Origin of the sequence: Neolewinella marina (assembly GCF_002631205.1) — a bacterium.
GTDB lineage: Bacteria > Bacteroidota > Bacteroidia > Chitinophagales > Saprospiraceae > Neolewinella > Neolewinella marina.
The window spans coordinates 173,015-230,685 of record NZ_PDLO01000004.1; the positions used below are offsets into that span (position 1 = coordinate 173,015).

Sequence of the window (57,671 nt, forward strand, 5' to 3'; positions counted from 1 at the left end):
CCAGGGCCTCACCGTCTTCGGCGACGGCAGCCAGACGCGCTCCTTCTGCTACGTGGACGACCTCGTGGAGGGCATCTACCGCCTGCTCATGAGCGACTACGCCCACCCGGTCAACATCGGCAACCAGGACGAGACCACCATCATGCAGTTCGCCGAGGAAATCATGGAACTGGTCGGCAACCCCGATGCCCACCTGGACCGCCGCCCCCTGCCCACCGACGACCCGAAGGTGCGGCAGCCCGACATCACCCTGGCCAAGAAGCTCCTGGGCTGGTCGCCGAAGGTCAGCCGTGAGGAAGGATTGCGCCGCACCCTCCCCTACTTCCGGGAAGCCGTGGCCAAGGCCGACGCAAACAAAAAATAACACCGGGGTCCGCGCGTTAATCCCTTGACGGCCCGGCTCTTTGATGGAGCGCGGCACCCGCGCCCCCGCCCTATTCAACCAACCCCACTTAACTCACTTTACTCCCCTACACTATGAAAATTGCAGTAGTCGGGACCGGATACGTAGGACTCGTGACCGGAACCTGTTTTGCCGAAACCGGCAACGAAGTGGTCTGCGTCGATATCGACGCCGCCAAGGTCAAGCGCATGCAGAACGGCGAAGTGCCGATCTACGAACCCGACCTGGACGTGCTCTTCGAGCGCAACCAGCGGCAGGGCCGCCTCAAGTTCACCACCGACCTGAAGGAAGCCGTTGATGCTTCCGATATCATCTTCCTGGCCCTGCCCACTCCTCCCGGTGAGGACGGATCGGCCGACCTGCGCTACATCCTCGGCGTGGCCAAGGACCTGTCGAAGATCATCACCAAGTACACCATCGTCATCGACAAGAGCACCGTGCCCGTGGGCACCGCCGAAAAGGTACACGCCGCCCTGGCCGAGAACCTGGACGAGAGCCTCTTCGACGTGGTTTCCAACCCCGAATTCCTGCGGGAGGGCGTAGCCGTGGACGACTTCCTCAAGCCCGATCGCGTCGTGATCGGTACCGACAGCGCCCAGGCCGAGGAAAAACTCCGCCGCCTCTACGAACCCTTCGTGCGCAGCGGCAACCCGATCATCTTCATGGACCTGCGTTCGGCCGAGATGACCAAGTACGCCGCCAACTCCTACCTGGCTACGCGGATCTCCTTCATGAACGAGATCGCCAACCTCTGTGAAAAGGCCGGCGCCGACGTGGACGCCGTTCGCCGCGGAATGGGCAGTGATACCCGCATTGGCAAGCGCTTCCTCTTCCCCGGCGTCGGATACGGTGGCTCCTGCTTCCCGAAGGACGTACAGGCCCTGGCCCATACGGCCGGACAGCACGACTACAACTTCCGCATCCTGAACGCGGTGATGGACGTCAACACCAAGCAGCGCTTCCGCATCGCCGACAAGATCGAGGACTACTTCGGCACCGACCTGTCGAACCGCACCATCGCCCTGTGGGGACTGGCCTTCAAGCCCAACACCGACGACATCCGTGAGGCGCCCGCCCTCTACACCATCGACCGCCTGCTGGAAGCCGGTGCCCAGATCCGCGCTTTCGACCCCGAAGCCACCGAGCACGTCCGTGCCATCTACGGCGACAAGGTGACCTTCTGCGGCGACCCCTACGAAGCCCTGGAAGGCTCCGACGCCCTCGCTATCGTGACCGAGTGGAGCATGTTCCGCACCCCCAGCTTCGAGCGGATGAAGGAGCTGCTGAAGAGCCCCATCATCTTCGACGGCCGCAACCTCTACGACACCGGCCGGATGGAAGAGGCCGGATTCTACTACGACAGCATTGGCCGCCGCCCCGTCGGCGCCAAGGACTAAGTGAGCGCCATGCATCCCGATCAGAAAATTTACGTAGCCGGCCACCGCGGCATGGTGGGCTCGGCCCTGGTGCGCAAGCTGCGCAGCCTGGGGTACGAGAACATCGTGACCCGGACCAGCCGTGAGCTGGACCTCCGGCAGCAGGCTGCCGTGCAGGAGTTCTTCGCCACGGAGCGCCCCGACTACGTATTCCTGGCCGCCGCCAAGGTGGGGGGAATCCTGGCCAATAACGTCTACCGCGGGGAATTCCTCTACGACAACCTCATGATCGAGGCCAACGTCATCGAGGCCGCCCGCGTACACGGCGTGAAAAAGCTGCAGTTCCTCGGCTCTTCCTGTATCTACCCCAAGATGGCTCCCCAGCCCCTGACGGAAGACGCCCTGCTGACCGGCCCCCTGGAGCCGACCAACGAGCCCTACGCCATCGCCAAGATCACGGGCATCAAACTCTGCGACGCCTACCGCTCCCAGTACGGCTGCGATTTCATTTCCGTGATGCCCACCAACCTGTACGGCCCCAACGACAACTACGACCTGGAAAGCAGCCACGTGCTGCCCGCCCTGATCCGCAAGTTCCACGAGGCCAAGAAAGAAGGACGCAAGGAAGTGGTGATGTGGGGCACCGGCTCGCCGAAGCGGGAGTTCCTCCACGCCGACGACCTGGCCGATGCCTGTGTATTCCTGATGCAAAACTTCAGCGACGCCGGCTTCGTCAACGTCGGTACCGGAGAAGACCTCAGCATCCTTTCGCTGGCGGAAACCATCAAGGAGGTGGTCGGCTACGAAGGTGAGATCACCCACGACCGCAGCAAGCCCGACGGCACCCCCCGCAAACTCATGAACGTGGACAAGCTCCACGCCATGGGCTGGCAGCACCGCATCGGGCTGCGCGAAGGGATCGAGCGGGTGTACGCCGAACTGACGGACCAGGACTGGTACTGACCCCAGCCCCGAAAGATCGCCTACGACAAAGGGCGTCGAGATTGCTCTCGACGCCCTTTTTTCTTGGCCGCGGCCGGAGGCCGCATTTTGCTTGCGCGGCCTGAGGCCGCATTTTACCGTCGCGGCCTGAGGCCGCGTTGTACTGGGGAGACCGCGTTTTACCGTCCCAGGGCCTTCACCATGGTGTTTCCGATGTCGGCGGGGCTCTTAACGACGTGAATGCCGCACTCTTCCATGATTTTCATCTTGGCCTCGGCGGTATCCTCGTGGCCGCCCACGATGGCGCCGGCGTGGCCCATGGTGCGTCCCTTGGGGGCCGTCTGTCCGGCGATGAAGCCGACCACGGGCTTGGTGCCGTGCTCCTTGATGTAGCGGGCGGCGTCGGCCTCCATGGTGCCGCCGATCTCACCGATCATGATGATGCCCTCGGTGTCGGGGTCGTTCATCAGCAGCTCCACGGCGTCCTTGGTGGTGGTTCCGATAATGGGGTCACCACCGATGCCGATGCAGGTGCTCTGTCCCATACCGGCCTTGGTCACCTGGTCCACCGCCTCGTAGGTGAGGGTACCGGACCGGCTCACGATGCCGATCTTGCCGGGGGTGTGGATGAAGCCGGGCATGATGCCGCACTTGGCCTGTCCGGGGGTGATCACGCCGGGGCAGTTCGGTCCGATCAGGCGGGTGTCGTAGTCGTTGATGTAGGAGCGCACCTTCACCATATCCTGTACGGGGATGCCCTCGGTGATGCAGATGATCACCTTGATGCCCGCGGCGGCGGCTTCCATGATGGCGTCGGCGGCGAAGGGGGGCGGTACGAAAATGACGGATACGTCGGCGCCGGCTTCCTTGACGGCGTCGGCAACGGTGTTGAAAACGGGGCGGTCGAGGTGGGTTTGTCCACCCTTTCCGGGGGTAACACCGCCTACGACATTGGTGCCGTATTCGATCATTTGCTCGGCGTGGAAGCTTCCCTCCTTGCCGGTGATACCCTGTACGATTACGTTGGAATCTTTGGTGACTAGTACTGCCATCTGTTTTGTTAACTGTTTTGGGGTGCGATCCGAATGCCGGAAGCCCTATTTGTCTACGATAATGAACACATCCTCATCGTCCTGCTGCATGTAGTAGTTCTCGCGGGCGAAGCGCTCGCGGTTCTGCTCCATGTCCAGCCTTTCCGCCTCCGCCTCGGCGGTCAGTCGGCCGTAGCGCTCCAGGTCCGCCTCCAGGCGGTTCACGGTACGGTGCAGCCGGAACTGGGTGCCGACGTCGTGGCGGTCGAAGAAGACCATCAGCAGCAGAAAGAGCAGGAGGGTCACCGCGTAGCGGTTCCGCAAATAAGCGGGTACGCGCATCCAGAGGGCGGTAATGGGGTTCTGGGCTTTGCGGGAGGCCATGGGCGGACGGGTCGGGGTTGTCGGGTGAAGATAGGAAATTAGGGTATAGTAGGTAGCGAACAGCCCAGGGGGAAATCCCGGGCCGTTCGCTACCTGCCCTCACCTATTTTCCGCGGCCGATCTTGCGCAGCAGGTCGCGGCCGGGGAAGTAGGCCGTTTCGGCCAGTTCCTCCTCGATGCGCAGCAGCTGGTTGTACTTGGCGATCCGGTCGGAGCGGCTGGCCGATCCGGTCTTGATTTGTCCGGTGTTGAGGGCCACGGCCAGGTCGGCGATGGTGGTATCCTCGGTTTCACCGCTGCGGTGGCTCATCACGCTGGTGTAGCCGGCCAGGTGGGCCATGCTCACGGCGTCGATGGTTTCCGACAGCGATCCGATCTGGTTCACCTTGATGAGGATGCTGTTGGCGCTGCGCTCCTTGATGCCGCGGCTCAGCCGCTCGGTGTTGGTCACGAAGAGGTCGTCGCCCACCAGCTGGCAGCGGTCGCCGATGGCGCTGTTGAGGGCCGTCCAGGCGCCCCAGTCGTCCTCGTCCAGTCCGTCCTCGATGCTGAAGATGGGGTACTTGTCCACCCATCCCTTCCAGTAGTCGACCATGCCGGCGCTCTCGATCTGGCGTCCGTCGGACTTGTGGAACTTGTACACCCCTTCCTTGCTGTCGTAGAACTCGGAAGCGGCGGCGTCCATGGCGATCATGATGTCGTCGCCGGGCTGGTAGCCGGCCGATTCGATGGCCTTCAGGACGATCTCGATGGCCTCCTCGTTGCTCTTGATGTTGGGGGCGAATCCGCCTTCGTCACCGACGTTGGTGCTGTAGCCCTTGCTCTGCAGCACCTTCTTGAGGTGGTGGAAGGTCTCCACGCCCATGCGCAGGGCGTCGCTGAAGGTATCGGCGCCGAGGGGCAGGATCATGAATTCCTGGAAGTCGATGCTGTTGTCCGCGTGGCTACCGCCGTTGAGGATGTTCATCATCGGCACCGGCATGGTACGGGCGTTCACCCCGCCGATGTAGCGGTACAGCGGCTGGTTCAGCTCCAGGGCGGCGGCTTTGGCCACGGCCAGGCTCACGCCGAGGATGGCATTGGCGCCCAGCTTGCTCTTATTGGGGGTACCGTCGAGCTCGATCATCGTTTCGTCGATGTAGCGCTGGTCGGTCACGTCGACGCCCAGCAGCTCCTCGGCGATCTTTTCCTCGACGTTGTCCACGGCCTTGAGTACGCCCTTGCCCAGGTAGACGTCCTTGTCCCCGTCGCGCAGTTCCACGGCTTCGTACTTGCCGGTGCTGGCGCCACTCGGGACGGCGGCGCGGCCGATGGCCCCTTCGGCGGTCACTACTTCTACTTCCACGGTGGGGTTGCCGCGGCTGTCCAGGATCTGGCGGGCGCGGATGTCAAGGATACTACTCATAGTTGGGATAATTTCTGTTTAAGTCTTGGTGGCGGCTCCACTTGCCGTCGGAGCGCGGGTGCCGGGGAGGACAACGGGTGCCGGGGGCTAGCGGTTCTCTTTCCTTTCCTTGATCAGGTCAACGAACTGGTCGAAGAGGTAGGCCGCGTCGTGGGGGCCGGGGCTGGCCTCGGGGTGGTACTGCACGCTGAAGGCGGGCTTGCCCACCACGCGGATGCCCTCGATGGTGTCGTCGTTGAGGTTGCGGTGGGTGATTTCCACCACGTCCAGGTTCTGCTCGATGGCTTCCGGGCTCACGCCGAAACCGTGGTTCTGGCTGGTGATCTCGCTCTTGCCGGTCAGCAGGTTGTGTACCGGGTGGTTGATGCCGCGGTGACCATGGTGCATCTTGTAGGTGGGGATGCCCACCGCCCGGGCCAGGATCTGGTGGCCGAGGCAGATGCCGAACATGGGCTTGTCTTCCTCCAGCATGGCCTGGGCCGTTTCCACGGCGTAGTCCATGGCGCCGGGGTCACCGGGGCCGTTGCTGATGAAGAGGCCGTCGGCGCCGAAGGCGTTGATCTCCTCCATGGTCGTCCGGGCCGGGAAGACCTTGACGTAGCAACCCCGGTTGACGAAGTTGCGCAGGATGTTCTTCTTGGTGCCCAGGTCGAGGACGGCCACGCGGATCGGGGCCTCGGGGTCGCCCAGGGTGTAAGCCTCCTGGGTGGTCACCTGGCTGCTCAGCTCCAGCCCCTCCATGCTGGGGGTGGCGTCGAGTTGGCGCTTCAGGTCCTTGAGGTCGAAGTTCTCGCTCGAGATGATGGCGTTCATGGCCCCCTTGCTGCGGATGTGGCGGACGATGGCGCGGGTGTCCACGTCACTGATGCCGACTACGCCCTCCCGCTCGAAGTACTCCTGGATGGAGGACTGGGCCTGGTGGCGGCTGTAGGGGACGGTGAAGTTCTTGCAGATCAGGCCGGCGATCTTGACGTTGTCGGACTCTACGTCGGTATCCTTGATGCCATAGTTGCCGATGTGGGCGTTGGTGGCCACCAGGATCTGACCGTAATAACTGGGATCGGTGAAGATCTCCTGGTATCCCGTCATGCCGGTATTGAAACAAATTTCTCCAGTGGTGGTCCCGATCTTTCCGGCGGCTTTGCCTTCGTAGGTGGTTCCGTCTGCCAGCAGCAGTATCGCGCGTTGTTCGCTCATAGTTTGACGGGCTTGTACGTGGTCGCCGCAAAGATAGACAATTCAGTGAGGGAGCGGACATTTTGCCCAACTTGCTCTTCCGGTATTCCGGCCGCCAGCCGCACGGCAACCACTTAATGCCATCGATTGATTAACTTTGGCTGCGTGAAAGGAAAAGAAGCAAATACCTACGACGCCATCGTGGTAGGCACCGGGATCAGCGGCGGTTGGGCGGCCATGGAACTCTGCCGCGCCGGCCTGAAGACCCTCGTGCTGGAACGGGGCCGCCACGTGGCCCACGGCGACTACCCCACCGCCACCCTCGACCCCTGGGACCTGCCCCTGCGCGACGAACTGCCCGCCCGGGAGAAAGAGGATCACTACCCCAAGCTGAGCCGGAAGGACTACATCACCAAGCAGTCCAGCAAACACTGGTTCGTGAAGGACGACGAATATCCCTACACCGAGAAACGGCGGTTCGACTGGATCCGTGGCTACCATACCGGCGGCCGCAGCCTGATGTGGGGGCGGCAGTGCTACCGCCTGAGCGACCTGGACTTCACGGCCAACGCCCGCGACGGCATCGCCATCGACTGGCCCATTCGGTACGCCGACCTGGAGCCCTGGTACGACTACGTTTCCCGCTTCGTGGGCATCACCGGGCGGGCCGAAAACCTGCCCCACCTGCCCGACGGCCCCTTCCTGCCGGAAATGCCCTTCAACTGCGCGGAAACCCACTTCCAGGACCGGGTGCAGTCCCGCTTCCCCCACCGCCGCGTAACCCCCGGCCGCGCCGCCCACCTGACGGCCTACGACCCTACGGTCCACCTAGGCACCCGGGGCAACTGCGAGTACCGCAACCGCTGCATCCGCGGCTGCCCTTACGGCGGCTACTTCTCCAGCAACTCCGGCACCATCCCCGTGGCCGCCGGTACCGGGAACATGACCCTGATCAACCACGCCGCCGTCCGGGAGGTGATCTACGACGCCGAGGCCGGCCGCGCTACCGGCGTAAGGGTGAGACTGTCGGACACCGGCGAGGACACCGAATTCTTCAGCCGGGGCGTCATTTTCCTCAACGCCTCCACCCTGAATACCGCCGCCATCCTGCTGGCCAGCACCTCCGACGCCCAACCCAATGGCCTGGGCAACAACTACGACCAGGTGGGCCGCAACATCATGGACCACCACCACCGCATCGGGGCCTCGGGCAACCTGGCGGATTTTGCCGACAAGACCGACAAGGGCCGCAAACCCAACGGTTTCTACATTCCCCGCTTCGTCAACCTGGGCGACCGCGACACCAAACGCGACTACCTGCGCGGCTTCGGCTACCAGGGCGGCGCCAGCCGCGCCGGCTGGTGGCGCCTCATCCGCGAAACCGACCTTTCCCTCGGCAGGGAGTTAAAGGAGAAGCTCCTGGAGCCCGGCGGCTGGACCATCGGCATGACCGCCTTCGGGGAATGCCTGTCCAACCCCGACAACCGGGTCACCCTGAACCACGACCTGCTCGACAAGGACGGCCTGCCCACCCTGACCATGGACGTGGCTTTCGGAGAGAACGAAGCACGGATGCGCGACGATATGGAAACGGCCGCCGCCGAGATGCTGGAAGCCGCCGGGGCCACGAACGTGAGCACCCACCGCACCGAAGCCCACCCCGGTTTCTCCATCCACGAGATGGGCTCCGCCCGCATGGGCAAGGACCCCCGCACCAGCGTACTCAATCGCCACAACCAGATCTGGGACTGCCCCAACGTATACGTGACCGACGGCTCAGCCATGGTCAGCAGCGCCTGCGTAAACCCCAGCCTGACCTACATGGCCCTGACCGCCCGCGCGGTCGACCACGCCGTGAAGGAGCTCAACCGCCACAACCTCTAGACCGGCACCCGGGTGTGCTTCAGCGGCAGGTAAGCGCCGTCTGCCACCCGGTCCGCAATGCCGACCGACCGCTCGAAGTATGCCCGCCGGAAGCCCTCCAGCGTCCCCCCGGGGTGGCGGGCCAGCCAGTCGGCCAGCAAACCGGCGACAATGGGCGCCGATATGGACGTCCCAACCGGGTAAATGAGGTTTCCGGTACCGTGCTCCGGCACCCCGGTAGTGAGAAAGGCCGCGAGTGGCACCTCCTCGTCTCCGAAGTTCGACCACTCCACCAGCTCCAGCCGGTCGGGGTGGGGCTCCCTGGTGGCGTCACGGTACCAGTAGGAGGCCACCGCCAGGAGGTGATCGGGGTAGTCGCGGGCGAAGGCGGCCGGCCACTGCGGCTGGTCAAAAAGGTCGTTGCCGTCGTTGCCGGCTGAGGTCACCATGAACACCCCGTGGTGGGCGGCCGCCCGCACCGCGCACTCCAGGGCCGCGGGGCGCTCCGCCTGGGCGATGCCCCAGCTCATGTTGATCACCCGCGCCCCGGCGGCGATGGCCTCGTAGATCGCTACCAGGGCGCCGAAGTAGGTGGAGCGTCCACCTGATCCAAAGGTCTTCAGGTGGAGCAGCTGCAGGGGGTGGTCGGCCCGGTACTGCGCCTGCAGAGCTGCCGCCACGTAGGTACCGTGGGGCGTCTCGTCCTCGGGATCGGCATCCCGGTTCAGGAAGTCGTAGCCCAGTTTCCCCGTCTGAATGAAGGCGGTAGTGGGTCCCTGCCGGTAGCGGTTGGTTTCCCAGCGGTCGCGGTTGGCCGCCGAGGGATCTACGCCGCTGTCGATGATGGCCACCGTGAAGGGGGGCAGCTTTTCGTCGAAGGAGCAGCGCGGCTCCCGGGGGGGCAGGGCCTCCCGAAAGTGCTCCTCCGGTTCCCGGATAGACTCGCCGACCGCGGCGTCGTTCCCCGCCCGGGGCGTTTCTCCGCTGCCGTCGGTCGGCTCCTCCGGGCGGAAGAAATTGATGATGTAGTCGCGCTCCACGGTTCCTTCGCCGGCATTCACTTTGGCCCTCACCTGCTGGGCCGACCCGCCCGTGGTATTCAGGTCCATGCCCGGGGGTACTCCGAGGGCGATCACGCTGCCTGCCTCCCCGAAGTAGGCGTCGGTCAGCGGCAGTCCCGTGCGGATGGCCCACTCCTTCAGGGCGTCGTCCCGCTCGCAGCTGCTCAGGACCAGCCGGTGGAAGGCCTTTCCGTCACAGTCGAAGGGCGGCAGGGCGCGGAGGTCCTTGTCCGGGTCCGCTTCCTCCCAGCCCGGTTCTTTGCCGGCGTAGGCGGAAAGGGCGACAAAATTCTCCACCTGGAATTTTTCCTCCCGGCGCACCGTCGTGGAAAAGCGAATGATGTAGGCCGGGAACTTGCGGTCGTGAATGGGCAATGGCAGCCGGTGGGCGACGGCGGTCACCCGGATGGCCTTGATGAGGGTGTGGGCCTCCCCCCGGTCGGTAATGCCGTAGACGCTCAGCTGCAGCAGTCCGCCCGTTCCATTGTAGACGTGAAGGAATACGGGTTTACCCCCGGCGGGCGACAGCCGGGCGAGTCGGTAGGCTCCTTCCCCGCTGCCGTCGTCCGGCAGCTGGGGGTCCTGGCCGCCGTAGTCGGGGCTGTCCTGCCCCAGGTCGCCAAAAGTGATGAGGTGGGGAGCGCAGGCCGCGGGCTCGCCGTAGGGAATGAGTGGGATGCGGGAGGAATCAGGTGTCATGGCGTGGGAATGGTGTGCATGATAAATCCCCGGGGAGGTTATGCCTCCTCCACTCCGCCCGTTACTAAGATAATCGAAAATCACGGCCCCCCGCCCCCCTTTCCCGGCACCTGCGCTCCGCCGGCAACCCCTGCCGCCCGCCCTCACAGCAACCGGCCGGGAACTTTCCTGCATTGTCAAGCTGACAATTCACTATCTTGGAACCGCATACCCCCTTAAATCAGTCGCATCATGAACCGCCGTAATGCCCTCAAAAGCGCCGCCCTCGGGTTGGGCGCCCTCAGCCTCTCCAACGCCATCTGCGCCACCGACCGCGCTACCGGCGGGAAGTACAAGACGAACCACAGCACCTGCCTGTGGTGCTACAACGGCATGTCCCTGGAGGAACTGGCCGAGCGCGGCAAGGACGTTGGCCTGCAGAGCATCGAACTGACCACCGTAGACCAGTGGCCCATCCTGAAGCAGTACGGGCTGACCTGCGCCATGGGCACCCACAAGGACTTCAGCATCGATACCGGCTGGAACGATCCGGCCAACCACGGCAAGCTGCAGGAGCAGTACAAGAAGGTCATCCGCGACGCGGCCGACCACGGCATCCCCAGCGTCATCGTGATGAGTGGCAACCGCCGCGGCATGAGCGACTACGACGGCATGATGAACTGCGCCATCGGCCTGCGCCCCATGGTGAAGCTGGCCGAGGAAGCCGGCGTGACCCTGCAGATGGAACTGCTGAACAGCAAGGTGAACCACCCCGACTACATGTGCGACCACACCCAGTGGGGCGCCGCCCTGGCCGAGATGATCGGCTCGGAGCGCTTCAAGCTGCTCTACGACATCTACCACATGCAGATCATGGAGGGCGACATCGTGGCCACCATCAGGAAGTACCACCCCTACATCGGCCACTACCACACCGGTGGGGTACCCGGCCGCCACGAGATCAACGACAGCCAAGAGCTGAACTACCCGGCCATCGTGCGCGCGATCCACGAAACGGGCTTCCAGGGCTACATCGCCCAGGAGTACATTCCGACCTACGACGACAAGATTGCGGCCCTGGCGGAGGGCCTGCGCATCTGCGAGGTATGAGGACGCCCCCCTACCGGCTCGTAGCTACCGTAGGGAGTATTTTGCTCATCGCCTTCATCCTGGCGGCCTACCGTTTCTTTCCCGGGCAACTGCCCGGCTGGAGTTTCGCCCTGGCGTGGGTGGTGGCGGCACTCGTGCTGCTGGGCACCCTGGCGGAGCTGTGGCTGATGTGGCGCGATTACCGCGCCGGCTTTCTCTTCCCGATGCGCAACGCTTCCCTGTTCATCCTGCTCTTCAGCCTGGTGGGCTTGCCCGCTTACCTGGTCTTCGCCGGGGTGACCGGTCGCGACCTCGGCCCCTCCACCCTGCTGCTCGCTCCGGTATTCCTGGCCTTCGCCACCCGCAACCTGTTCCGCGTGCGCATCGACCAGCTTTCGCTACTGGCCAAGACGGGGTTCCGGGCTCCGGTGGAAGTCCCCCTGTTCCGGATCACCGACGTGGCCGTGACCGACGACCGCATCACCATCGAGTCCGACGGGCAACGGCCGGTGCAGCTGCTGCGAGTCTTCTTCCTGCCGGGCCACTGGAGGCAGTTGCGCGAGCGGCTGACCGGGCTGGCTACGACTCGTAAGCCGTAGCGTTCCGCAGTACCCTCAGGAAGTAATACAGGATCGCCACCACCAGGGATGCACTCAGCAGGTAGCCCCACCAGGGCATCAACGTGGCCTCCTCTCCGTCCAGCGGCAGGGTTCCGCCGGAACCGTAAAGCATCAGTCCCGCCCAGTAATAGGGGTGGCCGTACGCCACGGTGGTGCGCAGTTCCTCCTGGGCACCGTGGAGGGCCGTCACCCGGTCCTGCCCCCCCACGAGCCGTCGGTAGAATCCCGTTACCAGATCCCTGGTCGCCGCGTCGTCCACCGCCCACAGGGTGGTGAGGGTGCTGCGGGCCCCCGCCGCCGCGAAGGCACTGGCGAAGCTCATCGTCGTCTCACCGATCGCCAGCTGACCAATGGCCGTTTCGCAGGCCGAGAGCACCGTAAGCTCGTTGTCTACCGGCAGGGCGTACAAATCGTTGAAGTAGAGCAGCCCGTCCTCCTCCGGCGTACCTCCCTCCCCGCTGAAGGCCACGAAGCTCAGGTTGGGGTCGGTGGCGTTCACGCTACCGTGGCTGGACAGGTGCAGCACCCGCGCCTTACCCGCCAGTGACAGGAAGCTGTCCCGCCGGGCTTCCGCGCCGAAAAAGGCCCGGGTGGCGGGTACCAGGGTAGCGATCGTCCGCACTTCTTCCGCATTGTGCACTAGGGGCGACAGCCGCCGGTCGTCGGCGAAGGAGGGCGCGAAGGCCACTACCTCATAGGCATAGTCCCGGCGGCGGCGCTGGTCAACTTCCAGCAGGTAGTCGCCGCTGTAGGCGTACTGCAGGGTGGCGTGGCGCTGGAGGTAGTCCAGTTCGGCGTAGCGCAGCGGCGGCTCGGCGGCGGCCAGGGGCAGGCCACCGAAGGGAAGGTAGTGCAGCACCCCGTCCGGCACGATACAGAGGCGCGGACGCAGGTGCAGGGCTTCGCGCAAGCGGCCGGGCAACAGGGCCTCCGCCAGCCGGGTGCCGTGGGTGACGAAGGCCCGGTCCAGGCTGTCCTGTTCGCTGCTCGGCCGCAGGCTCTTGCGGCGGTAGCTGCTGGCCTCGATGGCCTCCCGCCAGGCGGTGGACCACGGTGCGAGCAGGCTGTCGGCCGCAATGGGGTGGGCGGTCAGTTTCCCGTCCGGGGTCAGCAGGAACACCAGACTTCCTTCCGGCGAGAGGTGGTACTCCAGAAGGGTGCAGTTTCTGGCCGCCAGGTGTTTAATCAGGGCGTCCCGGTCGAACTGGCGGCTACCCGTCGTCCGGGGCAGTTGTCGCTGCAATCCGTCGAGCCTCAGGCGGGCGGCCTCCAGGTCGGCTTGGGTGCCGGCTTCGCCGGCGGCAACCCTGCGCTCTAGGGAGGAGATCCTGGTCACCAGTTGGCGGACTTCCGGCGATACCGTTTCCCGGCTCGCGTGGAGGGCGGTCAGCAGGGAGTAGGCCCGCGACTGCTCGCTGAGCGCGAAGGCCCGCCACAGGCTTTCCTCCCGCCCTTCCGCCCGGTAGCTTTCCAGGTGGAGGGCGATGGCGCGGTCGAAGTAGGGGCGCAGGTTACGGCTCAGGTAACGGCGGCTGGCGGCGTCGTTCACCGCGGCGCGCAGGTGCTCCTGCAGGGCGAAGAGGGCGTCGTAGTCGCTCAGCGCCCGCGCCCCCTGCCCCGTGGCCGTGTAGGTGCGCGCCCGCACGGACAGCAAGTCGATCAGGGGGATGATGTCCGCCGCCGGAAGATTGGCGAGGGAGTCGGCAAAGTCGAAGCCGGTGCCGCCGGTCAGGAAGGCCAACCGTTCGTTCACCACCTGCAGGGCTTCTTCGTAGCGCCGCCAACGCAGCAGGATTTCCGGGATCTTTTCGCTGGTGTAGTAGTCGCGCAGTCCGATGGTTTCAAACACCCTGCGGGCGCGTTCCCGGTAGATTTCGAAGTTCTCCACGTCGTTCTCTCCCCCGTAGTATTCCGCCAGGTTGAGGTATACGTCTCCGTAAGTGGGGTCGTTGCGGGTATCGGGGGTGATCATGCGTTCGGCTTTTTTCAGGTTTTGGTACCCTTCCCGGACCAGCCCGAGTTCCCGCTGGACGATGGCCAGCAGGTTGTGGGCGATGGGGATGAAAATGGGATTTTCCAGGGCGGGGGCCAGGTCCACCGTGCGCCGGGCGAAGTCCAGGGCGGGATCGAGTTCGTCCATCCGCAGCAGGGTGAGGGCGGCGTTGTAGTAGGTGATGAAGCGGTCGTAGGGTTCCACCTGGCCGATCTGCTCTACCAATCCCGTAGCCCGCATGCTGGAACTGTAGGCGATGCGGAAGTCGCGCAGGTCCTTCGCGAGGACGGCGAGTTGATTCAGGCTGCGCAGGTAGTCGATGCTGTCGAAGCGCGGCAGCCGGTCGTAAATGGCGTGCGCTTCCCGGATGGCGATCACGGCGGAATCCAGCTTCCCCAGGTAGCCCAGGGAGTGCGACAGGTTGCTGCGCGAGAGGGCCCGGTCTTCGTGGGGAAAGGGATAGAGGCTGTCCCGCAGCGCGATGGCCCGCCGGTAGTAGTGGGCGGCGAGGCTGTCGTTGGCCTGGTTGTAATAGGCAGTAGCGGCCCGGTGGAGGGCGCGGCCCGCCAGGCTGTCAATTACCGGCCGGCCTTGCCGGTCGCGGGTAGCCGCCAGGAAGTAGGGCACGGCGCGCAGGTCGTCCTGCTCCAGCCACCGCTCCCCTTCCGCCAGCAGTCCGGCTCGCCCCCCGGCGGCCCTCACCTCCTCCATCGCCGGCGGCCCGCCCTGGGCGGGCAGGTCCAGCGGGGGGCAGCCCAGAAGCATACCCACGAGAACGGCGAAGGGTGTCCATCTCATGACCGGCGAGAAACTGTTTCTGCCTAATATATGCGCAGCGGCCGCATTCCGGGGCATCCGCGCCTTTTTCCGCATCTTTGTGCCCCCAAAATCTACCGTATGCAAGACCTCCGCAACACCATCGAAGCCGCCTGGGAACAGCGCGACTTACTCAAGGAAAAGGACACCCAGGAAGCCATCAACGCCGTCATCGAGGAACTGGACAAGGGCCGCCTCCGCGTCGCCGAACCCGGCCCGGACGGTGAGTGGCAGGTCAACGACTGGGTGAAGAAGGCGGTCGTGCTGTACTTCCCCATCCGGCAGATGGAGACCATCGAGGTGGGCCCCTTCGAGTTCCACGACAAGATGGCCCTGAAGAAAGACTACGCGGCCATGGGCGTCCGGGTGGTACCCCACGCCGTGGCCCGCTACGGTGCCTTCCTGGAGAAGGGGGTGATCATGATGCCCAGCTACGTCAACATCGGTGCCTGGGTGGGCAGCGGCACCATGGTCGACACCTGGGCCACCGTGGGGAGCTGCGGACAGATCGGCCGCAACGTCCACCTCAGCGGCGGCGTCGGCATCGGCGGCGTACTGGAGCCCCTGCAGGCTACCCCCACCATCATTGAGGACGACTGCTTCATCGGTTCCCGCTCCATCGTCGTGGAAGGCGTGCGCGTCTGCAAGGAAGCGGTGCTGGGGGCCAACGTGGTCCTGACCCAGAGCACCCGCATCATTGACGTCACCGGCGAGGAGCCCGTCACCCATCGTGGCGTGGTACCCGAGCGGTCGGTGGTCATCCCCGGCAGCTACACCAAATCCTTCCCCGCCGGTGATTACCAGGTGAGCTGTGCCCTCATCATCGGCAAGCGGAAGGAGAGCACCGACAAGAAGACCAGCCTCAACGCCGCCCTGCGGGAGCACGACGTAGCGGTATAGCGGCACCCGCGGCCCCGCCCGAAGAGCTTGTTTGCGCTATGCGGTGGATAGTTGGCATACGAGGGCATAAGATGAATGTGCCCTTTGTACTTTTTCCTTCGTCCTTCCTACTGCAAATCCGGTCAGAAAAGCAAAACCCAACCAGGCGCTAAAACATCCCGACTTGCACCTTTCCTCCCTGAAGCTTACCCAGTTCAAGAACTACGCGCGGCAATCGCTCGCGTTCAGTCCGCGGCTGAACTGCTTCGTGGGCTTCAACGGAGCGGGCAAGACCAACCTGCTGGAGGCGATCTACTACCTGTGCATGAGCAAGGGCTACGGGAGCCTGGCCGACCAGTACAACATCCGCCACGGCGACGCGGTGGCCCGGCTGGAAGGGATATTTCAACTGGACGACCAGCGGGAGGATCGGGTGGTGGTCAAGCTGCGCAAGCGACAGCGCAAGGTGATCGAGCGCAACGGCACGGCCTACGAGCGCATCAGCGAGCACGTGGGCCGCTACCCGGTGGTGATCGTGACCCCGGACGACATCAGCCTGGTACTGGAAGGCAGCGCCACCCGCCGCCGGCTGCTCGACAACAGCCTGAGCCAGACCGACCCCCGCTACCTCAACCACCTGATCACCTACAACAAGCTCCTCGAGAACCGCAACGCCCAGTTGAAGGAGCTCGACGGCCGCCCCGATACTACCGGCCTGCTGTCGGTCTACGATGCCCAGCTGGAGGAGCCGGCTACCTACATCTACGAAAAGCGGCGCGACTTCGTCGGCCCCTTCACTGAGCTGCTGGTGGAAGCCTACGGCGCCATCAGCGGGCAGCGGGAGGAAGTGGGGCTGGAGTACAAAAGCCAGCTCGCCGATCACGGCTGGTCGGAGCTGCTCGCCAGCCGCAGCGAGAAAGATCGCATCCTGCAGCGCACCACCGGGGGCATCCACCGCGACGACCTCATCTTCACCCAGGACGGCCATCCCCTGCGGCGGGTAGCGAGCCAGGGGCAACTGAAATCCTTCGTCCTCTCCCTGAAGCTGGCCCAGTACCGCCTGCTGGAACAGAGCACGAGCCGGACGCCGATCCTGCTGCTCGACGACATCTTCGACAAGCTCGACCACGAACGCGTACGCCAGCTGCTGGAGCTGGTACTCTCCTCGGCCTTCGGCCAGCTCTTCATCACCGACACCGACCCGGAGCGGATCAGTGCCCTGGTGAGCCGCCTGCCCGGCGTCGACTGGCAGCGATTCATCGTGGCCGAAGGCGTCGCACGCAACGAAGTAGAGTGGCAGCGGTTCTTAGAAGAAGAATAGCGCGCCATGTACAAACCCATCCCGAAGAAGCCCGAGCCGACCGAACTGAAAACGGCTTTCCTGCGCCTGCTGCGCAACCAGAAGAACGAGGCCGGCTACTTCAAGGCGCGCACCAAACTCGTGTGGGAGAAATTCTTCGGCAAGCACACGGCCGACAACACCCGCGACCTGATGGTCCGCAACCACAAGCTGTACGTCTACGTAACCAACGCCCCCCTGCGCAATCAGCTCACTATGGTAAGGGAGGGAATCCGCCAGCGGCTGAATGAGGAATTTGGGGAGGAGTATCTGGAGGAGGTGATTGTTAAGTAGTACGGCAGTACTTCAGTACGGTAGTTCTTAAGTACTACCGCATTGCTGTACCACACTGCATTACTGCGGCACAACCGTACAGTTATACTGCCGTACTGCGCTACTACCGTACTCCCACCCGGGCACAGTCGTCGAAGACAGGGCAGTTGCTGCAGCGGGGGCGGGTGCCGGTACAGACGTGCTTGCCGAAGGGGACCAGTACGCGGTTGATCTCGATCCATAGGTCGCGGGGAAGCTTGGCGGCGAGGGCGTCGCGGGTCTTGTCGGGAGTAGAGGTGGCTACGTAGCCCCAGCGGTTGGTGATGCGGTGGACGTGGATGTCGACGGCGATGACGGGGTGGTTCAGGGCCACGCCGAGGGCCAGGCTCGCCACCTTGGGGCCGACGCCGCGGAAGGCGATCAGCTTATCGTAGTCGGCCGGGGTTTCGCCGGCGTACGCTTCCACGATGGTACGGCTGAGGGCGAGGATATTGTCGGCCTTGGCGGGGGCGAAGGTGGCCTCGGCGATCGCTTCGAGGATGGTTTCCCGGTCCAAGGCGATCATTGCGGCGGGGGTGCGGGCCAGGGCGAAAAGGCGGCGGCTCACCTCCGTGCTCACCTCATCGTAGGTACGCACGCTCAGCAGGCTGCTGACCAGTTGCTCATACAGGCTGTCGTAACCCTCGTCGCGCAAGCCAAACATGGCCGCGGGCGGCTTGTCGGCCACGGCGGCGGCGCAGCGCGAGAGGACGGAGTGGATGGGAAATTCAGGCATACCCTCGATAGCAGCCCAATGCCTCCATTTGTTTACGACCTCCGCAGCGGCGGCTGGACGCGCCCTCGGGTAACGCAGGAATACCATCCCGCTTTTGCCTGGCCTGGTTTTTACCCACGTTCCATCCTGGCAATCAAGAAAAAAAGAGAGAAAAACTTATTCAGCCCACCGATCTACTAAGTAGCTTAAAATCAGCGCATTACGGCATTTTAAACCGTACTTAAACGTATACATACGTATATAATCGCAAGTAAACGGATAATTGACGACTACCGCTGCGGCATGCCTTCACCTTTGGGATGTCACCGAACGAAATCACCGTGTACTGCTTCACGGGGCTTTCACCGGGGCGCATTTCATCACTAATGCCCGTGTCCAATTATTCATGCGACAACGGATGCGGGCCATTACCAACTCCTTTTATCATGCAAGTACGCAACAGTGTAACCCTCATCGGCAACGTCGGCCAGCTGCCCACCGCCAAAACCCTGCCCAACGGCGTCCGGGCGATCGAGTTCAGCTTCGCCACCAACGACACCTACCGCAACCGCGAGGGCGAGAAAGTGACCCGCACCGAGTGGCACCAGATCAAGGCCTACGGCAAGGTGGTGGACGTACTCGAGCAGTACGTTACCAAGGGCAGTGCCCTGGCCATCACGGGTACCATCCGCTACCGGAAGTGGACGGACAAATACGAACAGAACCGCATCAGCACGGACATCATCCTGGATCAGTTCACCTTCCTTGGCGGGCGGGACGACAAGTCGTACCAGACGGCCGAAGAGGGGGCGGAGGAATCCACGATGCAGGCCGCCGAGCCGGCTCCTCAGAAGAAGACCACGAGGCGCCGGAGCACGAAAGCGGCCGCGGCCGAGCTGACGCCGGCGGAAGACCTGCCCTTTTAACCGTAACGGGGCAACCCCCTTCATCCATCCCATCACCTGGATCGTCGGGGAGGATTTTGCAACACCATGACGCCTTTGCGGCACCGGATCAACTACCAGGAAATCGATTTAGAGAAAACCCGGCACGTTTCATCCCCACCGGTTGCGGGAAAGGCAGGACCGGTATCTCCCCCACCCCGGGGCGGGATGCCGGTCTTTTGTTATTTCATCACCTTGAGGCTCAGGTCGAGGCTCACCGCCGAGTGGGTGAGGGCGCCCACCGAAATGAAGTTCACCCCGGTTTCGGCTACGCGCCGGATGCTGTCGAGCGTGATGCCGCCGCTAGCTTCGGTTTCGAACCGCCCTCCTACGTGGGCTACGGCTTCCCGCAGCAGGGGCAATTCGAAGTTGTCCAGCATGATGCGGTCTACCTTCCCGACTTCGAGTACCTCCATCAGTTCGACCAGGTTCCTTACCTCGACGGTGATCGGCAACTGCATGTCGTTCTCGCGGAAGAAGGCCTGCACCCCCTCGATGGCCCGGGTAATGGAACCGGCGGCATCGATGTGGTTGTCCTTGATCATGATGCGGTCGTAGAGCCCGTCGCGGTAGTTGTGGGCTCCGCCGAGGCGGACGGCCCACTTCTCCAGGAACCGCAGGTTGGGGGTGGTCTTGCGGGTATCGAGCACCTTCACGGGCAGGTCCTCCACCTCGAAGGCGTAGCGGTTGGCCAGGGTGGCGATGCCGCTCATCCGCTGCATGGTATTCAGGACGAGCCGTTCGGCCTGCAGCAGGGCGCGGGAGTTGCAGGTAACGTAGAAGGCTTCGTCGCCCACGTGCATGTAGTCGCCGTCTTCCATGCGCTGGTCGAACTCGGCCTTGGGGTCCACCGTAAGGAAAATCATCTTGGCCATCTCCACGCCGGCGAGCACCCCGACGTCCTTGACCAGCAGGCGGGCCGTATCGCGTTTGTTGGCCGGAATGGTAGCTTCGCTGGTGAAATCGCCGGGCCCCACGTCTTCCGCGAGGGCTTCGTTGATAAATTGCAGGATGCGCTGCCGTAAGGTTTCGTCTATGTTAGCCGACATATCATTACTTTGGAGGCCCGCCACGATGAGGACGGAGGTTCAGTTAGGTCTCGGGCCGCGAAGGTAAGCCTTCGGCCGGCCGCAAATTAATCACCCCCCGTGATCCAGCAGTATTTCGAAGGTCTAGCGCGGCGTTTACCCTCGGAAGGGTTCAACTGGGATAACATCCGCCGGGCCTATACGGGCCGGCCCTACCACAACCTGGAGCACCTGGACGAGATGGTGGCCGAGCTGCCCCGCCACCGTCCGCCCAAGGATCCCGAGATGCTGGGGGTGGCCCTGCTTTACCACGATATCGTCTACAAGCCAACGCGCATCGACAACGAGGAGCGCAGCGCCCAGTCGGCCGTCCGCATGCTCGAACAACTGCCGTCGCTGGCCCCCGCGCGCATCGAGCGCTGCCACGCACTCATCATGGCCACCAAGGATCATTTACCTTCCGAGGAGGACGACGGCGACGAGGCACTCCTCATCGATCTGGACCTGGTCGTCCTGGCCCGCGACCCGGCCGGTTACGCCCAGTATACGGCGGGCCTGCGGCAGGAATTCTGGATGTTGCCTTACTTCACCTTCCGGCCCAAGCGCACCGCCGCCATCACGGCCTTTCTCGATCGCCCCCACATCTTCCATACCGAGTACGGGCGGGAGCACTACGAGCCGCAGGCAAGGGAAAACCTCTGGCGGGAACTGAGAAATCTCTAGCGGGCGGAGCCGTCTTCCTGGTCGAGCAGCAGCTGGGCGTCCTCCATCAGGTGGGTCACTTCCTCCTCGTCGAGTCCGCTGGCGTAGGACCGTACAAAGCCTTCGCGGTCCACAAGCACCAGGTAGCCGCTGTGGTCAAAACCACCGGGGGCGCCGCTGTTTTCCAGGGCCACGCTGAGGTAGTCCTCGTCGAGGTCGTAGATCTCAAACTTGTCGCCGTGGATGAACCGCCAGCGGTCGAAATCCTCGATGCCCAGCTTGGCGGCATATTCCGTCATCCGCTCCGGCGTATCCCGCTTGGGGTCAATGGTGAAGGAAACCAGCCGGAAGTCGGGGTTGTCCCGGAAGCGCTCCTCCAGCCGCAGCATCTGGCTTTTTACCTTGGGGCAGATGGTGGGGCAGGAGGTGAAGAAGAAATCCGCCACGTACACCTTGCCGCGCAGGTCCTCGGTGCCGAAGGGGCGGTTGGACTGGTCCACGTACTTCCAGTCGCGGACGGGCTCGGGAACCACCTCCCCCGTAACCGGGTCGGTGGGGTGGTTGCCGGGGTAGCCCAGGGTGTCCACCAGAATCAAACCTGACTCCGGATCCACGGGGTGGTGCTGGAGGTATCCGGGCGCGTGCTCGGGGTCAATGCCATTCTCATGATCGTGGCTGCAGGCAAAGACCAACAGGGAAAGCAAGAAGAGGGAAGCGTGGATTATGGGGCGCATGGTATATACTTTTCGGTGGTCGGTAAGGGAGGGGACGGTCCAGGGAGACTATTTCCCCTGCAGTTCCTCGAAGGTGTTCAGTCCGCAGCGCAGGAAGGCCTCGTAATCGTCCACGTCGGGGGTATAGGCTACCGGTGGATTGAGGGTTTGTCCGTCCGGGGAGACCAGCACGTAGTACGGCTGGGTAGCGTGCTGGAACACGCTCTGCTGGAAGTAGTGCCACTTCTCCCCCACCTGGTCGATGAGGATGCGGCGGCCGGAGCCGTCGAGGCGGGCCACTTCTTGCTGCTGGTCGGCGGGCAGTTCCTTGCGGTCGTCCACGTAGAGGCTGATCAGGACGTAATCTTCGGTCAGGATGTCGTTGATGCGGTCCTGGCTCCAGACGTTTTCCTCCATCTTGCGACAGTTCACGCAGGTGTAGCCGGTGAAGTCCAGCATGACCGGCTTGTTCACCTCCCGGGCGTAGGCCAGTCCCGCGTCCAGGTCCTTGAAGCAGGTGATGCCCTGGGGGCAGTCGCAGGGGTTCAGGTAGCTGTAGCAGACCGGCGGGGCGATGCCGCTGAGGAGGTTCAGGGATTCGTAGCTGCCGGTTTCCTCATTTTTGGTAAAGCCGAAGGCCAGGTAGGCGGTGAAGAGTACACCGGCCACGGCGATGATGGCGGCTACCGGTCCCACCTTGCGGTTGCGGCTGTCGTGGGGGAAGCTGATCCACCCGAAGAGGTAGGCCGCGATGCCAAGCGAACAGAGCATCCAGATGAGCAGGAAGGGCTCGATGCGCAGCAGGTTCCAGTTGCCTACCAGGTCGGCGTTGCTGAGGAACTTGAAGGCCAGGGCGATCTCCACGAAGCCCAGTACCACCTTCACGCTGTTGAGCCACCCGCCGGATTTCGGCATGCTGTTGAGCACCCCGGGGAAGGCGGCGAAGAGGGCGAAGGGCAGCCCCAGGGCCACCCCGAATCCTGCCATGCCCGCCGTCAGGGGCCAGGCGCCGTCGCTCACGGCCTCCACCAGGAGGCTGCCCAGGATGGGGCCCGTACAGGAGAAGCTGACCAGGGCCAGGGTGAGGGCCATGAAGAAGATGCCCACCACGCCTCCGACGCCTTCAGCCTGGCTGGCGCGGTTGCTCCAGCTTTGCGGCAGCGTCAGCTCGTAAAAGCCGAAGAAGCTGCCCGCGAAGATGATGAAGACCACGAAGAAGACGAGGTTAAGCCATACGTTGCTCGCGATGCTGTTCAGGATGGAGGGGTCGATGCCGGCGATGAGGTGGAAGGGGGCGCTCAGCAGTACGTAGATCAGGAAGATGAAGAAGCCGTAGAGGGCGGCTTGTTTGATGCCTTCCGCCCGGCTGCCGCCGCTCTTGGTGAAGAAGCTCACCGTCAGGGGGATCATCGGGAAGATACACGGCATGATGAGGGCAAAAAGGCCGCCCAGCAGTCCGAGGCCGAAGATGGCCCACAGCCCCTGCCCCTGGGTCACCGCTTCCCCAACGTTGCAGGCGGCCAGCGGCTCGGCGTTGAAGTTGTGGTCGCCGAAGGGCCTGACACTCGCCACCGCGCGGTCGTCGTCGCCGCCGCCAAGGGTGAAGTCGGTAGCGTCGCCGCTGATGCCGTCTACGGTCGCCAGGCCGGCCCCCGCGTCAAAGGTGAAGGGCACGTCGCGGGGCGGCAGGCACATTTCGTCGTTGCAGGTCTGGTAGGTGAGGTAGCCGGACACCGTGGCCCCGGGCTCCATCCGCACTACCTGGGAGTAGGTAACGGTGCCGCCGTCGACCTTGCTCACCTCGGCTTCCCAGGTGTTATCGTACTTCTTCTTGAGGGTGGCGGAGGTTTCGGTCACCGCCCCGATAGGTTCCACGCCGGCCCCGGCTTCCACCACCATTTCCGTGGGGATGGGGCCGATCTCGGGGTCGATGTCCTGGCTGTAGACCGTCCACTCCTCCGCCAGGGTGGCGATCATGGAGAGGCGGTAGCGGCTGCCCTCCAGTTCCTCCACGCGGAAGGTCCAGCTGACCGGCTCATCCTGGGTGGGGGGCGGCAGGGCGGATTCGTAGGTGCTCAGGATCTCTTCGGCCGGCAGGTTGGCCACGGGCGGGGGGGCGGTTTCTTTTTCCACCTCCATACCGTCGGCCTTGGGCCGGGGCACTGCCATCAGCTTCTCCTGCTTTGCTGCGGGCGCGGAACCCGCCGCCGGGCCAGGAGTGTAGGTGAAGGGCTCCGTGGTGGGCGGCAGGCACTGGGTATCGTCGCAGCACATGTACTCGACTTCCCCGGTGATGGGCACCCCGTACTTCAGTATCCGGACGGTCTGGCGGAATACGGCGGGTTTGTCGCTCAGGTACTTGATCACGTTGACACCGAAGAGCTCGTCCATGCCCTCCTTCTTGTGGCCGCTTTCCTTCACTTCGCCAACCCGCTCGTAGTGGTCGCCCTCGTCCCAGTAAAAGGTGGTGGGCACGGGACCTCCCTCGTCGGTGAACTGGCTGTAGATCGCCCAGTCGGTTTCCGCCCGTGCGGTGGCGATGAGTTCGTAGCGGTCACCCTCCAGGTGGCGCTCCTCGAAGGTCCAGGAAATGGGACTGGCGAACTGGGCGGTCAGCGCAAGCGAGAAAAAGCTGAAGATCAGGGTGAGCCGTGCGGCCATAGACAGTCGATTTACCGAAAGAGACGAAAAGTGGAAAAGATAACGCCCTTCCCGCGTCGGTAGTTATCTGCGGCCGCCGCAGCCTTCCGCTTACGGGTGGAATGGGCGGATTTATGGCGCAGATTTTACGCGGAAAAGACCTTCGCCCGGCCTCAGGCCAGCAGCAGGAACATGGCCGGCCGCTTCTGCAACTCCGCGCCGGTGGCAGAGGGATCGCCGCTTTTCCATTCCGCTACCGGTGCCGTATGGACCCATTCCGTCTCCGTCGTCAGGTCAGCGGCGACGGAAAAGAGCGTCCCGGGAGAAAGCGCCTCCACGGCCACTTCCACCGTAGCCTGGTTGCGGTAGGGTGCCTCGATCCACAGCTGGGTCTGCTTGTGGCGGCGGCTTTCCGCCTCCAGCCGTTTCAGGTCCTTGGCCAGCTGGGGGCGCTTCGGGCTCAGGTAGCCGTGGAAGGTGAAGGACTGCCCATTCAGTCCCGCGGCCATCAGGCTCAGCAGGATGGCGGAGGGGCCCACCAGGGGAACCACGCGGACGCCGTGGTGGTGGGCCAGCCGGATGAGGCGGGCACCGGGGTCGGCCACTCCGGGGGCGCCGGCGTCGGAGAGCAGGCCTACGTTCTGGCCGGCCAGCGCGGGTTCCAGGAGGGCGGGTAATGCCTCGTCGGGCGTACGCTTGTTCAGTTCGTAGTAATGGCACTCCTGCAGCCGATGATCCAGGCCGACCTCCTTCAGGAAAGCCCGGGCCACCTTGCCGGTTTCCACCACGAAGTGCCGCAGCGGACGGATGGCCGCCAGCGTCCGGTCGGGAATGGTATCGATGGCCCCCGGCCCGAGGGTGGAGGGGATAAGGTAGAGGGTGCCGCTGCTCATAGGGGCTAATCTACGATCAGCCCGGCGGTGTCGAGTTGCTGCTGCTGTACGTTGGCGGGCAGTTCGCGGTATTCGTACTGCTGGGTACGCAGCTGGGGCCGGAAACCGGCCTCCCGGATCGCCTCCTGGATGCCGTCGGCCGTAAATCGCCAGCGGGCCCCGGCGGCGCTCACCACGTTCTCCTCGATCATGATGGAGCCGAAGTCGTTGGCCCCGGCGTGGAGGCACAGCTGGGCCACCTGCTTGCCCACGGTGAGCCAGCTGGCCTGGATGTTGACCACGTTGGGCAGCATGATGCGGCTCAGGGCGATCATGCGGATGTACTCGTCGCCGGTGACCGTGTTGCGGGCGCGCTTGATTTTCTTGAGGATGGTGTCCTCATCCTGAAAGGGCCAGGGGATGAAGGCCAGGAACCCCTTGGCCCCGGCGGGTTTCTCGCTTTGCACCTGCCGCATCCGGACCAGATGGTCCATCCGCTCCCAGTTCGTCTCGATGTGGCCGAACATCATGGTGGCCGAGGTGGTGATGTCGAGCTGGTGGGCGGCGCGCATCACGTCGAGCCACTCCTCGCCGCCGCACTTCCCCTTGGAGATCAGGCGGCGTACCCGGTCGCTGAGGATTTCGGCGCCGGCGCCGGGCAGACTGTCCAGTCCGGCAGCGTGCAATTCCTTCAGTACCTCGTAATGGCTCATTCCTTCCAGCTTGGCCACGTGGGCGATCTCGGGCGGACCGAGGGCGTGCAGCTTCAGGTTCGGGTAGAGTTCCTTCAGTTTCCGGAAAAGGTCGGCGTAGTACTTCAGTCCCAGGTCGGGGTGGTGGCCGCCCTGCAGCAGCAGCTGCTCACCGCCGAAGGCGAAGGTTTCTTCGATCTTCTGCTGGTACTCCTCGATGCTGGTGATGTAGCTCTCGGCGTGGCCGGGCCGCCGGTAGAAGTTGCAAAACTTGCAGTTGGCGATGCAGACGTTGGTGGTGTTGCTGTTCCGGTCGATGATCCAGGTGACCGTCCGTTCGGGCACCGACTCAAACCGCAGGCGGTTGGCCACGTACATCAGTTCGGCGGTAGCGGCGTTTTCCAGCAGCCACACCCCTTCCTCGGCGGTGAGCCACTCGCGGTTCAGACCCTTCTCCAGCAGTTCGGCAGTATTCATAGGGGGAAAACGGCTGAGGCTGAGGGTAGTTGCGGGGGAAGTTTCATTTTTCAGTGAAAGTTGAGGGTTGGTGGTGCTTCCTTCCCGATTTAGACATCCGATGTTGTCCGCAGGGGCAGGAGCTTCCCGGAAAGCGTTTGACCAGCAAATACGCGGGATGTAGCCCGCATAGTGGCCGGGCAATGGGTGCGGGGTGGCCCAAATCTTCAATTTAGACATCCGATGTTGTCCGCAGGTCCAGGAGCTAGCCGGTCCAATTTCGACATCCGATGTTGTCCGCAGGCTCAGGAGTTGATCGGACAGGTTTTAGCCAGCATTTACGCGGGGTGTAGCCCGGTTGGAAGGCGACGAACAACTGCTGAGTGGCCCAAATCTTCATTTCAACATCCGATGTTGTCCACTTAGTGACCCTATGGGTGGGGAAAACAAACGCACTCAATTCAATACGACCGCGGCCATTCTGAAATAAAATATCGGCGCTGCAACCCGACGCCCAATTTTACACCGGAATGATGTGTAACAAATTTCCATATCTTTCAGTGCTCTCGGACTTTATTGCAATTGCCACTCACTATCCATACGCACATGAAAACCCAGCTTCTCCTCTATGCGCTCCTCTTTAGCGCATATGCGACCGTCCAGGCGCAAACCATGGTTACCGGTACCGTAACCGATTCCGACAACCAACCCCTTACCGGCGTCACCGTCAGTATACCGGCCTCCGGCGCCGGCACCGTCACGGACATTGATGGTCGCTTCAGTTTGCCGGCGGAAATCGGCGACGTGCTGCGCTTTTCCTATATCGGGATGCAGTCGCGGGAAGTCGAAGTGGAAGGCGACGCCCCCCTCGACATTGTGATGGAAGAAGATGCCACCCAGCTCGATGAAGTCGTGGTTGTCGGCTACGGCACGAGTAAACGGTCGGATGTGACGGGGTCCATCGCTTCGGTCAGCGACAAGGATTTCAACAAGGGCGTGGTTGTCAACCCCGGCCAGCTGTTGCAGGGCAAGGTGGCGGGGGTGAACGTCACGGCGGCCAGCGGGGAGCCGGGCGCGACCCAGGACATCATCATCCGCGGGGTGGGCAGCCTTCGGTCGGGCACCACTCCCCTCTTCGTCGTGGACGGCTTCGCGCTGGATAACTCGGCCAACGGCGTACCGACCAATCCGCTCAACTTCATCAATCCGGCCGACATCGAAAGCATCGACGTCCTGAAGGACGCTTCCGCCGCGGCCATCTACGGTGCGCGGGCGGCCAACGGAGTAATCGTAATCACCACGAAGAAGGGGCGGGCCGGGCAGTCCCAGATCAACGCCTCGGCGTCCACCGCGGTGACCTCACTGGCGCGACAGATCGACGTGTTTTCCGCCGATGAGTTCCGCAGCGAGATCAGGGCCATCAACGGCATCCTCAACGATGGAGGCGCGAATACGAACTGGCAGGATGCGCTGACCCGTACCGCCAATACCCACCGCGTCAACCTTTCCCTGAGCGGCGGGGCGGGCAGCGGCAGTTACTTCGCTTCCTTCTCCGCCGAGGACCAGGAGGGGCTGCTGCGCAACAACGACCTACAGCGGTACTCCGGACGGCTGAACCTGACCCAGCGGGCCCTGAACGACCGCCTGAACGTGGCCCTGAACTTCTCCGCCACCCGCTTCAACAACCGTCGGGCCAACTCCAATTCCGTAGTCACGGACATGCTCCAGCTCAACCCCACCTTCCCCAGCCAAACGGACGGTGAACTGCCCGATCTGGTCGGCGACAACATCAACCCCCTCGTCCGGGAGCGCATCTACACCGACGCCTCCCTGAACAACCGTATCCTGGCCAATATCGCGCCCTCCCTGGAGATTATCGACGGACTGACCTACCGATTCAGCATCGGCGTAGACTACTCGGTCACCAACCGGGACGTGCAGTTCATGCCCTACCCCAGCATTGCCGACTTCGACCTGGGCAGCCTGGACAGCTACAATACCACGAACAGCAACACCCAAACCGAAAACACCCTCACCTACGAGTGGGACCGCGGGGCTCACGACGTATCCCTCCTGGCCGGGCACACCTACCAGCAGATCGAGGTGAGCCGGAAGGGTTTCTTCACCGCTGGGTTTCCGAATAACGGGGTAGAACCCCGCTACCAGGTTGGCGCGGCGAGCGAACCGACCCGGCAGTCCGCCTCCGCCACGATCAACGAGCTGCAGTCCTTCTTCGGACGGGTCAACTACGGCTTCGACGACAAGTACCTCATCACCCTCACCATGCGGGCGGACGGCTCCTCCAAATTCGGGGCCAACAACAAATACGGCTACTTCCCTTCCGTGGCCCTGGGCTGGAACCTGACCAACGAAGACTTCCTGTCATCCAGCGAGGTGCTCACGATGCTGAAGCTGCGCGGCAGCTGGGGGCGGACGGGCAACCAGGAAATTCCCGCCAAGATCACCCAGGCCAGCTTCACGGAAAGCAACAGCGGCAACGATACCTATCCCCTCGATCCGAACGCTACCGACCTTAGCGGCTACCCCTACGGCTCCATCTACACCCGCCTGGCCAACCCCGACATCCAGTGGGAAGTATCCACCCAGACCAACGTCGGACTGGATTTTGCCCTGTTCAACTACCGGCTGACCGGCAACCTGGACGTCTTCAACAAGGTATCGGAGAACATCCTGCTCGAGGTGGCCCCCGTGGACCCGATCCAGCCCGTCGACAAGTTTTGGACGAACATTCCGAATATGGAAATCCAGAATACCGGGGTGGAACTGGCCCTGAATTACAGCAGCGACGAATCCCGGGCGTTCGTCTACGGTATCGGCGGCAACATCTCCGTCACCGGCAACGAAGTGCGCAACTCCCCCTACAGCATCCTGACCACCGGGGCGGTGATCGGGGCCGGACAGACCGGCGCTACGGTCAACGGCGTCCTAAATGGAGAACCCATCGGCACCTTCTTCGTGCAGGACTTCCTGGGCATCGGGGAGGACGGGCTGAACGAATTCGCCGACCTCAACGGCGACGGTGAGATTCTGGATAACGACCGCTTCGCCGCGGGCACCGCCCTGCCGACCTACATCTACGCCATGAACTTCGATTTCGCCTACCGCAATTTCGACCTGGGCATCAATTTCAACGGCGTCGGGGGGAACAAGATCTTTAACCACGTGGCCCTGTCCATCTTCAACAAGGGCAACCTCGCCAACTCCCTGAACACCACCGACCTGGCGGTACAGTACCCCAATGAGGACGTATCGAACTCCAACCGGGTGTCCACCCGCTACCTGGAAGATGGTGATTTCCTCCGGCTCAACAACGCCACCCTCGGCTACAACTTCGATCTGGACCGCCTCGGCATCGGGCAGGCGGTGAGCAACCTCCGGCTGTCCATCACCGGGCAGAACCTGCTGCTCTTTACGGACTATTCCGGCTTCGACCCGGAGATCAACACCGGCAATTCCATCGGCGACATTCAGACCTTCGGCATCGATTACTTCAGCTACCCGAGGGGCCGCACCTTCCTCTTCTCCGTCGACGTCACTTTCTAACTCCCCCAAGCGCAACATCATGAATACCCTCCGATACCCCCTGTTGATCGCCTTGCTGAGCATAATGAGCGGGTGCACCGACCTGAAGGAAGAAGTACTGGACGAATCCTTCACCGGCAGTGGCCTGGCGGAAACCATCAGCGGCGCCATCGCCCCGGCCTACGGGCAGGTTTCCTGGACCTGGCGGCACACCAATTATTACGGCCTCCAACTCATCGCCTCCGACGAAGCCATCCTCCCCCACCGGGGCGGTACCGACTGGTTCGACGGCGGCAAGTTCCTTGCCGTCCACAGCCACAACATCACCCCCACCAATGACCTGGTCAGCAGCTCCTGGAATGAGCTCACCCGCAACATTTCCCGTACCCTCACCGCCATCGAAACCCTGCGCCCGCTGGCCGAGATCGGCAACACCCAGGCCGAAAGCGCCCTGTACGAGATGATTGCCCTGCGCGGCTACCTGAACATGCTCATGCTGGACAGCTGGGGACTGGTCTTCAAAAAGGAAAGCTCGCTGGAGACCTCTGCGATCCTGCGCGGACAGGATGCGGTCGACTACATCGAGAGTGAATTCCTCTCCGTCGTTGACGTGATCAATACGGACCTCGGCGCGGGCCGCATGACGCAAACCGCCGTCCTTGGATTCCTGGCCCGCCTGCACCTCAACGCCGCCGTGTACCGCGATCCCTACGGCACGCCGGACTTCAGGGATGAGGACCTGAACAAGGTCATCGAATACACCAGCAACGTGATCAATTCCGGCCTCTACGACCTCTCCCCGGAATACTTCGAGCTCTTCAACGACGAAAACAACACCAACAAGGAGCTGATCTTCGCCCTCGACCAGCGCGGCGTCCTGCAACGGGAGCACAGCCGCTGGACGTACTGGTCGCTGGCCGGTTCCCTGTGGGGCCGCCCCGAATTCCCCAGCTCCGACGGCACCGACGGACCGGCCATTACCCCCGACTTCTACCGGACCTGGGAGGCCGCCTACGCGGTGGACCCGGCCGAAGCCGACGCCCGCTTCTATATGCAGAACCAGAAAATCCCGGAGGAACTGCGCGACCTGACCGGCGTTTCACCAGCCAACGACGAAAACCACTACTACTGCACCACGCCGGAAGAATACGAGTTCGACCGGGGGATCATTCGCGGGGTGATCTGGGGGCCGCGCAAGGACGACAATGGTGCCTTCCTGCGCTGCGACGGCAATGAGAACGTCTACCGCATCTACCCCGTAATCCAGATCAAGGGCAACGGCCCCGACCGCGACGTGGCCTACGTGAACCACGAACTGCAAATCGACTACAGCAATGAGGGCCGGCTCCACTCCAAGGGGTACCGTGTTTCCAAGTACCAGTTCAGCCGCACCTCCCCCAACGCCAACAACTTCAGCAGCATCGACATCGTGCTCATGCGCCTGGCGGAGATGTACCTGATGCGGGCCGAAGCCCAGCTGCGGATGGGCAACACCGACGGTGCCCTGGCGGACGTCAATACCGTCAGGACGTCCCGTACGGCCCGCGAACCGGTACCGGCGGCCCTCTCCTCCATCGACCTCGACATCCTCTTCCGGGAACTCGGGTTCGAGTTCTACTGGGAGGGCCTGCGCCGCACGAACCAGATCCGCTTCGGGCGCTACGAGGACAGCTGGACTGAAAAGACCGACAGCGACCCCATGAACCGCTTGTTCCCCATCCCCCAGTCGGCCATCGACGGCGCGTCCAACACCCCCGGCTACCTGACCCAGAACCCCGGCTACTAACTACTTTAGCGGGATACCGGCGACACCCATGACTACAATCCATCACTGGCTGACCGCATGCCTGTTTCTCCTGGCGGCCACTCCCCTGCTTGCCCAGGCGGAATACCGGGTCCACTCCCACAACGACTACCTCCAGGATGTGCCCTTCTGGCAGGCGTACAGCAGTGGCGCCGCCTCGATTGAGGCGGACCTGATCCTGCGCCACGACACCCTGTACGTCGCCCATGCTCAACAGGAAATCGACCCCGGCGTAACGTTCTCCGGCACTTATTTGGAGGAACTTGCCCGCCTGGCGGGCAAGGGGAACCTGCGCCCCGTCCGCCTGCTGATCGACCTGAAGACCGAAGCCTACGCCACCCTCGATCGCGTGGTTGCCGCGATCACCGCCTACCCCGAGCTGGCACGGGGTGACCTGGTTACCTTCATCATCTCCGGCAACCGTCCGCCCCCGGAAGAATATGCCAACTACCCGGACTTCATCTACTTTGACCACCAGAACCTGGATGACCTGGACCGGGTAGACCTTTCGCGGGTGGCCATGATCAGTCAGAGCTTCCGCAGGTATTCCGTCTGGAACGGCTACGGCAGGATGACCGCCCAAGACCTGGCCCGGGTAGATTCGGTAATCCAGCGGGCGCAAAACACCGGTACCCCCTTCCGCTTCTGGGCGACCCCCGACACCAAAACAGCCTGGGCGACCTTCGCCCGTCTCGGAGTCGATTACATCAATACCGACCAGCCGGCAGCGGCCCGGGCCTTTCTCGACAAGCTGGACCAGCGTACCTACGCGGCGGATCGCCCATCTGCGACCTATACCCCCCAACACCAGCACGACGCTTCCGCATCCCCCCGGAACATCATTCTGATGATCGGCGACGGAAACGGGCTGGCCCAAATTTCCGCGGCGCGGATGGCCAACCGGGGAGCCCTTTCCCTTACTAATTTGACCCACATCGGCCTGGTGAGCACCACGGCCGCCGACGACCCCGTAACCGATTCAGCCGCGGCCGGCACCGCCATGGCTACGGGGGTGAAGACGAACAACCGCGCCATCGGGGTCGATACCGCCGGCCGACCCTTACGGTCGCTCGTCGAGCGCCTCAGTGACCACAACTACCGCACGGGCATCATCACCACCGACGGCATCGCCGGGGCCACCCCCGCCGCCTTTTACGCCCATACCCCGGAGCGGGACGATTCCGAAAAGATCATGCACGACCTGGTCCGGAGCGACCTGTCCTTCTTCATCGCCGGCGGAGAGGGGCTGGAAAAGGCCATCAGTGGTCGATTCACCCCGACTCCCCTGGCTCAGTTCAATACCCTGGAACGTCCCGTAGCCATACTCCACGGCACGGGAAAAATGCGGGCAATGACGGCTGGCCGTGGGGCCTTTCTACCCGAGAGTGTAGCCCAATCCCTCTCGGTCCTGGGCCAGGACGAACGCCCTTTCTTCCTGATGATCGAGGGCGCCCAGATCGACAATGGCGGCCACGCCAACGAGATTTCGACCATCGTTACGGAGATGCTGGATTTCGACCGGGCGATCGGTGAAGCCCTGCGATTCGCCGATGCCGACGGGGAAACGCTGGTAATCGTCACCGCCGACCACGAAACCGGGGGCCTGGGCATTGCCGGTGGCTCCGCGGCGGGTGAAGTGCGGGCGGATTTTCTGAGCGTTGATCATACGGGCACCATGGTCCCCCTGTTTGCCTACGGCCCCGGCGCCCGGAATTTCACTGGTGTGTTTGAGAATACGGAGGTCTTTCACCGCATTTTGGCTGCCCTGGGCATTCCGAAGTAGGAGGGCGGCGGGGCGCGGGTGCCGGGGTATTCCAACCTCCTTCCAACGGTGGCGCCCCGATAGCTATCGGGGAGGCAGCATCTTACTGGCGCTGCCTGAGGCAGCATTTTACCAGCGCTGCCCGAGGCAGCATTTTACTAGCGCTGCCCGAGGCAGCGTTGTACTGGCGCTGCCCGAGGCAGCGTTGTACTAGCGTTGCAGCCGTTCGCGCTCGCTTAGTTCCTTCAGCTTTTGCCAGAAGGCCTCGTTTTGCCGTTCTTCCTTGGTCTTGTCGAAGGCGTCGGTGTTCAGGAAGGGTTCCTTGCGGCGTTTCTGCCGTTCCTTCTCCTCCTTCTTCCGCTGGGCGATCACCTCGTGCTCTTCCCGTTCCCCGCGGTAGGCGTAGGCACCGAGGACGCCCATGACAAGGCCGAGCAGGTGGCTTTCCCAGCTTACGCCCTCTTCTCCGGGCAGGATGCCGACGATCATACCCCCGTAGTAGAAGAGTACCAGCAGGCTCACCACGATGGCCCGGAAATCGCGGCGGAATATGCCGCTGAAGGCCAGGAAGGCCGCCAGGGCGTACACCACCCCACTGGCCCCGATGTGGGTGACGTGGCGGCCCAGCACCCACACCAGCACGCCGGTGCCGAGCCAGAGGGAGGCCAGCACCCGGGGCCAGAGGCGGGGGTAGAAGAAGACCAGCAGGCCGGTAAGCGAGACGAAGGGGATGGTATTGCTCAGCAGGTGGCCCCACCCCCCGTGGAGGAAGGGCGCGGTGATGATGCCGGGCAGTCCTGCCAGTTCCCGGGTATGGAGCCCGTAGTAGGCACTCAGCAGGCCGCCGGTGAGGTAATAATCGATGATGAACACCAGGTACATCACCGCCAGCAGGCCCAGGGGCCACCGGATTACGTTTCCGAGATTGCGCTTGCTGAGCATGGGGCGCGGGTTTTATTCTTCCTTCGGGGCCTGCTGCTGGCCGTCGGGCATCTGGTCTTCGGCGTAGAGCTTCTCGAAGAGGTTGTCCACCTTGTTCATCTCGTCGAGGGTCTCATCGAGGAAGTAGGACAGGTCGGGGAGGCGGCGCAGTTGCCGGCGCAGGCGGTGGGCCAGGGCGCTTTTCAGGCGGGAGTGCTCCTCGTCCATTTGCAGGATTACGGCTTGTTTGTTGTCCGTGTTCCAGATGCTCAGGTACACCTTACCCACGCTGAGGTCGGGGCTCACCTGTACATCCATGACCGTCACCAGAGGCTGGGCGCCGTAGATGTAGGGGCCTTCCTGCTGGAGCACGATGCTGAAGTTCCGCTTGATGAGCTCGGCGACCTGCCGCTGTCGTTTCGTTTCCATGGGGCTTGGTTTTATGTGGTCTTTGGGGAACGTGGTACCCGTAAGTTAAGTTGTTTTGGCGGCAACTGGCGGTGGGTGGTCCGCTGAAAAGTGGTCGGACGACTTAATTGGTCCCACCATTAAATCGTCGGGCTACTTAAGTCGTCCGACCAGTCAAACCCACCCCGATACGGAATAAAAGCACATTTATTGTGCGTTATGGCAACTTTTATTGCCATTTACCTGCATTTTAATTTATAAAAAACTATATTCGTTTCACACCTTATTTCCCATACCCTTCCGGGCGCATTTCCCGGTCCCAGGATTGGATGGTGATACCGCTTCCGCCCCGCCCCCACCCACAACAAATATCACACTATGAACTCCTACCGTGCCCCGCGGCATCTAGCCATTGCTGTGCTGCTACTAAGCGCTTGCGCCCTGACGGGACAGACGACTACCCCGCAGCTCATCAGTTCCGCTGGTGGACGGCTGGAGGGCAAGACGACCCTGCTCGACTGGTCGGTCGGAGAGTCTAGCGTCAGTACAATGACCCTTACTTCCGGCTACCTGACCGAAGGGTACCAACAGCCCTCCATCCTTGTCATTCCCATTGCCCGCCCCGCCCCGGAGGCGGGCATCGCCCTGACGGTCAGTCCCAATCCTACCGCCGACCAGATCGTGCTGCGCATGCAGAGCGAATACACCGGCCAGCTGCACCTACGCCTGTCCGCGCTGGACGGGAGAGCGGTCATCCGCAGCCGGTGGGATACCGGGGTCGATTCCCACACCCTGGACCTGCGCCGATTATCGGCCGCCACCTACCTCCTCGGAGTATTCAACGAGGATCAGGAACTGCTTACCACCTACCGCATCATCCGCATCAAATAGTTCGCCACCGGGAGAACGCACATTCCATAGCACATGAGACACCTTGCAACACTACTCTTATTCTTGTCATTCAGTCTGGCGGCCTTCGCCCAGGGGGTTCCGGAGGGAATGAAGTACCAGGCCGCGGCCCGCGGTCAGGATGGGCAGCCCATTGCCGATCGCCCCATTACCCTGGACATTCGCTTGCGGGCTGGGGTGGAAGGAGCGGTCGCCTATCACGAACAACATTTCGTCACCACCAACAACCTGGGCCTCTTTGACCTGATTATCGGTGGGGGTGAATGGGTTGCCGGTGCTATGGAAGCCGTGCCCTGGGGTGAAGCTGATATATTCCTGGAACTCGGGATGGATGAAACGGGGGGAACCGATTTCGGACCCTACAGCAGCACCCGCTTGCTTTCCGTTCCTTATGCCTTCTACGCTGCTCAGGCAGGCAGTGTGAACGGTGGGGAATCGAAGGGGGATAGATCTAAGGCCATTAAGGAAACCGGCAGCAACGGCAGCACGGGCAATACCTGGAAAGTAGGGGGGAACAAATTCAATGTACCTGGTCCCCATTACCTGGGCACCCTGGATTCGGTCAATACGGAAATGATTACCAACAATACGGTGCGCCTGGTCATCAGATCCGACGGTGACGTAGACGTCGTGAATACCCTGAACGTCGGCATTGATGCCAATATCGGACAGGATGTGAACGTGGGCCGTGATGCTAATGTCGGCAATGACGCTAATATTGAAGTAGACGCCAACATCGGTAACAACGCCAATATCGACGTTGACGCCAACATCGGAAACGATGCCAACGTGGCCAACAACGCCAACATCGACGTGGACGCCAACATTGGCAATGACGCCAATATTGATAACAACGTCAACGTAGGCAACAACGCCAACATCACCAATAATGCCACCATTGGCAATGACCTGGAGGTCCATAAGAACGCCCGCCTCAACACCATGGGCGGGGAAACCCTGAACGACGGAGACTTCACGGTAACCAGCCAAAGCTCCTCCCTGCTCTCGGGCTCCCTGACCGTTGACCGGGAAACCGACCTCAACGCCTCCCTCAACGTCGATGGGCCCACCAACCTGAACAGCCTGCTGAACGTGAACTTCGGCCGCCCTACCCTGTTGACGGGCATCCTCACCGTCAACCAGGGAGCAACTTTTAACCAGACCGTCGTCCTGGACAACCCCTCCCTCCAGTCCCTGACCACCACGGATGGAGCCCTGGTGGTGGCCGGCGGCTTCGGCCTCGGTGGCAACCTGAACGTAGGCGGCGATTCCAAATTCGGAGGCCATACCTCCTTTGCCGGAGCAGTGGACATCAGCGACCTGACGCAATCAACCGACGTTTCCACCGGAGCACTCAAGGTCGGCGGCGGCATCGGCCTCGGCAAGAACCTCAACGTAGGGGGCAATACCGGAATACTGGGCACCCTCGACGTGACCCGATCCACTACCCTGCGCGACCTGCTCACCGTATCCGGCGCCACGCAGATCAACAACTCCCTGGGTGCCACCGGCCTGACCCGCCTGACCAATAACACCCAATCGACCACGACCTCATCTGGCGCACTGGTCGTCAATGGCGGAACGGGCATCGGCGGCAACCTGAACGTGGGAGGCGCACTGACCCTAAACGGGGCCATGAAACTGAACAGCACCTTCGAGTTGAGCACCGACGGCAGAATGAGACTCAACCAGACTGGCGACAGTGGTACCGGTTTCGTAGCAAAATTCAGAAACACCTCCAACGGCAGTGGAATAGCCATCCAGGTAGGCGCTGGCACACCAACCAACACCAATGACTTCGTGACCTTTCTGAACAACAGCGGCGGAGTAGTAGGCCGGATTGAAGGGGAATCCACCGCGGCTGACTTCAAGAATAACCTGGACTATCAAACAGACCTATCCATATTGAAAACTGACGTCGTCATTGCCTCGATCGACGAACTTATTGCGTTAGCCGATGTCACCCAGGCAGCTACCGACTTCGCTGGATCCGCTACCTCATCCACAGGTTGCGCCGGATTGGGAGCCTGCGTCACTGCTCCAATTCCCAGTCTAATCAGTGCGGCAGGAATCAACATGATCGTCCAAGCAGCGAACCTCTACTCCACTGTTGAAAATCGGAAGAACACCGTAAAATCACTTGTCCTATTCGAAACGAATGCGCAACTTCTTCGGGGCGTCACCTTCGCCTCCGGCGCGGGTGATTACGCGGAGTACCTCGAAAAGGTCGACCCCCTGGAAGAGCTGCTCCCCGGCCAGATCGTGGGCATGAAGAATGGACGGGTATCCCTGACGACCGCTGGTGCCGACCGCGTCATGGTGGTTTCCCGGAAGCCGGCCGTGCTGGGTGCACTCCCCGCGGAGGCGGACCTAGACCGCTACGAGAAAATCGCTTTCCTCGGCCAGGTCCAAACCCTGGTAATGGGCATCGTCGAGCCAGGTGATTACATCATTCCCAGTGGTTTCCACAACGGCTTCGGTATTGGCAAAAAGAGAAGCGAAATGCACCTTGATGAATATGATCAGATCATGGGGGTAGCCTGGGAAGGCTCGACCACCGCCGTCGGAATGGTGAATGTGGCCATCGGCCTGAACAACAACGACCTCACCAACCTGATCAGTCAGCAGCAGGAAGAACTGGACCAGCAGGAAGCCGAACTGGCCTACCTGAGAGGAGAAATATCCGGGATCAAGCAAGCCCTCGCAGGCGTAATCCCCGGCTATGGCCCAGTAGCTGACCCATCCAACTCGAATTCTCAGCATACCGGGTTTCCAGAGCATATCCCCCACCAGCGCCAGGACGTGGCAGCTTCTGCCGCCCCCAATGTTGATCCATATAGCTCCCAACGGGCACCCCAATTCCTGAACGATGAGAACACCCCAAACCTGATTCATCCCCAAGCTGAGGATATTGTGTATTACCAACCATCGCGGGAGGATCTCAAAACTATGATCGTAAAGGCCCGAGCAATTTTCCTGGCTGAGGGAGGCGAAATTGACAAGCACCCCTTCTGGGCCAGGCTCGAGAGTGATCCGAATTATCAAAAGGACGTACTCCGCGAGATGGAAGAGCGCTTCGATAAAGCCGTCCACTACCACAATCACCTGAATGAAGAGATGCAGCACGACTAAGGAATAACCTTCAGTCCTCCTTCACCCCTGCAATCTTCTACGCTATGTCACTACACCCTTACTTCAGACCGTTCCGGTATTGGCGGAACGCATTCGTCCTGCTAATCCTCACTCTGCTGGGGGGGCCCTACCTCGCTGCCCAGCAAACGGTTGTGCTACCCGCCGACGGAACCGTAACCCGGGACGCCACGCCCCAGGGCGACAGTCCCTACCAGCGGATGCTTTACCTCATCAAACCCGAAGAGGCGGCTGCGTCCAACCTGCTAGCCGGCGACACCATCACTTCCCTCGGCTTTACCATTGCCCGGCCAGACAGCGATACGGCGAGCGGCGACTTCACGCTCTACCTTCAGAATACCACCGATATCGTGAGCCGCAGGGACCTTAGCTGGACGGAGGTGACCGTCACCGGCAACAATCGCCTGCGCCTCGAAAACCTCAGCCTGGGCGACTACGAATGGCAGGTCCGCGCAGCCTGTAACCCGACCGACACCTGGACAAACACCGAAACCTTTCAGCCCGTAGATACCTCCGGTTGCAACCGACCCAACGGCCTTGCCGTAACCAACCTCACCGATTCCGCGGCCTTGGTATCCTGGTCCCTCCCCCACCTGGATACTTCCCACACCTTCCAGCTGAGCTACCGCGCCATTACGGAGTCGGTCTGGCAGGAAATAACGGTTCTGGATACTTTCCTTCAACTATCCCACCTCACCCCAAACACCAACTATACCTGGAAGGTAGCCACCCAGTGCAACGGAGAACTGTCTGCCGCCACCGGCCAGAACTTTACCACCCGGTACTCGCCCGATTGCGCCCAACCCTCCGCCCTTACGGTAGTATCCGTGCTGGACACCTCCGTCACCCTGACCTGGACGCCAGCTACCGAGGCCATTCGTCACGCCGTGCAATTTCGTCCCGTCGGCACGGTGGGATGGTTAAGTACCTCCAGCCTTAACAACACGGTGAGGATCACCAACCTTTCGCCGGGGACTACCTATGAGTGGAGGATCCGCACGGTGTGCACCATTGCGAACGAAACCAAAAGCGGACAGTACCTCACGGGTACCGCCTTTACGACCACCGGGGCCACGGCCTGCTACCTCCCCACGGACCCACGCACCCGGGTGCTTTCGGACACATCCGCGATCCTGATCTGGAATGACTTGTCGCCCGGAACGGACTACGTCGTCCGCTACCGGCCAAAAAATGCCATTAGCTGGACCAATGCCCTGACCGGCATGACGCTGGTGCACTCCGACAGCATCCTGCTGCCGGACGTGGCCGGCCCCCTTAACGTAACCTTCAGTGGCAGCAGCCGCGACACCTTCGTGTACAATGGCGGCGGACTGTACGTCGCCTGGGAATGGCAACACCCCCTGGGCAATCCCAGCAAGGGCTATCTCGCACTGGCCACCGAAACCAAAGCCCCCCAAGGCAGCACTGGCAACCCTGGCACTACCAGGCCCATCCTCGCGCTCAACACGAATGCGGGTACCAGAAAAAATGCGCCGGGGGAAGTCCTGTTCGCCACAAATTCCCGCCCCCAGACCCGGCTTGGGGCCAGCCGGCTCGTCGACAGTATTGCCGTCACCGCCGTATACGCCCTCGGGGCCACGGTACCCGCGTACACCGCCACCCAACCCGTATCAGCCCGTGTTGAGAATTATGGCCAGGATACCGTGGACGTGACGGCTACCCTGACGGTTACCGGCAATGACGGGACCGTGCGCTACACGGCGGATGTCCCGGTTACGGTTCCGGGGATGAGCTCCGGGCTGGTCACTTTCTCCGGCTATACACCAACGGTGGAAGGCACGGATTCCATCTCGGTTTCCGTACCCGCCCAGGGCGCCGAAAACTTACTGGAAAACAATCGCTACGTGTATCTCCAGCGGGTCAATACCCGTACGGTGCGCTACGCTGACCAAAGCGCGCAGGTTGCCGCGGCCGGGGTGGATTCCGGTGCCGTACTGACCCGCTATGTCGCCCAGGGATGCTTCACGGTCAGTGGTGCCAGTGTCTTCCTCGACGAGTCGGCGGCGGGCCAACCGCTTTCCGCCATTCTGCTGAACAGCGACGGGACCGGCATCGACACCTCCGAGGTGTTTACCCCCACTACGGACGATGTATCGGCCTACCATACCTTCTATTTTCCTTCCAACCCTACCGTCGCAGGTGATACTTTCTTCGTTGGCGTACTGCAGCAAACGGGAGGTTTTTCCCCCGTAGGCACCCAGTATGAACCGGGGGCGCCTCGCGCAGGTGCCCATTACCACGTACCAATTGCCGGCGGTACGCCAATAGAGAAACCGGAGCTCGGCCGGCTGATGATCGCCGCGGAACTGCAGGCCCAGGGCATACAACCCCGCATCCTCGGCGAAGAATTCCTTTGCGATAATGGGACCAATACGCTTAACCTGATCAGTCAGACCGTTCGCTACGCCAACAAGCTCGTGGAAGCTCCCGCCGAGCCCAGCAAATCCTTTGGTCCGCGGGCGGTTCTCGGTGCGCCCGACCTCTACCCAGCTTTCGGGTTCGGTGAGGGTGGCTGGCTGGCAAGTGCCTCCGGTGCGCGCGGGGATTCCATTACCCTGCAGTTCGCCGGCTCGTCCACCGTCGATTATATCGAGATATACCAGACCTACTGCCCCGGAAATATCCGGGAGGTGCTGCTGAAGGACGCTACTACCGGTACTTTCCATTCCGTATATACCTCGACGGTGACTTCTTCCGAGGCGGATGCGAGTGCCATCACGCGGATTGACTTCACCCGCACGACCTATCCGGTAAGCGAGGTCAAGATCCTGCTGGTTAATAACTCGACGTGTGGGTCAGTGGGCATCGACGCCGTGGGTTTGGGCCAGAAAGACGATACCCTGGCCTTTAGCAACTATACCTGGTCGACCGGCGAAACCTCTCCGACGATCGACGTAACCGGCGCCGGGGAATATTCCGTGACGGCCACCGGAGGGACCGGCTGTACGGATTCTTCCACCGACTTTACCGTACAGACTTACGTACCCGACTCCGTTAAAATATCGGTGGAAGCCCCAACGCTTTCCATTTGCGCGGGGGATACCATTATGCTGGTCGCCGACAAATCCACGGGGATCACCTGGAGCACGGGCGAAACCACGGAAGCCATTTACGTCAGCAGCCCGGGAACCTATACGGTGTCCTACGACGACGGAAAGGGTTGCGGCTCCGTGGTCTCGGCCCCCGTGCAGATCACCCAGAACACCGCGCCGGCCGTAACCATAACCGGCAATACCGTCATCTGTCCCGGTGAGTCGGTTACCCTGGGTGCCGCGGGATCATTCAGTACCTATCAGTGGTCCGACAACTCCACCCAGCCGACCCTCTCGGTTTCCCTGGCCAACACCTACACCCTGACCGTCACCGACGACAGCGGATGTACCGGCAGCGCTTCCGTAACCGTAACAGATGGAGCAACGCCAACCGTCAATATTGCGGGCACCCCCGCCTTCTGCCCCGGAGGTTCCACCGTGCTGGATGCGGGTGCCGGCTTTGCTACCTACGCCTGGTCTACCGGAGATCCCACCCAGACCGCAGTGATTTCCTCCACCGACCCGGTCAGCGTGACGGTGACCGACGCCAATGGTTGCGCAGCCACCGCTGCCGTGACTCCTACCACCTACACGCCCCCCGTAGCCGGCATAACGGGTGACCAAGGTTTCTGTCCGGGCGGTACAGCCAGCCTGGCTTCCACCGCAAGTTTTGCGCAGTACACCTGGTCTACCGGATCGACGGATTCGGTCGTGACCCTGAGTAACTCCGGATTATACAGCCTCACGGTCACCGACAACAACGGCTGTACGGATGATGCAAGCTGGGAGGTGGTACAGTTCCAGACGCCGACTCCGGCGATCACCGGCACCCTTTCCTTCTGTGCCGGCAATACCACCACCATTGCCGCCGGAGCGGGCTACGCCTCCTACTCCTGGTCAACCGGGGAAACCCAGCGCGTGATCCAGGTCAATCAGGTAGGCACCTACTCCGTCACGGTGGTGGATAGCCGCGGCTGCACGGGATCGGCCTCCGCGACCACCACCCAGAGCAACTTGCTGCCATCCGTTCCCGGCGAAATATCCGGGCCTACCGACAACCTCTGCGGCACTACGGGCAATGTCTTCAGCGTGAGTCCGGTAGCCAATACCGACTTTTACGTCTGGACCGTGCCCACCGGCGCCACGATCGTCGCCGGCGAAGGCACCACCTCCGTAACCGTAGACTTTGCCACCACCTTTACCGGAGGCAAGATCAGCGTCAAGGCGAATAACCTCTGTGGCCAGAGCCCCTCCTTCGAAGGGCGGAAACTGGAGCTGGCCTGCCAGGACCAGTAACGCCCCACTGAAGTTTTCCACACCTCGTCCGACCAGTTCTTCACCCTCACAGCGTCTTCAGGTACTCTACCACCGCCCAGCGCTCTGCTTCGCTGAGCTTGTCGCCGAAGGTGTGGCCGCCGTTGCCGTAGCCGGGCACCGTGGTGTCGAAGGTCCATTTCTCGTTTCGGGGGGCGGGGTCGTACTGCCAGCCCAGCTTGCGGTGGTCGTAGGAGGTGGAGCGGCCGTCGCGGGTCCAGCGGGCGGGGCGGGCGGCGGAGTTCAGGAGCTCATAAACGGTGGGTACCGACCCGTTGTGGAGGTAGGGCGCCGTAGCCCAGATGCCATCGAGGGGCGGGGCCACGTAGCCGTGTACCGGCTCGAAGGAGGACCGCGGCTCGCTGGTGGCAAACCAGCTGCGGTTGTACCAGTCGACGATGGCCGACTGGCGGACGTAATCGGCGTACAGCCGGTCGGTCTTCACCACGTCAACGTTGATGACCTTGTTGGGGTAGGTCTCCTCCGCCCCGTAGGTACCGTGACAACCCGCGCAGTGGTCGTTGAAGAGCGCCTCGCCCCGGCGGGCCAGGGGTTCATCAATAGCGCCGGGATACGGCGGGGCCTCCAACTGGCTCAGGAAGGCGTAGACGTCGCGGAAGGCCTCTACCGACTTCCGGGTGTGGCTGCTGTCGGGCACCCCGAGTACACTGGCCTGCAGGAGGAGTTTGGGCATACTGCCGCGGCCGGTGCCGGTGTAGTAGAGGCTGTTCTTCTTGCCCACGTGCCACAGCGGCGGGGTATCGGTGCCGATGTTGTAGTCCCACATCTCGTAGAGGGGATCTTCTACGTAGGTCAGGTCCTCCGGGTCGCGGTGCATCATGCAGGCCTCGGCCAGGCGGAAGGCGGGGTTGGCCCCGGGCTGGGTCACCTTTACGGTGGGGGCCATCGCCTTGAAGTAGCGCCCGAAATCTTCAAAGGCCACCGTCTCCGGGTCGTCCTTCCGGTACTTCAGGGACATGCCCAGCCGCATCGCCACCCCCATGGGTACCATGCTCTTTTCCCACTCCGCAAAACTGTTGCCGAGCCCCAGCACCAGCTGCCCGTCCACCTTGCCGGCGTGACAGGTGAAGCAGTTGCCGTTGACCGTCTCCGCTCCGTTCGGAGCAATGAAGGCGGTCATGTAATAGGGCATCCCCTCGTTCAGGGCGTTGCGGGGGTAGAGACTGTCCAGATGGGGCATTTTGTCGGCCTCCTTGCGCATAATTTCGATCGGGATGCCGCTGCCGATATAGTCGCCGTGGATCAGGTAGTCGAGGCCGGCCACCGGATCGCCGTCCCGCGGCTGGGGGCTCGGGGGGATGACGACCGACTTCCAGGGGGCCGCGTCGGGTTCCGCGCCGCCCAGCGGGCGGTAGGTGTTGCAGGCCACCAGCAGGGCCAGGGCAAGGAAGACGAATAGTTTACGCACGGATAGTTACTGGATAGATCGCCCGCTGTAAACGGTGGGGAGCGGAGATCGTTGCGGGATATGGGAGGGGGGACGGCTGCTTGTCCGTACCGGGACAACATCCGATGTCGAAATCACCATTTACGCCCGTTTCGGCACCTTCGCCCTCGCATATTCATGCGCACGCCGACCCGCAACCCCGCGGTTTTCCTGGGTTCCCTGGCATTTTTCAGGATTTACCGTACCCGGAGGACATCCGATGTTGATTCAGGGACAACATCCGATGTTAAAATCACGAATTTCAGCTTCCCCGGCACCCGCGCCCGCGCCCAGCAGACGCTGGACCCCGCGGTTTTCCTGGGTAAAACGAATGATGGGGCGGCCCACAGCCGCGGAGGACATCCGATGTCGGTGCAGAAAAAACAACATCCGATGTCTGAATACGACAAACGACCATCCTCAAAGCGAGCAGCCCGCCCCGTGGAAGCTGAAGGGAATGACAAAAGCCCGCGCCCGCGGCACCCCCTCCACCGTGGCCGGGGTCCAGCGGACGTCGCGGTCCACCAGGATTCGGACCACCCGCAGGGCTTCCCGGCGATTGCGGGGGTCGGTGCCGCGGGCCACTTCGGGATTCTGCATCCGGCCGTGGGCGTCGATCATGACTTTTACGAATACCCGCTCCGCGGCCGAGCCCGGGGGTTGCCGCTGTTCCCCTTCGATGAAGGCCAGCAGGCGGCGGAAGCCGCAGAACACCCGTTCCTCGTAGTCGGCCTCCCCCTCGCAGCCGGGGTAGATGGGCAGAGTCTGCTTTTCCTTCGGGGGCAGCTTCGGACGGAAGGCGAAGGGCAGACCGTAGATCTTCATGGGGTTGAAGCCGGGGCCGGCGTCGCAGGACTGGGCTTCCGCTTCCACCACCACCTCCGCTGCCGGCGTGGCCTCTGCAGTTCCGTAGCCCTGCCGGTAGCCGAAGGAAGCCGCCGTGAGCAGCATGGCCAGGGTGAGGCCCGTCAGAAAGAAGCGGGAAGACAGGGTAGCGGGGAGCATGGAGGGCGGTAGTTTACTGCAGGTAGAAGCGGACGGGAACGGTGTGCTGCATCTTCACCGGATGACCGTTGCGGCGGCCGGGCTCCCAGACAGGGTATTTCTTGAGTACGTCACGCACCGCTTCCCGCCCCGCCCGGCCCAGGTCGGGGTGCGGACTGCGCACCACCCGGGGCGGCCCCGTACGCCCGTGGCGATCCACGCTGAAGCGTACCACCACCGTGCCCGTGGCCTCCCCGAGCAGGAGGGCGGGGTATTCCAGGTGGCGCTGTACCTGCTCCCTCAGTTTTTGCTCCGCGCAGCGTTCCCGCCAGTGGTCCTCCCTGACTTCCTGGCAGGCCGGAAAGCGGGGGGGCTCCACCCGGATCGGCCGTACCGTCCGCCGGTGAGTGCGGGTGTGGTGGTGGGCCATCTCGGAATGTTTCTGTTGGTGTGTTTCCGGGGTGGCCAGCAGCTGTTGGCGGGCGGCTTCCGGGGCGGTCCGGAACCCCCAGGCGACCAGGGCCACCACCATCGACAGCAGCAGGCCGATCAGGAAGAAGCGGGAAGTGAGGCCGGGCGACTGCATGGGGAAGGTGTTTCCTTAAAAATAAGGTTCCCGCCCGCGCCAAACAAGGGCTACTGCACCGCGTCGCCCCTGAGGATGCGGAAGCGTTTGCGGGCCTCCACGGCCAGGATGCTGTTGCTGTAGTCGATGAAGAGGGTCTCGTAGAGTTCCTGGGCCTTCTCCTTGTCGCCCAGCTCCCCCTCGTACAGCCCGGCCAGGGCGAAGAGGGCATTGTCCAGGCGAATGCTCTCGGGGTAGGTATCGATCACCTGCTGGAACTGGGCGGCGGCCTCGTCGTAGCGCCGCAGCTTGCGGTAGAGCCGGCCGCGGAGGTAGACCACGTCGTCCTCCAGGTCGTGGCCGGGGAAGTCGCGCAGCAGCCCGTCCAGGGTGGCGAAGGCCTCGTCGTAGCGGTTCTGGAACATCAGCAGCTCGGCGTCGGCGTAGGTCTGCAGGGCGGTGGCCGTGGTGTCCAGCCCGAGGTTGTCCATGATGAAGACCGACAGGTCCAGGGCGTCGTTGGCGATGAGGCGGGAGGTGCTGGCCTTGAGCACGTCGAACTGCGACTGCGCCCACTCGAAGTCGCCGCGGAAGTAGCTCAGGCGGGCGTTGCGGAAGCGGGCCTCGTGGCCCAGCAGGTCCTCCTTGAACTGCTTGTCCACCTGGCTGTACAGCAGGGTGGATTCCCACACCTCCCCCTGCATCAGGTAGTAGTCGGCCAGGGCCAGCTTGGCTTCGGCGCGGGTGGTTTCGTTCACCCCGTTCAGTTCGACGATGCCCTTCAGGATGTCGATGGCGCGGTCCAGGTCATTCAGGTAGAGGGCTTCCAGCTCGGCCAGCTGGATGGCGATGCGGGCCGAGGCGGGGTTGCGGCCGAACTGTTCGAGGAACTCGAGGTAGGCCGCCTCCAGGATGCGCAGGTCGGCCTCGGTGTAGTCGTAGCCGTCGGTGATGGCCTGGCGACGGGTGAGCAGTCCGGCCCGCTTGGCTTCCAGGTAGAAGGGGGAGCCGGCGGGCTTGTTCTCCACCACGTAGTCGAAGGCCGCGATGGCCGTCTCGTAGTCGCGGTCGTTGGCCGCCAGGTTACCCAGGTCAAGCACCCGTTCGCCGTTCTCGCCGAGCTTGCGGTCCAGGGCCCGCAGCTGCCGCAGGGCACCTTTGTAGTCCTTGCGCTGGATGGCCACCCAGGCCAGCATCTCCGGGTAGAGGGGGTTTTCCTTCCGGTCTTCCTGGATGCGGGCGTAGAGCTGCTTCTGGGCCTCCTGCAGCCCCTCTTCGTCGAGGTAGCGCTGGAAGAAGGTCTGCACGTTGCGGCCGTGGCGGGGGTCCTCGGCCACGGCGTCCAGGTAGTGGGTGATCATGGCCGCGGTTTCCCCCTTGCGGCGGTAGAGGTCGCCGAGATTGAGGCTGAAGGCGCCGTCTTCCTTCAGCAGCTTGCTGCCCCGCTCGTAGGCGCGGATGGCGAAGTCGTATTTGGTGAGCACCACGAAGGCGTTGGCCAGCTGGGTGATCTGGAATTTGTCGGCCCCGAGGTTGGCGATGGCCTCCTCGTACTGCTTGCGCGCCTTGTCGTCGTCGAATTGCTGCTCCAGCAGCTGCCCGTACTTCACGTGGAGGGTCAGGTCCTCGGGGGTACGCCGCAGTTGTTTCTTCAGGGCCGTCTCGGCCTCGTCGTAGCGCTGCAGGTTCATCAGGCTGCTCACGTAGCGGTCGAAGTAGAAGGAGTTGTAGCCCGATTCGGCCAGCGCCCGGTAGAGCTCGGCGGCCTTCTCGTACTCCCCGTCCATGTAGTACTGCTGGGCAAGCTGGTTCGACTGTCCGCCCAGCCACAGGGGGGCCAGGGCAAGGAAGCAACAGAGGAGGAGGTAGCGCATCTTTCCGGGGATTACATCTCCAGTTTAACGCGGCGGGCCCGCTTTAGGTCTAGCGCTCGCGGCTTTTCGGGGGCGGGGCGCGGCCGCGGGTGCCAATTTCCCGCCTGAAAGCCGGGAAACGGGGTGTTCGGGAGGCCCGTCCGTCCTAAGTGGTTGGTACATCTTATATTACGTAATGAAGCGGGGGCCGTAATCCACCGCCAGAGGCACGAGGCACCATGAAGTCGGAAAGACTGGTTTACGAAAGCGTACGGACGAAGATCCACTACCTGGCCGACAGCGAGTGGGGCCGCCCCGTAGCGCGCAAGGGCCTCAACTACGAATTCCCCACCCCCCGGGAGATCGCCAAGTTCTACCGGGAATACGAGGTGGCCCGCGACCTGGAGGGCGACGGCGTGCGCCGCGTGCTGGGGCGTACCCGGTCAGAGAACCGCCACTACCTCTTCCTCGAGTGGGTAGACGCCCCCACCCTGGCGGAATCCCTGAAGAAGCCGCAGAACGACATTGGCGAGTTCCTCCACGTGGCCGTGGCCATCGCCCGCGCCCTGGGGCAGGTGCACGCCGGGGGCATCATCCACCGCGACATCAGTCCCTACAACATCCTGCTCGACCCCGCCACCCGCCAGGTGAAGATCATCGACTTCGGCATCTCCTCCCGCATCGACCTGAAGGAGCAGAACCTCGGCAACCCGGAGGTGCTGGAGGGCAACCTTCACTACATCTCCCCAGAGCAGACCGGCCGGATGAACCGCGCGGTCGACTACCGCACCGACCTCTATTCCCTGGGGGTGGTCTACTACGAGATGCTCACCGGCGGCTGCCCCTTCCAGGCCCGCGAACCCCTGGAGATGGTCCACTGCCACATCGCCCAGCGGCCGCCCGACCTGCGCAAGCTCAACCCCCAGGTGCCCGAGCCCCTGGCCCTGATCGTGGAGCGCCTTCTGGCCAAGAACGCCGAGAACCGCTACCAGTCGGCCCACGGACTGGAGGCCGACCTGCGCCGCTGCCTGGAGGAATACACGGCCCACGGAGTGATCCACCCCTTCATCCTGGGGGAGCAGGACTTCTCCGGCCGCTTCCGCATCGTGGAGAAGCTCTACGGCCGGGAGGAGGAGACCGCCCGCCTGCTGGCCGCCTTCGAGCGGGTGAGCCGGGGCGGACTGGAGACCGTCCTGGTGGCCGGCTACTCGGGTACCGGCAAGTCGGCCCTCGTCCACGAAGTCCACAAGCCCATCACCCAGGCCAGGGGGTACTTCGTCGAGGGGAAGTTCGACCAGTTCCAGCGCGCCGAGCCCTACTTCGCCCTCCTGCAGGCCCTGGGCCGCTTTGTCGACCTGGTGCTGACCGAAAAGAAGGAGACCGTGGACCGCTTCCGCGAAAAGGTGCAGGCGGCGGTGGGCACCGAGGGGCGCGTCCTCACCGAGGTGATCCCCAACCTGGAACACATCATCGGCCCCCAGCCGGAGGTACCGGAGCTGGCGGGCTCCGAGTCCCGCAACCGCTTCAACTACGTCTTCCGCAAGTTCGTACAGTCGATCTCTACGGCCGATCACCCCATCGTGCTCTTCATCGACGACCTGCAATGGGCCGACTCCGGCAGCCTGGAGCTGCTGCGGCTGCTGGTGACCGACCCGGACAACAACCACCTGCTCTGCATCGGGGCCTACCGCGACAACGAGGTGGACGCTTCTCACCCCTTCCTGCAGGCCGTGCGGGAGATCGAGGCCGCCGGCGCCCGCCTGTCCACCATCGAGATCGGCAACCTCAGCGAGGAGAACGTCAACCACCTCATCTCCGACGCCACCGGCATTCCGCCCGACGACACCCGCGACCTCACCGGGCTGGTGTACCAGAAGACCCGGGGCAACGCCTTCTTCACCACCCAGTTCCTCCACTCCCTCTACGAGGAGGAGCTGCTGTGGTTCGACAACGACGCGCGGCGCTGGACCTGGGACCTGGCCCGCGTACGGGAGCGCAACATCACCGACAACGTGGTCGAGCTGATGGCCGCCAAGGTGCTGCGGCTGCCCGCCCCTACCCAGGACCTCCTCCGCGCCGGGGCCAGCGTGGGCAGCGAGTTCGACGCCGACACCCTCTGCGTGATCGAGGGGGTATCGGAGGAGGAGCTGGAGCAGCGCCTCTTCCCTGCCCTCTCCGAAGGGCTGCTGCTGCCGCTGGGCACGGGCTACAAGTTCGCCCACGACCGCATCCAGCAGGCTGCTTATTCCCTGATCCCCGACGGCGAGAAGGCGGAGGTCCACGCCCGCATCGGCCGCCTCCTGCTGGCCAACACTCCCCAGGCCGGGCTCGACGAGCGGGTGTTTGACATCGTCACCCAGCTCAACGGCGGCCTGGCGGCCATCACCGACCCCGCCGAGCGGCTCCGGCTGGCCGCCCTCAACCTCCGCGCCGGGCGGCGCGCCAAGCACGCTTCCGCCTTCCGCCGGGGAGCGGAGTACCTGCAGACCGGCATCGACCTGCTGCCCGCCGACCGCTGGGAACGCCACTACGAGCTGAGCCGCGACCTGCACACCGAGGCCGCCGACTGCAACTACCTCAGCGGAGAGTTCGCCGTCATGGACCAGCTGGTGGCCACCCTGCTGTCCCGCGCAACCGAGCTGCTCGACAAGGTGAAGGCCTACGAGATCCGCATCCTCTCCTTCAAGGCCCGGAACCAGCTCAACGAAGCCATCGATACCGGCCTGGAGGTACTGGAGCAGCTGGGGGAGAAATTCCCCACCCAGCCCGGCCTGCCCAACGTGATGTCGGACCTGCTCTACACCAAGCTGCGGCTCTACGGCAAGGACGTGGCCACCCTGGAAGCCCTGCCGGTAATGACCGACCCGCGCAAGATCGCGGCCATGCGCATCATCGCCGACATCGCCTCCAGCTCCTACTGGGCGCGGCCCAACCTCTTCCCCCTGGTGATCTTCCGCATGTGCCGCATGTCGCTGAAGTACGGCAACACCGCCCTGAGCGCCTTCGCCTTCGCCACCTACGGGGTGATCATGTGCGGGGTGCTGGAGCAGATGGAGTCCGGCTACCGCTACGGCAAGCTCGGGCTGCGGCTGATGGACAAGTTCGAGGAGCGCGCCTGGACCACCCAGATCTACTGCCCCGTGTACGCCCTGATCATCAACTGGAACGAGCACGTGCGCAACACCCTGCGCCCCCTGCAGGAGAGCTACCACATCGGCCTGGAGACCGGCGCCATCGAGTTCGCCTGCATCAACTCCAACATCTACTGCATCCACTCCTACCTCATCGGCCGCAACCTCCAGCGGGTGGAGGAGGAGACGGCCGCCTACAGCCGCAACTACCAGCAGCTGAAGCAGGAGACCAACTACAACTACAACGAGGTCTACCGCCAGGGCATGCGCAACTTCCTCAACAAGTCGGCCAACCCCCTCGTGCTCACCGGCGAGGCCTACGACGAGGCGAAGATGATGGTGCAGAACACCGAGCGGGACGACAAGACCGGACTGTTCTTCATCCACTTCAACAAGCTCATCCTGGGCTGCCATTTCCGCGACTACCAACACGCCGCCGACCACGCCGACCGCGCCCGTGAGCTGCTGGAGGCCGTACTGGCCAAGTTCGAGATCCCTAACCACCACTTCTACGAGGCCCTGGTGAACCTGGCCCTTTACCCCGCCGCGGCACCCGCGCGCCGCCGCCGGATCATGAAACGGGCCAAGGCCAACCTGAAAAAGATGCGCAAGTGGGCGCGCACCGCCCCCGAAAATTACCTTCACAAGGCCGAGCTGATGGAGGCCGAGCGGCAGCGGGTGCTGGGCAACTTCAACGCCGCCCGCCTGGGTTACGACCGCGCCATCGCCGAGGCCACCCGCCAGGGCTACACCCACGAAGCCGCCCTGGCCTACGAGCTGGCGGGCCGCGCCTACCTGTCGCACGGGCTCGAGCAGCTGGCGGGCTTCTACTTCAAGTCGGCCTTCAGTGCCTACCGCGAATGGGGGGCCGAGGCCAAACTGGCCGACCTGAAGCTCCACTACGCCGAGCACCTGCGCGGCACCGAACTGCGGCCGGCGGGCACCATCGGCAGCACCACCTCCCTCCAGGCCCTGACCACCTTCGGCGATACTTCCCTGCTCGACCTGCAGACGGTGCTCAAGGCGGCCACCAGCATCTCCGGCCAGATCCACCTCGGTGACATGCTCCGCAACCTGATGTCGATCGTGATCGAGAACGCCGGCGCCCAGGAGGGCGTCCTGCTGCTGGAACGCAACGGGCGGCTGCTGGTGGAGGCGGCCTTCTCGGTGGAGGACGACAACACCACCGTGCTGCAGGCCCTGCCGGTGGAGGGGTCCGGTCTGGTGGCCGAATCCGTGGTCAAGTACGTCAGCCGCACCCGGCAGCCGGTGGTGATCAACGACGCCTCCACCGACGAGCGCTTCAGCCTGGACCCCCACCTGCTGGCCCACGGCGCCCGCTCGGTGCTCTGCCTGCCCTTCCTCAACCACGGCAAGTTCGTGGGCATCCTCTACCTGGAGAACAAGCTGGCCCCGGGGGTCTTCACCGCCGAGCGGATCGACCTGCTGGCCCTGCTGTCGGGGCAGATCGCCATCTCGATCGACAACGCCATCCTCTACGAGAACCTGGAGGTGAAGGTGAAGGAGCGCACCGAGCAGCTGGCGGTGGAGAAGACCAAGTCCGACGAGCTGCTGCTCAACATCCTGCCCCACGAAATCGCCGAGGAGCTGAAGCGCAACGGCCGCACCCGCCCCCGCCGCTTCGACAGCGTGAGCGTGATGTTCACCGACTTCTGCGGCTTCACGGGGCTGGCCGAAAGTCTCAACGCCGAGGACCTGGTGCATAACCTTGACGCCCACTTCTGCGCCTTCGATGAGATTATCGGCCGCTACGGCATCGAAAAGATCAAGACTATCGGCGACGCCTACATGTGCGTGGCCGGCCTGCCCACCGTGAGCAGCACCCACGCCGACGACATCGTGCGGGCGGCCATGGACATCCGCAGCTACCTGGAGGAACACAACCGCAAGTGCCGCGACCGCGGTGAGGAGTGCCTCGAGATCCGCATCGGCCTCCACTCCGGGCCCGTGGTGGCCGGGGTGGTGGGCCGCAAGAAATTCGCCTACGACATCTGGGGCGACACCGTCAACACCGCCGCCCGCATGGAGTCCAGCGGGGTAGCCGGCCGCATCAACGCCTCCGGGGCCCTGCGTGACCTGATCGGCGACCGCTACGCCTTCGTCCATCGCGGCAAGATCGCCGCCAAGAACAAGGGGCAAATCGACATGTACTTCGTCGAGAGCCTGGAAGCCACCGAGCCGGAAGAGGAAATTTCAATTCAACGCACATGAACACCACCCATCAACAATCCTGGACCGGCGAGCTGCTGGCCGACTGGCTGCGGCGCGGCAAGGACTTCGCCGTCCTCTGGGTGGTCGCCAAGGTCTTCGCCTTTTCCGTGGCCCTCTTTGCCTCCCTGATGCTCAAGCGCCGGATGTCGCACGACAACGGTATCGCGGCCCGCGGCACGGTGCGCATCCTTGACAACCCCGCCATTCCCCTCCACCGGTTCTTCCTACCGGAGCGCACCTTCCCCTGCCGGATCCGCCACGCCACGGCTACCTTCCTCGACGACGCCGTGAAGGGCATCCGGAGCATGTCGATCAAGTTCTCCGACGACCACCTGGAGAGCCCCTTCGACCTGCAGATGAACACCGGCGAACGCAGCCTCTTCTGGTCGGCGGCCAGCTTCCTGCAGTTCGCCAGGCTGCGCAAACAGAAGTGGGGGGTGGAGTACCGCGACTACTACCGCAAATACCCCGACGGGCTCAGCGGCGCCATCGAGGCCCTGCGCGAGAACCCTGAGTCCTTCTCCGACCTGCGCTACTACTGCAAGACGCCCTTTCTGTACATCGGCGAGGACCATACCCTGCGTTACGCCAAGTACCGGGTGGTGCCCGCCAAGATGGGCACCCGGGAGACGGGCATCCTGCAAAGCCCGGACCCCCTGGAAATACCGAACCAGCGCGTCGCCGCCCACAACCCCAATGGCCGCAACTACCTGAAGTACGAATACCGGGACCGGCTGGAAAAGGGAAGCGTCAACTACCTGATCCAGATCCAGCTGCGCACCGCCGCGGCCGACGAAGACCCGGAGATCTTCAACAATATGAAGCCCTGGGACGAGGAGATCCACCCCTGGCACGACCTGGCCGAGATCGAAATCACCGAAGCCTACGACTGGGTCGAGAGCTGCAAGACCACCTTCCACGTCGGGAACATGCCCGAAACCCTCGGCGCCATCCCCGCCAAATCGATCCACGATTACAACTCCCTCAACTACATGCGGGCGCACTCGGCCATCGCCCACAAGGCCCGGCTACTGAACTACCGGTTGTTCGGCTACCCCCCGGAGATCCCCGACAACGACAACCGCAACTGGTCGGACTGGGAAAAGCCCCACCGCATCCTCAACCGCTCCTACGACCTACCACCCAAAAACTAAGGCAGCATGTCCGGCAAACACCTCACCCACGACAACGACCAGCCTGCCCCGTACGGCGACCCCGATACCGTCCACAGCATCTACCGCGAGTGTATCGAGGAAACCAAGCCCGTGCCCACCCGCGAGCGGACGTTCCTCGCGCCGCGGCTGAAAGGCATCCACCACCTGGACATCGGCTACTCCAAGGTGGTCACCGCCTCCCCGGGGATGATCCTGGACAATCTCTACAACTTCTACGACGGGGTGAAGGACACCCTCCACGAATGGTGGCTGCGGCTGTGCCCCCGCCCCACCGCGATCACGGGCACCGACTTCCGGGGCTCCTCCATCGTGGGGCGCACCACCTACGCTGGACGCCACGACCACGATAAGCCCATCCACCACCTGCGGGTGGAACTGTGGGGCCGTACCTGGTGGCTCGGCTGGCGCAGGCTGGCGGAAGGCTATTCCGGCTTCGACGGCCGCTTCGAGCTGCCGTACGACCTCCGCGCGGCCCGTTCCTCCGCCATCCGGAAGATCCGCGCGGAAATCTCCCAGACCACCTACCGCTTCGACCGCCACGGCAACCGGAGCCGCAGCTTCTCTCTCGCCGTGGCCCTCCCGATCAAGAAAAGCGACCTCGTGGGCATGCGCTACGACCTGCGCGACATCCAGATCGAACTTTGGTGCTACCGGCCGGACTGCTACATCCCCCGCGTCAAGATCGACGACCTGCAGCACGAGGCGCCGGAGAAGTACGTCGAGGGCCGCAACGAGGCCATCACCGACCAGTTCATTCCCGTTGAGCTGATCAAGCTGAAGCACGTCACCATGCTCCGCGCCGACCCGAACGCCCTCACCATTGAGGAGATTCAGGCCGACTACCCCCCGAACCTCACTACCTGCATCGAAGCCCGCCTGCCCGGCTACTCCCGCTCCGACGAGTTCTTCGGCGAGCGCATGATGAACGGCATGAACGCCCTCACCTTCGAACCCATCGACGGCGAGGAGCACCGCTACCGGGTGGTCAACTGGGGCTACCAGGGCTACGACCACAACAACGTCTACGCCTTTCCGACCACGGAGATGGACTTCGAGATCCTGCCCGGCGACCACGCCCCCCGCCCCCTGCAAATCACCATCACCGGCGCCCTGAGCGCCTTCGAGCACGACCCCGACCAGAAGCGCACCTTCTACCCCACCGACGGGGAGCGGTGGCTACAGGCCAAGCGGGTCGCCCGCTCGGTGGGCGGACTCATCTCCGAAGTCGACGACCACTTCGCCCGCACCCACGTCAACGTGGAACAGTACGCCATCGCCGCCAACCGCAACCTGCGGCTGAACCCCGTAACCTGGCTGCTGCTGCCCCACCTGAAGGAAGTATCCCTGATCGACCACACCGCCGACCGCATGCTCATCAGCCAGGAAGCCGGCTACATCCCCCGCGCCTCGGCCCTGACGGAAAAGGGACTGAAGCACCGCGTCCGCGACGCCCTCGGCATGATGAACTGGAAGGGCTACCGCCCCATGCCCGTGATCAACGACCACCACTACTACGCCAGGGCCGAAAACCTCTTCTGGGACATCACCTACGAGTACATCTCCGAATTCTTCGAGCACAACGCGGCGGACATCCGCGCCTACTGGTATGAGATCTTCGCCATGTCCGAAGACCTCGTATCCCACAGCGTGCCGGCCTTCGACCGCGAGGCCCACCTGAGGGGGCTGGAAGGAAGGGCCTACGAAGTGGCCAGCCGGCGCCTCAACTACTGGACGACCCGCTTCGACCACCAGCCCCAGATGCCCACGGGCAGCTACGGCGGCGAACCCCGGGCCCTCTCCCCCATCACCCAGGCCAAGGATTTCGCCCAGGCCGACCCCGACGATTGGGAGAACCTGAAGGAAATGTGCTGCTACGCCATCCACCACGCCACCTTCCTCCACAGCTGGGTGAACGAGCACCAGCACGACGACATCGGCGAGGTGCTCTACAGCTGCCTGGGGCTCCGCTTCGGCGAACACCCCGACGGCGTCATGCACCCGGAATCCGACCACCGCATCGCCCCCGACCCCCTGCGCGCCACCCAGATGCTCTGGTGGAGCAACCTCCTCTCCCGCACCGAGTACGGCGCCATCACCAAGAACCCCGACGGCGACGTGAACCCCCGCTTCGGTGAGTTGCTGAAGGCCCACGAAGCGGAGTTCCGCAGCTATGGGGTGCTGGTGGATAATATTGAGTCTCGCACTAATATCTAGCGCGGCTACCCTCCCATCGCGTGTGCACAATCTGCGGTAATCCGCGACACCAAATCTGCGTACATCTGCGGTAAGAAAACTCACCCACCCGAAGCGAGTGGAAGCCCCGGACCGCCCACGCGCCGCGTGGGCATAATCAGCGGTAATCCGCGAAACCAAATCTGCGTACATCTGCGGTAAGAAAATGCGACACACGCATAGCTTGGGCTTGTATCGTTCCGATTGTCTTTTCTTTTTCCTTGATGAAAAAGAAACAAAAAATCCCCACGAAGCCGGGGGAAGGGGCCCCCGGGTGAAGTAAACATCCGGCTCTATCGGCTGCCGAACCCCGCCAGGGCTAAAATCCACAAACTCGCATGATCCTTACCTCGACCCAAAGTGTATGCGATCCATATTGTGTTTCGCCTCACCCAAGAGCATTCTCCCGGCTCATACAGTGTGTATTTTTTAACGCCCTGCCGGGGCCCGTCAACCGGCCGGCTGTAAGGGCGAACACATTACTGTTTAGTATCCTCTTAGCGTGAATCAGCGGTAATCCGCGAAACCAAATCTGCGTACATCTGCGGTAAGAAAACCCACCTAAAGCGAGTGGAAGCCCCGGACCGCCCACGCGCCGCGTGGGCATAATCAGCGGTAATCCGCGAAACAAAATCCGTGGCCATCTGCGGTAAAAAAACCGCTTACCCCAGCACCGTAGGCCCATCCGCCCCCACCAGCACGTCATCCTCCAGGCGGATGCCGCCGAAGTCGCGGTAAGCCTCCAAAGCGTCATAATTGATGAACTCCCGGTGCTTGCCCTCCGCGCGCCAGCGGTCGGTGAGGAAGGGGATGAAGTAGATGCCCGGCTCCACCGTAAGGGTAAAGCCCTCGCGCAGGCGGCGGCCGAGGCGCAGGTTCCGGGTGCCGAAGAGCGAGCTCCGCTTGAACTCATCGTCGTAGCCTACCAGGTCCTCGCCCAGGTCTTCCATATCGTGGACATCCAGGCCGATCAGGTGGCCCAGGCCGTGGGGGTAGAACAGGGCGTGGGCGCCGGCGGCGACGGCGTCCTCGGGAGAGCCCTTCATCAGGCCGAGCTCC

The 57,671-nt window shown here is 63.1% G+C and carries 39 protein-coding genes (2 of these 39 running past the window's edge); 20 read left to right on the plus strand and 19 right to left on the minus strand.

All coding sequences use genetic code 11. From position 1 onward, the window contains the following. The 3 genes from CGL56_RS11230 to fcl form a co-directional block, all read left to right on the plus strand. Positions 1-364 carry the 3' end of a UDP-glucuronic acid decarboxylase family protein gene (locus CGL56_RS11230; protein WP_099106655.1) on the plus strand. The gene continues 596 nt to the left of window position 1, outside the view, so the window shows 364 of its 960 coding nt (coding positions 597-960); the start codon falls outside the window, past its left edge; the stop codon is at positions 362-364. Positions 365-477: 113 nt separating this feature from the next. Continuing rightward, on the plus strand, positions 478-1,800 hold the full coding sequence (locus tag CGL56_RS11235; protein ID WP_099106656.1) for a UDP-glucose dehydrogenase family protein: 1,323 nt from the start codon (positions 478-480) through the stop codon (positions 1,798-1,800). Positions 1,801-1,809: 9 nt separating this feature from the next. After that, complete coding sequence (fcl, locus tag CGL56_RS11240) at positions 1,810-2,742, plus strand: GDP-L-fucose synthase (protein ID WP_099106858.1); 933 nt, start codon at positions 1,810-1,812, stop codon at positions 2,740-2,742. A gap of 158 nt (positions 2,743-2,900) precedes the next feature. Here fcl and sucD read toward each other — a convergent pair whose 3' ends face one another. The 4 genes from sucD to carA form a co-directional block, all read right to left on the minus strand. After that, a complete protein-coding gene (gene sucD / locus CGL56_RS11245) occupies positions 2,901-3,773 on the minus strand; it encodes a succinate--CoA ligase subunit alpha (protein ID WP_099106657.1) in 873 nt (290 codons plus the stop codon). A gap of 45 nt (positions 3,774-3,818) precedes the next feature. Then, complete coding sequence (locus CGL56_RS11250; protein ID WP_099106658.1) at positions 3,819-4,136, minus strand: hypothetical protein; 318 nt, start codon at positions 4,134-4,136, stop codon at positions 3,819-3,821. A 103-nt stretch (positions 4,137-4,239) separates the two neighbouring features. Continuing rightward, positions 4,240-5,541, minus strand: coding sequence for a phosphopyruvate hydratase (gene eno, locus CGL56_RS11255; RefSeq protein WP_099106659.1), 1,302 nt, complete (start codon positions 5,539-5,541; stop codon positions 4,240-4,242). Positions 5,542-5,628: 87 nt separating this feature from the next. After that, the gene (gene carA / locus CGL56_RS11260; protein WP_099106660.1) at positions 5,629-6,738 is read right to left on the minus strand and encodes a glutamine-hydrolyzing carbamoyl-phosphate synthase small subunit; all 1,110 of its coding nucleotides are present in this window, start codon (positions 6,736-6,738) and stop codon (positions 5,629-5,631) included. Between the two features lie 144 nt (positions 6,739-6,882). On the opposite strand from carA, the gene CGL56_RS11265 reads away from it, so the two are divergent. Further along, on the plus strand, positions 6,883-8,601 hold the full coding sequence (locus tag CGL56_RS11265; protein WP_245851971.1) for a GMC oxidoreductase: 1,719 nt from the start codon (positions 6,883-6,885) through the stop codon (positions 8,599-8,601). On the opposite strand, the gene CGL56_RS11270 is transcribed toward CGL56_RS11265, so the two are convergent. Further along, a complete protein-coding gene (locus tag CGL56_RS11270; RefSeq protein ID WP_167641683.1) occupies positions 8,598-10,340 on the minus strand; it encodes a S8 family serine peptidase in 1,743 nt (580 codons plus the stop codon). The genes CGL56_RS11265 and CGL56_RS11270 overlap by 4 nt on opposite strands. A 231-nt stretch (positions 10,341-10,571) precedes the next feature. Between CGL56_RS11270 and CGL56_RS11275 the strand changes: the two genes are divergently transcribed. Both CGL56_RS11275 and CGL56_RS11280 read left to right on the plus strand, forming a co-directional pair. Continuing rightward, positions 10,572-11,429, plus strand: coding sequence for a hydroxypyruvate isomerase family protein (locus tag CGL56_RS11275; protein WP_099106662.1), 858 nt, complete (start codon positions 10,572-10,574; stop codon positions 11,427-11,429). Next, complete coding sequence (locus CGL56_RS11280; protein ID WP_143470691.1) at positions 11,426-12,007, plus strand: hypothetical protein; 582 nt, start codon at positions 11,426-11,428, stop codon at positions 12,005-12,007. The genes CGL56_RS11275 and CGL56_RS11280 overlap by 4 nt, the downstream gene beginning before the upstream one ends. On the opposite strand, the gene CGL56_RS11285 is transcribed toward CGL56_RS11280, so the two are convergent. After that, positions 11,988-14,819 carry a CHAT domain-containing protein gene (locus tag CGL56_RS11285; protein WP_143470692.1) on the minus strand — a complete coding sequence of 944 codons (2,832 nt, stop codon included), beginning with the start codon at positions 14,817-14,819 and terminating at the stop codon, positions 11,988-11,990. The genes CGL56_RS11280 and CGL56_RS11285 overlap by 20 nt on opposite strands. 99 nt (positions 14,820-14,918) lie before the next feature. On the opposite strand from CGL56_RS11285, the gene CGL56_RS11290 reads away from it, so the two are divergent. From CGL56_RS11290 to CGL56_RS11300, 3 genes are all read left to right on the plus strand, one after another. Next, positions 14,919-15,737: a 2,3,4,5-tetrahydropyridine-2,6-dicarboxylate N-succinyltransferase gene (locus tag CGL56_RS11290; RefSeq protein ID WP_099106665.1), complete on the plus strand. Its 819-nt coding sequence runs from the start codon at positions 14,919-14,921 to the stop codon at positions 15,735-15,737. A 163-nt stretch (positions 15,738-15,900) separates the two neighbouring features. Further along, complete coding sequence (recF, locus tag CGL56_RS11295) at positions 15,901-17,037, plus strand: DNA replication/repair protein RecF (protein ID WP_099106666.1); 1,137 nt, start codon at positions 15,901-15,903, stop codon at positions 17,035-17,037. Positions 17,038-17,043: 6 nt separating this feature from the next. Beyond that, complete coding sequence (locus tag CGL56_RS11300) at positions 17,044-17,349, plus strand: DUF721 domain-containing protein (RefSeq protein WP_099106667.1); 306 nt, start codon at positions 17,044-17,046, stop codon at positions 17,347-17,349. Positions 17,350-17,452: 103 nt separating this feature from the next. Here CGL56_RS11300 and CGL56_RS11305 read toward each other — a convergent pair whose 3' ends face one another. Then, positions 17,453-18,103 carry an endonuclease III domain-containing protein gene (locus tag CGL56_RS11305; RefSeq protein ID WP_099106668.1) on the minus strand — a complete coding sequence of 217 codons (651 nt, stop codon included), beginning with the start codon at positions 18,101-18,103 and terminating at the stop codon, positions 17,453-17,455. 425 nt (positions 18,104-18,528) lie between these two features. Here CGL56_RS11305 and CGL56_RS11310 point away from each other — a divergent pair, with 425 nt between their 5' ends. Further along, the gene (locus CGL56_RS11310; RefSeq protein ID WP_167641682.1) at positions 18,529-19,008 is read left to right on the plus strand and encodes a single-stranded DNA-binding protein; all 480 of its coding nucleotides are present in this window, start codon (positions 18,529-18,531) and stop codon (positions 19,006-19,008) included. Between the two features lie 200 nt (positions 19,009-19,208). Here the strand turns inward: CGL56_RS11310 and nadC are convergent, their stop codons facing one another. Then, positions 19,209-20,075: a carboxylating nicotinate-nucleotide diphosphorylase gene (nadC, locus tag CGL56_RS11315; RefSeq protein WP_099106670.1), complete on the minus strand. Its 867-nt coding sequence runs from the start codon at positions 20,073-20,075 to the stop codon at positions 19,209-19,211. 99 nt (positions 20,076-20,174) lie between these two features. Here nadC and CGL56_RS11320 point away from each other — a divergent pair, with 99 nt between their 5' ends. Further along, complete coding sequence (locus CGL56_RS11320) at positions 20,175-20,777, plus strand: HD domain-containing protein (protein ID WP_099106671.1); 603 nt, start codon at positions 20,175-20,177, stop codon at positions 20,775-20,777. Here CGL56_RS11320 and CGL56_RS11325 read toward each other — a convergent pair. The 4 genes from CGL56_RS11325 to mqnC all read right to left on the minus strand — a co-directional run bounded on the left by CGL56_RS11325 (position 20,774) and on the right by mqnC (position 26,150). Further along, complete coding sequence (locus CGL56_RS11325) at positions 20,774-21,490, minus strand: SCO family protein (protein ID WP_099106672.1); 717 nt, start codon at positions 21,488-21,490, stop codon at positions 20,774-20,776. The two genes, CGL56_RS11320 and CGL56_RS11325, sit on opposite strands and share 4 nt — an antisense overlap. A gap of 48 nt (positions 21,491-21,538) precedes the next feature. Next, positions 21,539-24,130, minus strand: a complete 2,592-nt coding sequence (locus CGL56_RS11330) for a protein-disulfide reductase DsbD family protein (RefSeq protein ID WP_209280386.1) — start codon at positions 24,128-24,130, stop codon at positions 21,539-21,541. 152 nt (positions 24,131-24,282) lie between these two features. After that, the gene (locus CGL56_RS11335) at positions 24,283-25,002 is read right to left on the minus strand and encodes an SAM-dependent methyltransferase (RefSeq protein WP_099106673.1); all 720 of its coding nucleotides are present in this window, start codon (positions 25,000-25,002) and stop codon (positions 24,283-24,285) included. A 5-nt stretch (positions 25,003-25,007) separates the two neighbouring features. Continuing rightward, entirely contained in the window at positions 25,008-26,150 is a 1,143-nt protein-coding gene (gene mqnC, locus CGL56_RS11340) for a cyclic dehypoxanthinyl futalosine synthase (RefSeq protein ID WP_099106674.1), read from the minus strand. A gap of 585 nt (positions 26,151-26,735) precedes the next feature. Between mqnC and CGL56_RS11345 the strand changes: the two genes are divergently transcribed. From CGL56_RS11345 to CGL56_RS11355, 3 genes are read left to right on the plus strand one after another with little or no spacing between them, the layout of a single operon-like run. Further along, positions 26,736-29,693, plus strand: a complete 2,958-nt coding sequence (locus CGL56_RS11345; RefSeq protein WP_099106675.1) for a SusC/RagA family TonB-linked outer membrane protein — start codon at positions 26,736-26,738, stop codon at positions 29,691-29,693. Positions 29,694-29,712: 19 nt separating this feature from the next. After that, on the plus strand, positions 29,713-31,458 hold the full coding sequence (locus CGL56_RS11350) for a RagB/SusD family nutrient uptake outer membrane protein (protein ID WP_099106676.1): 1,746 nt from the start codon (positions 29,713-29,715) through the stop codon (positions 31,456-31,458). Between the two features lie 28 nt (positions 31,459-31,486). Further along, positions 31,487-33,259, plus strand: coding sequence for an alkaline phosphatase (locus CGL56_RS11355; RefSeq protein ID WP_099106677.1), 1,773 nt, complete (start codon positions 31,487-31,489; stop codon positions 33,257-33,259). Positions 33,260-33,448: 189 nt separating this feature from the next. Here the strand turns inward: CGL56_RS11355 and CGL56_RS11360 are convergent, their stop codons facing one another. Both CGL56_RS11360 and rbfA read right to left on the minus strand, forming a co-directional pair. Then, on the minus strand, positions 33,449-34,180 hold the full coding sequence (locus CGL56_RS11360; protein WP_099106678.1) for a rhomboid family intramembrane serine protease: 732 nt from the start codon (positions 34,178-34,180) through the stop codon (positions 33,449-33,451). 12 nt (positions 34,181-34,192) lie between these two features. Beyond that, positions 34,193-34,588, minus strand: a complete 396-nt coding sequence (gene rbfA, locus CGL56_RS11365; RefSeq protein WP_099106679.1) for a 30S ribosome-binding factor RbfA — start codon at positions 34,586-34,588, stop codon at positions 34,193-34,195. Between the two features lie 396 nt (positions 34,589-34,984). Between rbfA and CGL56_RS11370 the strand changes: the two genes are divergently transcribed. From CGL56_RS11370 to CGL56_RS11380, 3 genes are all read left to right on the plus strand, one after another. After that, positions 34,985-35,458: a T9SS type A sorting domain-containing protein gene (locus tag CGL56_RS11370; protein ID WP_167641681.1), complete on the plus strand. Its 474-nt coding sequence runs from the start codon at positions 34,985-34,987 to the stop codon at positions 35,456-35,458. A 63-nt stretch (positions 35,459-35,521) separates the two neighbouring features. Beyond that, the gene (locus CGL56_RS11375; RefSeq protein WP_099106681.1) at positions 35,522-38,608 is read left to right on the plus strand and encodes a hypothetical protein; all 3,087 of its coding nucleotides are present in this window, start codon (positions 35,522-35,524) and stop codon (positions 38,606-38,608) included. 44 nt (positions 38,609-38,652) lie between these two features. After that, on the plus strand, positions 38,653-42,975 hold the full coding sequence (locus CGL56_RS11380) for a fibronectin type III domain-containing protein (protein ID WP_099106682.1): 4,323 nt from the start codon (positions 38,653-38,655) through the stop codon (positions 42,973-42,975). 46 nt (positions 42,976-43,021) lie between these two features. Here CGL56_RS11380 and CGL56_RS11385 read toward each other — a convergent pair whose 3' ends face one another. From CGL56_RS11385 to CGL56_RS11400, 4 genes are all read right to left on the minus strand, one after another. Beyond that, positions 43,022-44,422 (minus strand): c-type cytochrome, encoded by a 1,401-nt coding sequence (locus CGL56_RS11385; protein WP_099106683.1) that lies wholly within the window; start codon positions 44,420-44,422, stop codon positions 43,022-43,024. Between the two features lie 438 nt (positions 44,423-44,860). After that, positions 44,861-45,445 carry an energy transducer TonB gene (locus CGL56_RS11390; RefSeq protein ID WP_099106684.1) on the minus strand — a complete coding sequence of 195 codons (585 nt, stop codon included), beginning with the start codon at positions 45,443-45,445 and terminating at the stop codon, positions 44,861-44,863. Between the two features lie 13 nt (positions 45,446-45,458). Continuing rightward, positions 45,459-46,010 carry an energy transducer TonB gene (locus CGL56_RS11395; RefSeq protein WP_099106685.1) on the minus strand — a complete coding sequence of 184 codons (552 nt, stop codon included), beginning with the start codon at positions 46,008-46,010 and terminating at the stop codon, positions 45,459-45,461. A gap of 50 nt (positions 46,011-46,060) precedes the next feature. Continuing rightward, the gene (locus CGL56_RS11400; RefSeq protein WP_099106686.1) at positions 46,061-47,863 is read right to left on the minus strand and encodes a tetratricopeptide repeat protein; all 1,803 of its coding nucleotides are present in this window, start codon (positions 47,861-47,863) and stop codon (positions 46,061-46,063) included. 218 nt (positions 47,864-48,081) lie between these two features. Between CGL56_RS11400 and CGL56_RS11405 the strand changes: the two genes are divergently transcribed. Genes CGL56_RS11405 through CGL56_RS11415 form a run of 3 tightly spaced genes read left to right on the plus strand, consistent with a single transcriptional unit; the run spans position 48,082 to position 56,594 of the window. Further along, a complete protein-coding gene (locus CGL56_RS11405) occupies positions 48,082-53,205 on the plus strand; it encodes an adenylate/guanylate cyclase domain-containing protein (protein WP_099106687.1) in 5,124 nt (1,707 codons plus the stop codon). Continuing rightward, positions 53,202-54,359: a catalase family protein gene (locus CGL56_RS11410; protein ID WP_099106688.1), complete on the plus strand. Its 1,158-nt coding sequence runs from the start codon at positions 53,202-53,204 to the stop codon at positions 54,357-54,359. Before CGL56_RS11405 ends, CGL56_RS11410 begins: the two co-directional genes overlap by 4 nt. Positions 54,360-54,365: 6 nt before the next feature. Further along, positions 54,366-56,594, plus strand: a complete 2,229-nt coding sequence (locus CGL56_RS11415; RefSeq protein ID WP_099106689.1) for a lipoxygenase family protein — start codon at positions 54,366-54,368, stop codon at positions 56,592-56,594. A gap of 680 nt (positions 56,595-57,274) precedes the next feature. On the opposite strand, the gene CGL56_RS11420 is transcribed toward CGL56_RS11415, so the two are convergent. Continuing rightward, positions 57,275-57,671 carry the 3' portion of an aminopeptidase P family protein gene (locus CGL56_RS11420; RefSeq protein WP_099106690.1) on the minus strand. Its footprint extends 917 nt past the window's final position, so 397 of the gene's 1,314 nt are visible here — the last part of the coding sequence; the start codon falls outside the window, past its right edge; its stop codon occupies positions 57,275-57,277.

Bases quoted from the DNA above. Each gene is read 5' to 3' on its own strand.
- CGL56_RS11270 (WP_167641683.1), bottom strand. From the start codon at position 10,340: ATGACACCTGATTCCTCCCGCATCCCACTCATTCCCTACGGCGAGCCC.
- CGL56_RS11395 (WP_099106685.1), bottom strand. From the start codon at position 46,010: ATGCAGTCGCCCGGCCTCACTTCCCGCTTCTTCCTGATCGGCCTGCTG.
- fcl (WP_099106858.1), top strand. From the start codon at position 1,810: ATGCATCCCGATCAGAAAATTTACGTAGCCGGCCACCGCGGCATGGTG.
- CGL56_RS11290 (WP_099106665.1), top strand. From the start codon at position 14,919: ATGCAAGACCTCCGCAACACCATCGAAGCCGCCTGGGAACAGCGCGAC.
- CGL56_RS11330 (WP_209280386.1), bottom strand. From the start codon at position 24,130: ATGGCCGCACGGCTCACCCTGATCTTCAGCTTTTTCTCGCTTGCGCTG.
- CGL56_RS11335 (WP_099106673.1), bottom strand. From the start codon at position 25,002: ATGAGCAGCGGCACCCTCTACCTTATCCCCTCCACCCTCGGGCCGGGG.
- carA (WP_099106660.1), bottom strand. From the start codon at position 6,738: ATGAGCGAACAACGCGCGATACTGCTGCTGGCAGACGGAACCACCTAC.
- CGL56_RS11250 (WP_099106658.1), bottom strand. From the start codon at position 4,136: ATGGCCTCCCGCAAAGCCCAGAACCCCATTACCGCCCTCTGGATGCGC.
- CGL56_RS11310 (WP_167641682.1), top strand. From the start codon at position 18,529: ATGCAAGTACGCAACAGTGTAACCCTCATCGGCAACGTCGGCCAGCTG.
- nadC (WP_099106670.1), bottom strand. From the start codon at position 20,075: ATGTCGGCTAACATAGACGAAACCTTACGGCAGCGCATCCTGCAATTT.
- eno (WP_099106659.1), bottom strand. From the start codon at position 5,541: ATGAGTAGTATCCTTGACATCCGCGCCCGCCAGATCCTGGACAGCCGC.
- CGL56_RS11405 (WP_099106687.1), top strand. From the start codon at position 48,082: ATGAAGTCGGAAAGACTGGTTTACGAAAGCGTACGGACGAAGATCCAC.
- sucD (WP_099106657.1), bottom strand. From the start codon at position 3,773: ATGGCAGTACTAGTCACCAAAGATTCCAACGTAATCGTACAGGGTATC.
- CGL56_RS11305 (WP_099106668.1), bottom strand. From the start codon at position 18,103: ATGCCTGAATTTCCCATCCACTCCGTCCTCTCGCGCTGCGCCGCCGCC.
- CGL56_RS11390 (WP_099106684.1), bottom strand. From the start codon at position 45,445: ATGCTCCCCGCTACCCTGTCTTCCCGCTTCTTTCTGACGGGCCTCACC.
- CGL56_RS11350 (WP_099106676.1), top strand. From the start codon at position 29,713: ATGAATACCCTCCGATACCCCCTGTTGATCGCCTTGCTGAGCATAATG.
- CGL56_RS11235 (WP_099106656.1), top strand. From the start codon at position 478: ATGAAAATTGCAGTAGTCGGGACCGGATACGTAGGACTCGTGACCGGA.
- CGL56_RS11275 (WP_099106662.1), top strand. From the start codon at position 10,572: ATGAACCGCCGTAATGCCCTCAAAAGCGCCGCCCTCGGGTTGGGCGCC.
- CGL56_RS11355 (WP_099106677.1), top strand. From the start codon at position 31,487: ATGACTACAATCCATCACTGGCTGACCGCATGCCTGTTTCTCCTGGCG.
- mqnC (WP_099106674.1), bottom strand. From the start codon at position 26,150: ATGAATACTGCCGAACTGCTGGAGAAGGGTCTGAACCGCGAGTGGCTC.
- CGL56_RS11360 (WP_099106678.1), bottom strand. From the start codon at position 34,180: ATGCTCAGCAAGCGCAATCTCGGAAACGTAATCCGGTGGCCCCTGGGC.
- CGL56_RS11285 (WP_143470692.1), bottom strand. From the start codon at position 14,819: ATGAGATGGACACCCTTCGCCGTTCTCGTGGGTATGCTTCTGGGCTGC.
- CGL56_RS11300 (WP_099106667.1), top strand. From the start codon at position 17,044: ATGTACAAACCCATCCCGAAGAAGCCCGAGCCGACCGAACTGAAAACG.
- rbfA (WP_099106679.1), bottom strand. From the start codon at position 34,588: ATGGAAACGAAACGACAGCGGCAGGTCGCCGAGCTCATCAAGCGGAAC.
- CGL56_RS11415 (WP_099106689.1), top strand. From the start codon at position 54,366: ATGTCCGGCAAACACCTCACCCACGACAACGACCAGCCTGCCCCGTAC.
- CGL56_RS11380 (WP_099106682.1), top strand. From the start codon at position 38,653: ATGTCACTACACCCTTACTTCAGACCGTTCCGGTATTGGCGGAACGCA.
- CGL56_RS11280 (WP_143470691.1), top strand. From the start codon at position 11,426: ATGAGGACGCCCCCCTACCGGCTCGTAGCTACCGTAGGGAGTATTTTG.
- CGL56_RS11345 (WP_099106675.1), top strand. From the start codon at position 26,736: ATGAAAACCCAGCTTCTCCTCTATGCGCTCCTCTTTAGCGCATATGCG.
- CGL56_RS11410 (WP_099106688.1), top strand. From the start codon at position 53,202: ATGAACACCACCCATCAACAATCCTGGACCGGCGAGCTGCTGGCCGAC.
- CGL56_RS11325 (WP_099106672.1), bottom strand. From the start codon at position 21,490: ATGCGCCCCATAATCCACGCTTCCCTCTTCTTGCTTTCCCTGTTGGTC.
- CGL56_RS11400 (WP_099106686.1), bottom strand. From the start codon at position 47,863: ATGCGCTACCTCCTCCTCTGTTGCTTCCTTGCCCTGGCCCCCCTGTGG.